A 55807-nucleotide genomic window follows, 5' to 3' on the forward strand; every position below is an offset into this window, starting at 1 on the left:
GCCGCGCCGGCACCCCCAGGTTCACCCACAGGGAGGTCGCCGGCACCTGCAACTCCAGCGGCAGGCGGGCCGGCCAGTGGGCCAGATGGGGGCGGGGGGGGGGGGTCGGCAGCAATCGGGGCGCTCCCAGTGGGATACACAATACGACGTTGGTTCAACCTGAAAACGGCTGTTGGATGCTTTTGCCAGCGCTGCTGTTGGGGGGTCAGGCAAGGCGCGACGACGCGGCAGGCTCGTGCCTGAAAGGAGGCGCAACACCGCATGGCGCTCCAAAAGCGGTGCTGGCAAGTGCATAGCGCTGTCACCCCAAAGGTGAGGCTGCAAAAACAACCCAAGGCCAGAGCCCACGCGGTGTGCGCCAAGATTACAAGCGGTCAACTGCCGTTTTTAGGGTGACTCCGCCGACCCCTTTGTCCCGCCCGGGACAAATTGAAACGTGAGGTGGGTTTGAAGTCTCTACAATAAAAAAAGCACGACCGTTCTTTTGTCACTTTCCAAGGAAGCAACAGCATGACCGCTGAATACAAAGTCCACGGCTCGGTTGCCGTGATCACGCTGGCGAACCCCCCCGTCAATGGATTGGGTCTGGCAACCCGCCAGGGCATCGTTGAAGGCCTGGGTCGAGCCCATGCGGATGCAGCGGTCACGTCCATCGTGATCACTGGCGCGGGTGGTGCGTTTTCCGGCGGCGCCGACATCAAGGAATTTGGCACCGACAAGTCGTTACAAGAGCCGAACCTGCTGTCGGTGATCGCTGCCATCGAACACTCGCCCAAGCCGGTGGTCGCCGCCATCCACAGCGTTGCCATGGGCGGCGGCCTGGAGCTGGCCCTGGGTTGCCACTACCGCATCGCGGCCCCTGGTTGCGCGATTGCCCTGCCGGAGGTCAAGCTGGGCCTGATCCCTGGCGCGGGCGGCACGCAGCGACTGCCCCGCGTGATCGGTGTCGAGGCAGCCCTGAACATGATCGTGAGCGGTGAGCCGGTCAAAAGCGAAATCATTGCTGCGATGTCCGGCCAAAAGCTGTTTGACACGATGTCCGCGTCGGCCGAGTCGCTTGCGGCGGAAGCCCTGGCGTTTGCCCAGCGCGTGGCCGAAGACCATGTCGGGGGCAGACCGCTGCCCTTGGTTCGCAACCTTCCCTGCAAGCATCCCGAGGGCGACGCGTACTTCCAGTTCGCGCGCAACATGGTCCAGGGCATGGCCAAGCACTTCCCGGCACCAGTCAAGTGCGTGGACGCCGTCGAAGCCGCCACAAAAAAGAAGTTTGCCGATGGCATGGCCGTCGAGCGCGAGATCTTCATCAACCTGATGTGGACGCCTGAATCGCGCGCGCTGCGCCACCTGTTCATGGCCGAGCGTGCTGCAAGCAAGATTCCTGACGTGGCAGCCGACACCCCCCAGCGCGACATCAAGCGGGTGGGCGTGATCGGCGCGGGCACCATGGGTGGGGGTATTTCAATGAACTTCCTGAACGCAGGCATCCCGGTCAAGATTCTGGAGATGAGGCAGGAGGCCCTGGACCGCGGTGTGGCCACGATCCGGAAGAACTACGAAGCCCAGGTCAGCAAGGGCAAGCTCAAGCAGGACAACTACGAGCAGCGCATGGCCCTGCTGAGCACCACGCTGACCTACGACGACCTCAAGGACTGCGATCTCATCATTGAGGCCGTCTTTGAAGAGATGGGCGTCAAAGAAGCCGTGTTCAAGCAGCTTGACGCCGTGGCCAAGCCCGGTGCCATCCTGGCGTCCAACACCTCGACGCTGGACGTGGACAAGATCGCGGCCTTTACCAAGCGCCCGCAGGACGTCGTGGGCATGCACTTTTTCAGCCCCGCCAACGTGATGAAACTGCTGGAAGTGGTGCGCGGCAAGGAAACCGCCAAGGACGTGCTGGCCACCGTGATGGCGACGGCCAAGAAGATCAAGAAGACCTCGGTGGTTTCGGGCGTGTGCGATGGCTTCATCGGCAACCGCATGATCGAGCAGTACAGCCGCCAGGCGGGCTTTTTGCTGGACGAAGGCTGCACGCCCCAGCAGGTGGACAAGGCCATCGAGGCCTTCGGCTTTGCCATGGGCCCGTTCCGCATGGGTGACCTGGCGGGCAACGATATTGGCTGGGCCATCCGCAAGCGCCGCGCAGTCGAGCGCGCCGACATGAAGTACAGCCGCACGGCCGACAAGCTGTGCGAACTCGGCCGCTTTGGACAGAAAACCGGTGCAGGCTGGTATGACTACCAGGCCGGCAAGCGCGATGCGATCCCGAGCGACCTGGTCAACGCGATGATCGAAGACCACCGTTCGGCCCTGGGCATCACGCCGCGCAAAATTTCAGACGAGGAAATCGTGCAGCGCCTGGTGTTTGCTCTGGTCAATGAAGGCGCGCACATCCTGGAAGACGGCATTGCCAGCAAGTCCGGCGATATCGACATGGTGTACCTCACTGGCTATGGCTTTCCCATCCACCGGGGCGGCCCCATGCACTACGCCAGCGAAGTCGGCCTTTTCAACGTGGTGCAGGCGATGAACCGCTTTGCCAAGAACCCGCTGGATGACGCCGCGTTCTGGAAACCCGCGCCGCTGCTGGCCAAGCTGGCCGCTGAAGGCAAGGCTTTCCAGTAAGCGCGCTTCTTCTTACCGAGCAAAGGATTCCACATGACCTCCGCAGTGATTGTTTCCACCGCCCGTACCCCGCTTGCCAAGAGCTGGAAGGGTTCCTTCAACATGACGCATGGTGCCACCCTGGGCGGCCATGTCGTGCAGCACGCCGTGCAGCGTGCCGGCATTGACCCCGCTGACGTGGACGACGTCATCATGGGCTGCGCCAACCCCGAAGGCGCGACGGGGATGAATATCGCGCGCCAGATCGCACTGAAGGCGGGCCTGCCCATCACGGCCTCGGGCATGACGGTCAACCGCTTTTGCTCGTCGGGCCTGCAGACCATTGCCCTGGCGGCGCAGCGTGTGATTGCCGGTGAAGCCGACGTGTTCGTGGCGGGCGGCGTTGAGAGCATCTCCTGTGTTCAGCAGGAGATGAACCTGCACATGATTCAGGACCTGGCCCTGGCCAAGCACAAGCCCGAGATTTACTGGAGCATGCTGCAAACCGCCGAACAGGTGGCCAAGCGTTACCAAATCAGCCGCGAAGCCATGGACGAGTACGGTGCGGCCAGCCAGCAAAAGGCGTGCGCCGCACAAGCCGCCGGCCTGTTTGATGCCGAGATCGCGCCCATCAGCGTGACCGCCGGCGTGGCCGACAAGACCCTGGGGCTGATCACCCGGCAAGTGACCGTGAGCAGGGACGAGGGCACGCGCGAAGGCACCACGGTGCAGGCTATCAGCGGCTTGCGCTCGGCGCTGCCGGGTGGCCTGATCTCAGCCGGCAATGCCAGCCAGTTTTCAGACGGTGCCGGTGCCTGCGTGGTGACCAGCGAGGCGTATGCCAGCAAGAAGGGGCTCAAGCCGCTGGGCCGGTTTCTGGGCTTTGCGGTGGCAGGATGCGAGCCGGACGAGATGGGTATCGGCCCCGTCTTTGCCGTGCCCAAGGTGCTCAAGAAGCTGGGCCTTGCGGTGCAGGATATCGACCTGTGGGAACTGAACGAAGCCTTTGCCGTGCAGGTGCTGTATTGCCGCGATACGCTTGGCATTCCGGCCGATCGCCTGAACGTCAATGGCGGCGCGATTGCCCTGGGCCATCCCTACGGTGTGTCGGGCCAGCGCCTGACGGGTCATGCACTGATTGAAGGCAAGCGCCGCGGTGCGAAAAAGGTGTGCGTGACCATGTGCATTGGTGGCGGTATGGGTGCTGCCGGGATCTTCGAGGTGCTCTGATCCATGGCCCCGATCGCCCTGTGCATGGCCTGTGGCTTGCGGTCGCGTGCCGGGGTTTTTGTGGCTTTGGCCCTGTTTTTGTTGTAGCTTCCGCTTGTTGATCGACAGGCCCCAAACGCCACCTTTGCCTCAAAGCCCATGAGCCTGCGCCCCACCATTGAGTTTCTGCTGTACCAGTGGCTGGAGGTAGATACGCTGCGTGAGCGGGAGCGCTTTGCCGACCACTCCCGCGACACTTTCAACGCCGTGCTCGATACCTGCGAGCGCATTGCCCGCGAGAAGTACGCTCCGTTCAACCGCACGGTCGATACCCAGGAGCCGCACTTCGATGGCGAGACGGTGACGCTGCCGCGGTGCACGCACGATGCGCACAAGGCATACGCGGAGTCGGGCATGCTCAGCGCCGCGCAGGACTACGACGTCGGCGGCATGCAGTTGCCCTACACGGTGGAGGCTGCAGCCAACAGTTTTTTTGCGGCCGCGTCGGTCAGCATCGGCGCTGGCTTGCTCACGGTGGGCAACGCGAATTTGCTGATGGCGCACGGCACCGCGCTGCAAAAAAAGGTGTTTGCACTCAACGAATTTTCGGGCCGCTTCTCGGGAACCATGTGCCTGTCGGAGCCGCAGGCGGGCTCGTCGCTCAGTGATGTGGCCACACGCGCAGTACCCGACGAGGGCCCGGCGGTAGCCACCGATGGCGCCGTCCATTGGCAAAGCGACCCGCTGGGACCGCGCTACCGCCTTCAGGGCAACAAGATGTGGATTTCGGCGGGCGAGCATGAGCTGACCGACAACATCATCCACCTGGTGCTGGCCAAGATTCCCGGCCCCGATGGCAAGCTGGTGCCTGGCACCCGGGGCATTTCGCTGTTCATCGTTCCCAAGAAGCTGGTGGATGCCGAAGGCAGGCTGACTGGCGTGCGCAACGATGTGGCGCTGGCAGGCCTGAATCACAAGCTGGGCTGGCGCGGCACCACCAACACGCTGCTCAACTTTGGCGAGGGCAAGTACCCGGTGGACGGGCGGGCTGGTGCCGTAGGCTACCTCGTCGGCCAGCCGGGCAAGGGCTTGCACTGCATGTTCCACATGATGAACGAGGCCCGCATTGGCGTGGGCATGGCGGCCACCATGCTGGGCCTGGCCGGTTACTACGCCAGTCTGGACTACGCCCGAAACCGTCCCCAGGGCCGCCCCGCGCAGGGCGGGCAGACGGCGGTGGGCGCAGCCCCGGCGGTGGTGAAAGACGCCGCGCAGCCCCAGGTGCGCATCATTGAGCATGCCGACGTCAAGCGCATGCTGCTGGCGCAAAAGGCCTATGGCGAAGGCGCGCTGGCGCTCAACCTGTATTGCGCCCGCCTGGTCGACGAGATGCGCACTGGCGAAGCCGCCCTGGCCGACGATGCCTGCATGCTGCTGGAGGTGCTCACCCCCATTGCCAAGAGTTGGCCCAGTGAGTGGTGCCTGGAGGCCAACAGCCTGGCCATCCAAATCCACGGCGGCTATGGATACACGCGCGACTTTCCGGTCGAGCAATACTGGCGCGATAACCGCCTGAACATGATCCACGAAGGCACCCATGGCATCCAGGCCATGGATTTGCTGGGCCGCAAGGTACTGATGGAGGGCGGCCGTGGCCTCACGCTGCTGGCGGGTCGCATCAATGCCACCATCGAACGCGCCATCCAGGTGCCCACGCTGGCAGCCCACGCCAACGCGCTGGGCGCAGCGCTGCAGCACGTGGGCGCGGCGACCCAATCGGCCTGGGCCACGGGCCAACCAGCGGATGCGCTGGCCAACGCCGTGCCATACATGCAAGCGTTTGGCCACACGGTGCTGGCCTGGATCTGGCTGGACGTAGCGCTGGCTGCTCTGGCTGCCGACGCAGGCCAGGCGCAGGCTCCCACGGCAGGGCGGCTGGGCGCTACGCGCTATTTCTTCCATTACGAGCTGCCCAAGATCGAAGCCTGGCTGCAGGTGGTGCACAGCCGCGATGCCACCTGTGCGGCGTTCCCGGAGGATGCCTTCTGATATGGCGACCCTGCGAACATTGCAGCGCTTGCAGACGCTCATCTGGGTGCTGATCTACGGCGGCCTGCTCACCCTGGTCCTCGGCATCGCCACGGCGCGTGCGGATGGCGCGCTGGGCTGGACGCTGGGCGTGGCCGGTGGCCTCGTCGCCGCCGTGGGCGTGGTGCTGATCTTCGTGCGCGCACGCATGAAGCCGGACGCGGATCGCTGAGGCCACAGGCCCCCGCAGCGGGCCCGGCCCGGTACCCGCTTGAACCTAAAAACGGCAGTTGGATGCATTTGTCAGCGCTGCTTTTGGGGCGCCAGGCAAGGCGCGACGACGCGGCAGGCTCGTGCCTGCAAGGAGGAGCAACACCGCATGGCGCTCCAAAAGCGGTGCTGGCAAGTGAATAGCGCTGTCACCCCCAAGGTGAGGCTGCAAAAACAACCCAAGACCCGAGTCCACGCGGTGTGCGGCAAGATGACAAGCGGTCAACTGCCGTTTTTAGGTTGAACAGAGGGCGGGGCGCCGCGAGCCGCGCAAGCGACACGGCGTGCTTCGCAAGCACCGCACAATGTCACCAGCGACGCAAGCGCCAATGGTGCAGCACGGACGATGCCAGCAGCCTCGCTGCGGCACACTCCGATCCCGCGCCCAGTCGTGCGCCATTCAATGCCAGGAGACCCCATGATTGCCCGCACCATTGAGCAACTGTTTGACCTGACGGGCAAGACGGCCCTTGTGACCGGCGGCTCGCGCGGACTGGGGTTGCAACTGGCGCACGCGCTGGGTGAGGCGGGCGCACGCATCATGCTCAGCTCGCGCAAGGCCTCCGATCTGGAAGAAGCTGTTGCCGAACTGCAGGCTGCGGGCATCGACGCGCGCTGGATCGCGGCGGACTGCGCCGATGAGGCCGACATCCGTCGCCTGGCTGATCAGACGCTGCAGCGCATGGGCGGCGTGGATATCCTGGTGAACAACGCGGGTGCCGCCTGGGGCGCTCCGGCCGAGGACCATCCCGTGCAGGCCTGGGACAAGGTGATGAACCTCAATGTGCGCGGCTATTTCATCCTCTCTCAGCATCTTGCCAAGCACAGCATGATTGCGCGTAAATGTGGCAGCATCATCAACGTGGCGTCGATTGCGGGCCTGGGCGGCAACCCCAAGCGGATGAACACCATTGCTTACAACACATCCAAGGGTGCGGTCATCAACTTCACCCGTGCGCTGGCGGCCGAATGGGGCAAGTACAACATCCGTGTCAACGCAATCTGCCCGGGTTTCTTCCCGAGCAAGATGACCGCTGGCACGCTCCAGGCCCTGGGCGAGGAGGCCCTGGCCGCGCATGCGCCGCTGGGCCGCCTGGGCGATGATGAGGATCTGAAGGGTCTGTGCGTGTTGTACGCGTCGGATGCTGGCAAGCACATCACGGGTCAGTGGTTGGCTGTGGACGGCGGGGTGAGTATCGTTACCGGCGGTTGATTCATTGAGTCGGGATCGTTGCACCCGAAACACCCGTTCGGGCTGAGCATGTCCAGGCCTTGCGCGGCGCTTCGACAAGCTCAGCGTGGGCGGCTTCAGGTGCATTGATGCCTAAGTTCTAAGGAAATCCCTTGAAAAGTTTCGGTGTCGAAATTCCGTTTGTCAGCCACCTGGGCTTCACGCTGCACCGCATGGAAGGTGGTGAGTCGGAGCTGCGCTACGAGGCCAGGCCCGAGCATCTGAACTCGTTTGAAGTGACCCACGGCGGCGCGTCGATGACGCTGCTGGACGTGACCATGGCCACCGCGGCGCGCAGTCTGACGCCCGAGATGGGCGTGGTCACCATCGAGATGAAGACCAGCTTCATGCAGCCCGCGCGCGGCCCGCTGGTGGCCAGGGGGCGGCTCATCCATCGCACCGCCACCATGGCCTTCACCGAAGGCACGGTGGTTGACGCGCAGGGCAGGGTGTGTTGCCACGCTACGGGCACGTTCAAGTACGTCAAGCGCTTGCCGGTGGACGGGCGCAATGTCAACAACCTCAGGGTCATTTCCACCGATTGAGTGAAAAATTGAAGTAAAAATAGCGTTTACGCTTGATGTGTATGCGATAGCAGCTATCAAAAAAATAGCATTTACAGCATTTTTGAAGGAGTTCGCCCATGCCCCGCAACCAGCAAATCGTTCTCGACAACCGCCCCCAGGGCGAAGCCGTGGCCAGCAACTTCAAGCTGATCGCTACCGACACCCCCGCGCTCAAAGACGGTGAGGTGCTGGTGCGCCACCACTACCTGAGCCTGGACCCCTACATGCGCGGCCGCATGAATGAGGGCAAGAGCTACGCCGCATCGCAGGCCCTGGGTGAGGTGATGATTGGCGGCACGGTGGGCGAGGTGGTCGAGAGCCGCAGCACCAGGTACACCGTGGGCGACAAGGTGGTGGGCATGGGTGGCTGGCAGGAATACTCGGTGGTTGACGGCAACGCCGTGGGCGCGCTGCGCAAGGTGGATACAACCCATGTGCCGCTGTCGCACTACCTGGGGGCCGTCGGCATGCCCGGCGTGACGGCCTGGTACGGCCTGGTGAAAATCATCGCCCCCAAGGCGGGCGAGACCGTGGTGGTGAGCGCTGCCACCGGTGCGGTGGGCAGTGCGTTTGCCGCGCTGGCCAAGGCCCGTGGCTGCCGCGTGGTGGGTATTGCGGGTGGCCCCGACAAGTGCAAATACGCCACCGAAGAACTGGGCTTTGACGTGTGCATTGACCACCGCGAGCATGGCGACCTCAAGTCCATGTCCAGAGCCCTCAAGGAAGCCTGCCCGAACGGCATCGACGGCCATTTTGAAAACGTAGGCGGCTACATCCTCGACGCCGTGCTGCTGCGCACCAATGCGTTTGCCCGCGTGGCCGTGTGCGGCATGATCGCCGGCTACGACGGCCAGCCGCTGCCGTTGCAGAACCCTGCGCTCATCCTCATCAACCGCTTGAGGGTCGAGGGCTTCATCGTCAGCGAGCACATGGAGGTGTGGCCGGAGGCCCTCAAGGAACTGGGCATGCTGGTGGCCACGGGCAAGCTGCGCCCGCGCGAGACCGTTGCCCAGGGCATCGCTGCGGCGCCCGAAGCCTTCCTGGGTCTGCTCAAGGGCAAAAATTTCGGCAAGCAACTCGTCAAGCTGGTGTGAGGTATCGCTTGAGTTACTTTGCGCCTGCCTTCGCTAGAGGGACGCTGCCGCTACCGCCACCGGCAACGGATGCGATCGCGGCGTGGCGCGGCGGCCCTGGCGCAGCGGCTCCGGCGTGGGGCGCATCAGTCGCACCGGCGGTGCTCACGCCCGATTTTTTCGGAATGCGCCCATGACAATCCGATGGGTGTGGGCCCGCTTTGATGACCTGGGCGTGCACGCGCTGCACGACGCGCTTGCGCTGCGCTGCGAGGTCTTCATCCTGGAGCAAGGCCCCTACCAGGACCCGGACGCAGCGGACAAGCGGTCGTACCACCTGCTCGGGTATGACGCTGCGGGCGCGCTGCAGGCTTGCCTGCGCGTGGTGGACCCGGGGGTGAACTACCCCGAGCCCTCCATCGGCCGGGTGGTGACCGCCAGGCACGCGCGCGGCAACGGCACTGGCCGGGCACTCATGCAAGAGGGCATTGCCCGTTGCCAGGAGGCCTGGCCGGGCCAGGGCATCCGCATCAGCGCGCAGGCCCATTTGCGGGGTTTTTACGGCAGCCTGGGCTTCACGGCGGTGTCTGAGGAATATCTGGAAGATCACATTCCCCATGTCGAGATGCTCAGAAGTGCGACCCCTAACGGATCAGCCCCATCATCGTGACCACCACCCGAGCCGGGCACGGGTCAGTAGGGGCCAGTGACCGGCAGATCTTCAGCGGAGAAACCGATGTCCCACCTCATCTTGCACCACTACCCGTCGTCGCCGTTCTCCGAAAAGATCCGCGCCGTGCTGGGCTACAAGCAACTGGCCTGGAAGTCCGTCATCATCCCCAGCGTCATGCCCAAGCCCGATGTGGTGGCGCTCACCGGCGGCTACCGCAAGACGCCCATCCTGCAGGTCGGCTCCGACATCTACTGCGACTCGGCCCTGATCTGCGATGTGCTGGAGCACGAGCAGCCCGAGCCCATGCTCTACCCGCCACACATCAAAGGCGTGGCGCGCGTGTTTGCGCAGTGGGCCGACTCCACGCTGTTCTGGGCTGCCATGGCCTACAACCTGCAGCCCAAGGGTGCAGCCCTGTTGTTTGCCAAGCTGCCCGCCGAAGCGGCCCAGGTGTTTGCAGCCGACCGCCGCGCCATGAGCGGCGGCATGCGCCGCGACCGGCCCGAGGACGCCACGGCTGCCTACCGCTCATACCTGCGCCGCATTGCGCACATGGTTGAAGAGCACGACTTTCTCTTCGGCGCCGCGCCCTGCCTGGCCGACTTCGCGGCTTACCATCCGCTGTGGTTCACGCGCCAGTGTGTGCCGTTGATGTCCGACATCTTCACGGCCACACCTGCCGTGCTGGAGTGGATGGACCGCATGGCCGACATGGGCCATGGCCGCATGGAGCCGTTCACCGCGCACAGTGCCATCGCCGTGGCGGCGGGGTCGGATCCCTTGCCTTTGGTTGGCGATGTGTTCCAGGATGAACACGGCATCCCGCTGGGCAGCCAGGTGACGGTTGCGGCTGAAAGCTTCGGCACCGAGCCGACCGAGGGCGAGCTGATCGCCGCCACCCGCACCCGCTACAGCCTGCGCCGGACTGACCCGCGTGCGGGAACGGTGCATGTGCATTTCCCGCGCATCGGATATGTCCTCCGAGCATGCCTCTGAGCAGAGCCCGCCCAGCAAGGGAACGCCGGATGCAGTCGAATACCCGCGATCGTTACGCACTGAAGGAGACACACCCATGATCGACCGCTTTTCCGGCAAAACCGCCGTGCTCACCGGCGCCGGCTCGGGCTTTGGTCTTGAATGCGCGCGCATCGGGGCCCGCCTGGGCATGAACCTTGTTCTGGTCGATGTGCAGCAGGACGCGCTTGATGCAGCCGCCGCCGAAATGCAGACCGCCGGGGCGCAGGTGCTGTCGTGCAAGGTCGATGTATCCAGCGCCGCGCAGATGGAGCAACTGGCCGCCGATGTGCAGCAGCGCTTTGGCGCGCCGCACCTGGTGTTCAACAACGCGGGAGTGGGCGCGGGCGGCCTGGTGTGGGAAAACTCGGCCATCGACTGGCAATGGGTGCTGGGCGTGAACCTGATGGGTGTGGTGCACGGCGTGCGACTGTTCACGCCGATGATGCTGGCCGCCGCCAAGGCCGACCCCACCTGGCGCGGGCACATCGTTAACACGGCCAGCATGGCCGGCCTGCTCAACGCCCCCAACATGGGCATCTACAACGTGAGCAAGCACGCGGTGGTCAGCCTGTCCGAAACGCTGTACCAGGATCTCCGCCTGGTGACTGACCAGATCAGCGCCAGCGTGTTGTGTCCGTATTTTGTACCCACGGGCATCAGCCAGAGCCATCGCAACCGTCCGCAAGACATGGCCATAGACCGGCCCACCAAAAGCCAGCTCATCGGCCAGGCGATGAGCGACAAGGCCGTGAGCAGCGGCAAGGTCACGGCCGCCGAGGTGGCGCAAAAGGTGTTTGACGCCGCCGCGCAGGGCCAGTTCTACATCTACAGCCACCCCAAGGCGCTCGCCTCGGTGCAGACGCGCCTGGAGGACGTGGTGATGGGGCGCAACCCCAGCGATCCGTTCGAAGCCCGGCCCGAGCTGGGAGCCCAACTGCGGGCCGCATTGCGATCCGACTGATCCGCGCTGGGCGTGGCGGCCGCGCCCGCATCTGTGAGCGGCCGCCATCGCGCAGACCGAAAGCCCAGCGCGAGGGCGGTCTGTGCATGGGGCGTGGCCACCGCAGGGTGCACCCTATGGGGATGCCGACGGCGCGGTGTTACATTGCGCCGCAGAGTCTGGCCTGTTGCACCTTTCAACCCACCACGCACCACCCCGCCCTATGCCTACTGAGCGCCAAAGGCTCATCCGCATGCTCTTTGACGAGACCATCGCGATGTACGCCCACCGCGACGCCGGGCTGCTCACACGGTTCAGCGAGGCGTTTTGCGGCTTCACGGCGCATGGTGACCAACTGGTCAAGGGGCGCAGCCGCTGGGTCGATCTCACGCTACAGGATTTCGCGCAGCGACCGGATCATCTTCGCATTGAAACGGTGGACTTCCATCCGCAGGATCTCGGCCCTGATCTTGTCGCAGCCACGGGGTGCTTGCACATCCACCGGCCGTTGCCCGATGGGCAGGTGACCAGCCAGACCGTCCGGCTGGTGCTGGTGTTTCGCCTTGAGGCCCCCGACGACTGGAGGATCGTGCACAGCAGCAGCTCTGTGCCGCAAGGCACGTATGTCGCAGGCAGCGATACCCCCTTGGACGAGTTGCACGGGCGCAACCGCGATCTGCAGACCCAACTGGATGCGCGCACCCAGGCCCTGGCCGACGCGCAGATGCGCATCCACCAGCTCTTGCATACCGATGCGCTCACTGGCCTGCCCAACCGGCGCCATGCCGAAGCCCTGCTGTCTGCTGCTTGGGCCAGCGCCCAGCGGTCCGTCACGCCGCTGGCACTGGTGATGGTCGATGTGGACGCATTCAAGGATTTCAATACCCGCTACGGACGCCTGGCGGGCGACCGCTGTCTGCAGGCCGTGGCGCTTGCCCTGTCGCAACTGGCGGCGCAGGACCCGCGCGGCGCGGTGGCAGCGCGCTGGGAGGGCGATGTTTTCATGCTCGTATTGCCCGGCGCGGACGAAGCCGTGGCCCATGGGTTTGCACAGCGTGCCGTGGCCGCCATTTCAGCGCTGTCACTGCCGCATGAGGGCGCCGTTCCCGCAAGGGTTTGCGCAAGCCTGGGCGTGGCCTGCAGTGGCCCGCCGCAGCGCGATCAGAACCCGCAGGAACTGCTGCGCGCCGTGGACCGCGCCGTGCGCCAGGCCAAGGAGCGCGGACGCAACCGCATTGAGCCCGCCCCCGCCAGCCCGGTGGGCGCCTGAGCGCCAAGGGGCGCTTCAAAAGAGGCTTCCTGCAGGCCAGCTTGCAAGCCTTTTCGTAGCAAGGCAACGCGCACGTCGATCGGCCTTGCGTTCAGTTCAACATGCTTCACGGCACGGCATCGGCCTTCACGCATGCGCCGTTACTGTGGAGGTCTTCAGTCGGTGGCCGACTCGCCCGGTTCGGCAAACAGCCCGGTTTCGTCCAGCAAAGCCCATGCAATCTCGGGACAGCGGTCCATGCTCCGGCGAATCGCTGCGGGAATGGACTGCTGGGTCTTGCGGCACAGGCCGGGCTGTTCCAGCACCAGCACGGTCAGGCCGCGCACGGTGCGTACCTCGCGCGGGCCGGTCTCAATCGCCAAGCGTATTCCCAGCTGCTGCTCCATGCGATGCTGCATATGGCGCAGGTCTGCCAGGCTGCTCAGGCTTTCAAGTCGTTGGATCAGCACTTTTTCCTGGGCGCTGGTGAGCTGCAGCACGCGCAGGTCCGCGCCTGGCGTCTGCAAGAGTGTGTCCCGCTGACAGACGCACGCGCCCGGCGGGCATTCGGTGCGAATGGCAAAGGGAACGGCGTTCATGGCGAGGGTTGCGACCTTGGCTGCGCTGACATTCTAGGAGCCTGTCGGACTTGGAGCGTCGAAAGCGAAAATCGGCGAGAGCGAGGACAGTTTTTGCCGAATTTGCAGCCCCATAGCCGAGCTATGGGGCAAAAAGGCGGTTATTGAGTCGGCATCAACCAACTTGAATGCGTTGATGCGGTTCGAAGCTCTGCGCAAGGCTTCGACAGGCTCAGCCCGAACGGCTGGTTCAAGTTCAAAGGTGCCGACTCAATAAAAATGGACCGCTGCGGTCGATTTGCAGCCGACGATTTCCAAGTCCGACAGGCTCCTAGGAGCGCCGGTGGCAGCGCCGGCACGGCTTGCTGATGCCCTGTGGCGCTGTGGCACACTCCCGCGCTTCGTGCCATATTTGAGTCTCAGAGAGTTCGCCACACATGCAACAGATCGTCCGGCAGCTGGCCGAGGAAATCAGGGTCAGTGAACAACAGGTGCGTGCAGCCGTCGAGCTGCTCGATGGTGGCGCCACCGTGCCCTTTATCGCGCGTTACCGCAAGGAAGTGACCGGAGGGCTCAACGATGTCCAGCTGCGTGAGCTGGAAGCCCGCCTTGCGTACCTGCGTGAGTTGGAAGACCGCCGCCTGGTCGTGCTCAGGAGCATCGACGAGCAGGGCAAGCTGAGCGATGCGCTGCGCGCCGCCATCGCGGCTGCCCCCACCAAGCAGGCGCTGGAAGATATTTATCTGCCGTTCAAGCACAAGCGCCGCACCAAGGGGCAGATGGCCCGCGAGTTCGGCATCGAGCCCCTGGCCGACCGGCTCTTTGCCGACCCCAGTCTGGACCCCGCCGCAGAAGCCGCTGCGTTCACCAGGCCCCCCGAGGTTCTTGACGACGGCAAGCCGGGGGCCGACTTCTCCACAGTGCACGCCGTACTCGACGGAGTGCGCGACATTCTCAGCGAGCGCTGGGCCGAAGACCCGGTATTGGTGCAAAGCCTGCGCGAGTGGCTGTGGGCCGAGGGCCTGCTGCGCAGCAAGAAAATTGACGGCAAGAACGAGAATGACCCCGAGGTCGCCAAGTTCCGCGACTATTTCGATTACGACGAGCCGATGGGCCGCGTCCCGTCGCACCGTGCGCTGGCCGTGTTTCGGGGCCGTGCGCTGGAGATCCTTGAGGCCAAGCTGGTGCTGCCAGTGGAGCCCGAGCCCGGCAAGCCCAGCCTGGCCGAAGGCAAGATAGCGCTGCACCTGGGCTGGAGTCACCAGGGGCGCAAGGCCGACGACCTGATCCGCAAGTGCGTGACCTGGGCCTGGCGCGTCAAGCTCAGTCTGTCGATCGAGCGCGACCTGTTTGCGCGTCTGCGTGACGATGCCGAGAAGGTGGCGATCAAGGTGTTTGCCGACAATTTGCGTGACCTGCTGTTGGCAGCCCCTGCCGGCCCGCGCGTGGTCATGGGGCTGGACCCCGGCATCCGCACCGGGGTGAAGGTGGCTGTGGTGGATGCCACCGGCAAGCTGGTGGAGACAGCCACCGTGTACCCCCACGAGCCTCGCCGCGATTGGGAAGGTTCGCTGCACACGCTGGCCCAGCTGACCGAGAGGCATGGAGTGAACCTGATTGCCATTGGCAACGGCACGGCCAGCCGCGAGACCGACAAGCTGGCCGCCGACCTGATCAAGCTGGCGGCCAAGGCTGACCGGGTGATTGAAAAAGTGGTGGTGAGCGAGGCGGGAGCCTCGGTTTATTCGGCCAGCGAATTCGCATCGCAAGAGATGCCCGATGTGGACGTAAGTTTGCGCGGCGCCGCATCCATTGCCCGCCGGCTGCAGGACCCGCTGGCCGAGCTGGTCAAGATCGACCCCAAGAGCATCGGCGTGGGCCAGTATCAGCACGACGTGAATCAAAGTGAGCTGGCGCGCACGCTGGACACGGTGGTCGAAGATTGCGTGAACTCGGTCGGCGTGGACCTGAACACGGCCAGCGTTCCGCTGTTGAGCCGCGTGTCGGGTCTGTCGGGCAGCGTGGCCAGGGCAGTGGTTCGCTGGCGTGAGGCGCATGGCGCGTTCAAAAATCGCAAGCAGCTGTTGGACGTCGCTGGCCTGGGCGCCAAGACGTTCGAGCAGGCCGCCGGGTTCCTGCGTATCCGCGGGGGCGACAACCCGCTGGACATGACCGGGGTGCATCCAGAAACCTATCCGGTGGTCGAGCAGATCATGGCGAAGACCGGTAAGCGGGTCGCCGAGCTGATGGGGAGCACCGACATGCTCAAGACCCTCAAGCCCGAACTGTTTGCCAATGACACGTGTGGTGTGATCACCGTCAAGGACATCCTCTCCGAGCTGGAAAAGCCGGGCCGCGACCCGCGCCCGGACTTCAAGGTGGCACGCTTTAACGATGGCGTGGAGGACATCAAGGACCTCAAGGAAGGGATGATTCTGGAGGGCACCGTGAGTAACGTGGCCCAGTTTGGTGCCTTTGTTGATCTGGGCGTGCACCAGGACGGTTTGGTGCACGTGAGCCAGCTGGCCCATAAGTTCGTGAGCGATGCGCGCGAGGTCGTCAAGACGGGCGACATCGTCAAGGTCAAGGTCATGGAAGTGGATGTCGAGCGCAAGCGCATCGGGCTGTCGATGAAGCTGGGCGAGGCGTTGCCGCGCCCGGGCGGTGACCCTGGAGCGCCGCGCAGCAATCGCTTTGAAGCTGCGGGCCGCGGCTACATTCAACCCCAGCGCCGCGCGCCTGAGCCTGCGCAGCAGTCGGCCATGGCATCCGCGTTTGCCAAGCTGCAGCAGGGTAAGGGCCGGTAAGGCTGTGGCGTGCCCGATGTGACGGCCAAGGCGCGGGCGGCAGATACAGATGCGCTGTGTGGCTGAAAGCCACTGCGGCAAACGGAGAGTCTGCTGTTGTGCTGCGTCGGCCGCGACCCAGCCGCCCGTGTCAGCGACTGCCTGTCGTGCTGTGATCCGCAGGGAACCCTGCAGTCATCCGGGCCGACCCTTCGTGTCGCTGGTCCCGGCGGGGTCATAATCCACCGTGTCCGCGCTCGCGGCGCATAGCCAGTACCGATGCTGCGTTGGAGATATGCCGTGCGCTTGACACTGGGCGCGCGCCCCAGTCACAGTACCGCCAAGCCAGTTGCCTGCCGACATTTCTAACCTCGATGCGCCCTACACGATGGAGTTGAATACACTGATCGAACGGCCCCTGGCCCTGCCAAGTCTTCCGCGGGCAGTGGCGCTGCTGATGAGCGAGCTTGGCCAGCCAGAGCCGAACCTGCGCCGTCTCAACCAGTTCTTTGGGCTTGATCCAGTCTTGGCCGCGCGGCTGCTGGAGCTGGCCAATTCGCCCCCTTTCAGGCTCACACGGCGGATTTCAGGCGTGCCTGAGGCGCTGGCATTGCTGGGCACCGCGCCCTTGAAAAGCCTGGTGTCCACGGCGACGCTGGGCGGCTCCTCGCGGTCGGTACCGGGGGTGAACATGCAGCAGTTCTGGCGCTACAGCCTCAATACCGCCAAGCTGGCGCGTTCACTGGCGGTTCTGGTTCGCCGCAACCAGATTGCGGCGTACTCGGCTGGCTTGCTACATGCCTTGGGTGAACTTGCCATGCACCTGGGCGACCCGGAGCACGCGCTTGCCGTGGACACACTGGTGGCACCGCTGGACCTGCGCCGTGCCAAGGTTGAGCAGCGCTTGCTGGGGTATTGCTACGTCGATGTGTCGGCTGGCTTGGCCCGGCGCTGGCAGCTGCCTGAAATCGTGGTCGATGCGCTGCAGCACCAAAATGCGCCGTTTGAGAACAACGCCTATGAGCCACTGGGCGGCGTGGTCCACCTGGCGGCGTGGCGCGCCCGGGCTCTGGAGGCCGAGATGGACAACCGCGAACTGACGGTGTCGTTCCCAGACAAGGTAGGTCTTGCCCTGGGCTTGGATATCGATATGGTCCTCCAGCAGGATCCGATCGACTGGACCGTCCGAGCGGATTCCGACGACTACTTGGTGTGACCGGACTGCCCAGCGGCGATCCGCTTGGGCTGCCGTCGCGACGGGCTCTGTGGGGCGTGACCGCCGCGCCACGAGGTTTGCTTTGCGACAATGGCCGCCATGAAAGCGCTGCACATCCATGCCGGCCCCCGCGCCCGCCAGCACATCGCCCGGCATGGTCTGCAGCCATCGGACGTGGGCGTGGTTCCTGCCGCAGCGGGGGGACCCAAGGGACTCATCCTGGGCCCGCTCGACCGCTACATTTTTGGCCATTGGTTGCTGAGGTCGAGCCAACCGGTGGATCTGGTGGGCGCGTCCATCGGCGCCTGGCGGTTGGCCACGGCGTGCCTTGACAGCACAGTCGCTGCATTCGAACGGCTTGAACGGGACTACATCCACCAGGAATACGAGATCCCGCCAGGCAAAAAGCGGCCTTCCCCGGCCCATGTCAGCGCGCGGTTCCGTCACAACCTGGATGCGTTTTACGGGGGGCGGGTGCATGAGGTTCTGGACCACCCGCGCTATCGCCTGCACATCATCACGTCGCGCGGGCGGCACCTGCTGCGGCGCGAGCACCCGCTAATCACTCCGACTGGCTACCTGGGCGCGTTCTTGGCCAATGCCGTGCACCGCAAGGCCCTGGGGGCATGGCTTGAGAGGGTGGTGTTTTCTTCGCCCAGCCAGGCTGGCGCGATGGGCGGCGTTGCAGCGCTGCCGTTTGCCACGAGCGACTACCGCACCCGGCAGGTAGGCCTCCATGCCGAGAACTTCATGTCCGCCTTGCAGGCCAGCTGCTCGATCCCGTTCGTGTTGCAGGCAGTGCACGACATTCCTGGCGCACCGCGTGGCGCCTACTGGGACGGGGGCATCACCGACTACCACATGCACCTTGCGTACCGCACGCACGCGTTGGCGCAAAACGCTATCGAAAATATAGCTGCTTCGGATTTAGGGGCAAGCGCGGCACGGAAAAATAGCTCTGAATATCCCGACCCGGGCGGACTGGTTCTGTATCCACACTTTCAGCATCGGGTGGTACCGGGCTGGCTGGACAAGGCGCTCAAGTGGCGCCACAGGGCGACGCCAGCCCTTGACAGCATGGTGGTCTTGTCGCCCAACCCGGAGTGGGTGCGAACGCTGCCCAACGCCAAGCTGCCCGATCGCAAGGACTTCACCCACTACGGCACCGACACTGCGGCCCGGGCGAAAGCATGGCTGGCTGCCACCAGTGCAAGCCAGCAACTGGTGGATGAATGGGCCGCCTGGCTGGAGCGCCCGGATATCAGCGTTGTCCAGGCACTGTAGGGAGGTGCTGCGCGTGAGAGGCAATCGGCGCTGCCTCAGCGATGGTGTTGCCCTCGGGAAGCGGCGGCCAGGTTCTGCGATAGGCATTTGCCCACCCCAGCACCTCGCTGGCCGGCATGGGTCGCGCAATGCCAAAGCCCTGCGCGCGCTCGCATCCGAGCTCGAGCAGGCGGGCGGCCTGCTCGGGTGTCTCGACGCCTTCGGCCAGCACATGCCGCCTAAATGCGCGGGCCAGGCCCACGATGGCGCTGATGAGCGTGGCGTCATCGCCGCCTTGCAGCAGCCCGCGCACGAAAGACTGGTCGATTTTGATGGTCTCGGCCTTCAGGCGCTTGAGATACGACAGTGACGAAAAACCCGTGCCAAAGTCATCCAGGGCAAAGCGCACGCCGAGTTCCTGGCAGTCGTGCATCACGCTGCGCATCTGCTCCACGTCTTCGAGCGCTGCGGACTCGAGGATCTCCAGTTCCAGCCGACACGGGTCGATCTCGGGCGCCGCCAGCAAGAATTCTTTGAGGCGCGCGACGAAATTGGGTCGGTGAAAATGCGTTGCGTCGACGTTGATGCTGACTTCCCACTGCGCGCCTGCCCGTGTCCACACGCCCATCTGCCGCAATGCCTCGCGAGTGACCCACTCGCCCAGGTCGACCATCAGCTCGGTGTGCTCGATCAGCGGCAGAATGTGCTGCGGGCCCAGCAAACCTTGCTCGGGGTGCTGCCACCGCAGCAAGGCTTCCACGCCCAGCACCTGTCCCGTGCGCAGGTTGACCTTGGGCTGATAGTGCAACACCAGCTCGCCTAGCACAATCGCCTGTGCGATACGGGTTTGGCGTATGTGCAGCGTCTGCACCGCATGGTCACGTTGCACATCAAAAAAGTGCACCTGGTTGCGGCCCAAGGTCTTGGCCTGGAACATGGCCTGGTCGGCGTGGCGCAAAAGGGTGTCGGGGTTGGCGTCGTCGTGGGGAAACACGGCTGCGCCAATGCTGACGGTGGTGCTCAGTGTGCGGTCATCAATGGCGTAGGGCGCTGCCAGTTGCTCCAGCAGGGCGGCGATGCGCGATTCGATGGATGCGATGTCCGTCTGATCGCCCAGCAACAGGACGAACTCATCCCCCCCCATGCGCGCCACAGTTTCTGCAGGACCGCTGGCGTATGCCGTCAGGCGCTTGGCAGTCTCCTTGAGCAGGCGGTCGCCCCACCGGTTGCCATGGGCCTCGTTGATGGCCTGGAAGTAATCCAGGTCCAGCATGCACACGGCAAGCAGGGTGCCTTTTTGCCGCGCCATAAAAATGGCGTGGGTCAGGCGCTCTGCCAGGGCGTTCCGGTTGTACGCACCGGTCAATGCATCGTGGCGAGCATGCCAGGAGATTTGATGGCGCAGGTTGCGGGTTTCGGTGATGTCGCGGAACACCCGAACGCACCCGGCTGCGCTGCCGTCGGGCTGGCGGATGGCCGATGCCGTGTACTCGATGGCGTAATGCTCGCCCGAGCGATGTAGCAGCACATCAGGGGCTGGTAGCGGCAGGGCTCCGGGAATGGTCTCACTCCCGTCCCCGGTGTCCATGCTGTGGCTCACCGGGTCTTCGCCAAGGCGGAAGACTTCATCGATCTGCCGGCCCAGCGCCTGCTGCCGGGTGAACCCGGTCAGCAACTGTGCCGCCTCATTGATGGAAGTGACCTCACCATTGGGGTTGGTGGTGATGACGCCGTCGCCGATGGATCTCAGCATGACCTCAACGCGTGCCCTTTCAGCCCCTAACGCCTTGTGCGCGCGGTTGCGATCGGTCACGTCCAAGAGCGTGCTGATCTTGCCTGCGACCGCGCCGCTGGCCGTGGTGAAGCTGGCCTCGTGGCACGCCATTTCCTTTTCAGTGCCATCGGCGAGAGGGATGCGAACATCTGTGTCGTGCGCATCTGCCAGCCGTCTCCACAATGACGGCCTTGGTACCCTGACAGCGTGTGGGTCATCACCTTTTGGTGTCATCTGGGCTGATACGGCGGGATCATCCGCGGCGGCATGCACCACGCGCTGCCAGGCACGATTCGTCTCGATCTGATTGCCGTTGGCATCGCGCACCAGAACAGGCACGGGCAGCGCGTCGATGAGTTGTCGGTGGAAGTGCTGCTGCTCGCTGTACTGGCGCTGTGCCTCATGCAGCGAGAGGACCAGCGACTGCACCTTGCCCGCCAAATCGTTGAATGCCTCGGCCATAGCGCGGGATTCCAGCGTGCCACTGACCTCCATCCGGGTGCCCAGGTGACCGTTGCGAAAAGCGCGGGTGGCGACTGCCAGCCTGCGCTGGATGCGCAGGTTGGCGCGCATGATCATCATGAGCAGGAGCAGGATGGTGCAGATGTTGAACGCCGAGATGAGCATCTGTACCCCGACGGTGTCCCACGCCTGGGCAATCAGGGGTCCTGGCTGGAGCGTGATGGTCAGGCGACCTGTGCGCCCTTCAGCGGCCGCGACATCGAACTGCCGGATTGGCGGGTCGATATCTAGCCATCGCTCGAACCAGGCGGGCGCATCGACCGATGAGAGAGGGCGTTCGAGGACGACCGGCTCCGCGCCAGGTCCCTGCCAGCGCAGGCTGGCCCAGGCCTCGCCCAGGCCTGCAGCCCCCTTTTCCAGCGCACCCGTGGCAGCCTGCACGTCGCCTTCGGGCACGGCCGCCAGCACAGGCAACAATGTGGCTCCTGCCAAGCTTGCCTGGACATCCGCCACCCGGACAATGTTGGCAGCCTCGGAGCCGATCAGAAAATGGTAGCGCACGCCACTGACCAGCAACATGATCAGCAGCAGCGGGACGTACAGGCGGGGGTACGTCCCTTCCAGGAACCATCTACTGAGATTGCCGGTGCGCATAGGTGTCAGCTCCAGCCTTCGAATCATGGTTTTTGATCAATGTGCGGCATTCCTTCGATGCATACGGCGCGTGTGTCTGGCTGTGCCCGTTTTGCATACCCACCTGAAAGACCCGGTTGCTGAGGGCCCAGTTCACCCTGGCAGCCTTGTGCCATCTTCCGGAAACATTGCGCCGTCACGAACAGTCTGCTTTGAAGAATCTGGGTAATTGTGACAAATTGTACATCGGGATGGGCGCTTTGGCGTGCGGACGCCAAACATCGCGCTCCGGGGTGCTTTGGGACGCCACGGGCTGTGGTGGTGATTGAGCGCTCACGCTGTAGCGCGGCCTGTGGCGATCGGGCTGCCCGTGGCGGACTTCGGCGGCTGACGCGTTGGGCTGCCGGGAGCGAAAGCCTGCTGCGATGTGCCCTACATCGACTGCGCCAGCAGCTCGCGGTATTCGTTGGACGTGGCAATGCGCGGGTTCGTCCGGTGGCAGTGGTCGGCCATGGCACCCTGGATGATGCGGTCAAACATCTCCTGCCCGACCCCCATGGCGGCAAGTCCTGATGGCAGTCCCAGGCGGGCGTTCATGTCCTTGATGGCGTCTGGAATGTCCGATGCACACGCCAGGCCCATGGCATGGGCCATGCGCTCAAGGCGCTTGTCTTGCCGGACGGATTCGGCGCTCGCATTGAAACGAACCACCGCAGGGAGAAACATCGCGTTGAGCGTGCCATGGTGCAGCCGGGGATTGAGGCCGCCCAGGCTGTGGCTGAGCGAGTGCACCGCGCCCAGGCCCTTCTGGAAGGCCATGGCACCCTGCATGCTGGCGCTCATCATGTGCAGGCGGGCCTCGCGGTCGCTGCCGTTGCGGGTGGCGCGTTCAATGTGGGTCCAGCCGCGCGCGAGACCATCCAGAGCAATGCCATCGGCCGGCGGGTTGAACGCAGCCGACATGAAAGTCTCCATGCAATGCGCAATGGCATCCATGCCGGTGGCGGCTGTCAGCAAGGGCGGCAGGCCCAGGGTGAGCTCCGGGTCGCAGATCGCGGCCTTGGGCACCAGGTGCCAGGAGTGAAAGCCCAGCTTGCGGTGGTCGTCCACGATGATGATCGCGCCCCGTGCGACTTCGCTGCCGGTGCCGCTGGTGGTGGGCACGGCAATCAGCGGCGCGGCGCGTTCGGTGATGCGGGGCGAGCCGCCTTCGACCGTGGCGTAGTGTGTGAGCGGGCCTTCGTGCGTGGCTGCGATGGCAACGCCCTTGGCGCAGTCCATGGCCGATCCGCCACCCACCGCGATCAGGCCGTCGCAGCCCTGCGCTTTGTAGGTGGACACCGCGGCGCGCACGGCCGCTTCGGTGGGGTTGGCAGGTGTCTGGTCGAACACGGCCACCGGCAGCCCATGGAGCGCATCCAGCGCCTTTTGCAACACACCCGCCGCCCGCACGCCCGCATCGGTCACCACCAGCGGTCGGGTGATGCCGACGCGCTCGCACTCCTGCTTGAGCAGCGCCATCGCGCCAAAGTCAAACTGGATCTGGGTCACGTAGTAGATGAACGCCATGGTCGTGCACAGGGTTGGGTTTACGATGCCTGCCGCGCACTCTACAGTCGGTCGGCGCGCATGACCACAATGCTCGCCGGTGTCCGGTGTGCAATGCCTGGGGTGTCGTCACCTCTGCGACATCGCATCGTCAAACGTTGCCGGAAGGCGCTGCACGATGTGGTGCCTGCGCTGCACCTTCTGCCGCCCCGATGGATCCGCCCGCCTACGCATGAACCACCACCTGAACCTGCACCGCACGCGCCTTACCCCGCAAATGCACAGCGTGCTCGAGCGCATGGCGCGCGCCGGACATCCACCGCTGCACACCCTGTCCCCCGCAGATGCCCGCCTTGCCTACGAGGCTGGCGCAGGCGTTCTGGAGGTGCCCAAGGCAGCGCTTGCGCGGGTGCAAGACTTCACCATCCCGGCCCGCGACGGCCATGCGCTGCCTGCGCGGCTGTATACGCCATCGCTCGCGGCAGGGTTGCCGCTGTTGCTGTACCTGCACGGTGGCGGCTTCACCATTGGCTCCATCGCCACGCATGACACGCTGTGCCGCGAGCTGTGCCGACTGGCCGGGTGCGCCGTGGTGTCGCTGGACTACCGGCTGGCCCCCGAGCACCGGTTCCCTACCGCCAGCAACGATGCGTGGGACGCGCTGGCCTGGCTGGCAGCCCACGCGGATCAGCTCGGCGCAGACCCCGCCCGGCTGGCCGTGGGCGGCGACAGCGCGGGCGGCACGCTGGCCGCTGTCAATGCCATCCTGGCGCGAGACGCCGGCCTGCCGCTGGCGCTGCAGTTGCTGATCTACCCCGGCTGCGCGGCCCACCAGGACACCCCCTCGCACGCGCTGTATGCACAAGGACTGGTGCTGGAGGAGCCCGCCATCAGCTGGTTCTTTGGCCACTATGTGCAAAGCCGCGCTGAGCGCGAGGACTGGCGCTTTGCGCCGTTGCTGGCTCCGGATGTGGATAGCGTCGCCAAGGCCTGGATCGGCCTGGCCGAATGTGACCCGCTGGTAGATGAGGGCATCGCCTACGCGGACATGCTGCGGCGGGCCGCCGTGGCGGTAGATCTGGAAATCTACCGCGGCGTGACCCATGAATTCATCAAGATGGGCCGCGCCATCCCCGAGGCGCGCAAGGCCCATGCCGATGCTGCCCGCGCGCTGCGCATGGCGTTTTGCATGGAGTGACGTTGAGATGCAAGCTGCCGAAGGTTGCGGCTTTGTGTGCCTGCGCGTGCGGTAGGCCGGGGCGAACATGAAACATCGTGCTCAACGCCCACCCTCTCGCGTGTATCCATGCGGCCGCTTCCAACAACCGGCGTGGGCTGGCCTTGCCTTACGCATTTTTCAACCGGCAGGCTTTTTGGTGATGGGTGAATCGTGGGTCGAAACCGGAATCGATACCACCGTGCTTCACCCGGGTGGTTGATGGCCTAAGCCCCGGGGTACGCCACACACGCATTCTTGCGTCGCCACCGGGTCTTGATGGAGAAACTTGACCATAAATTTGGGCGTTTACGCACGACGGGTAATGCTTTATTGCTACGTTTATCATAGCAATAGGGCCGCGGATGAATCGCGCACCACCACCGCGTTGCGCACCAGAAAACGGCCCGTCAGAGATCGTCCAGCAAAGGGTAGGGCAGGGGCCGAAGCTCCAGCGATACGCCCGTGGGCGCGCCCACTTGCACCGGCCCGGTCGCGGCGCTGGTCTGCATCGAGACAATCACGTCCATGCCGCCTTCGGGCGCAGCAGCCGCCTGCACCACGGTGCCACAGGGCTGCTCCAGGTCGTCGATGGCAAACACCTCGGCACCCGGCTGCACAGCGGCCGCTGCGTGCGCGATGTAGGCACGGCGCTTGAGCGTGCCCCGGAACTGGCTGCGGGCCACGACCTCCTGGCCGGGGTAGCAGCCCTTCTTGAAGCTCACGCCGCCCACCGATTCGTAGTTGAGCATCTGCGGCACAAAGGCCTCGACCAGGGGTGTGGTGAGCGTGGCGATGCCGCTTCGCACCTCGCTCCAGTGCCAAAGGGCCGGGTCGAGCGAGGGCCCGGCCGGCGCGGGCGCAGCAACGGGCGCCACCCAGAGGGCGCGGGGCTGGCCATCCGCCGGGTACAGGCGCACCACGCTGGCATCGCCCTGGTCTGCCTTGGCCCAGGGCGTCTGCGCCAGCCCGACGGCCGCCGCCTCGCCCGCCAGGCCATACAGGGCGAAATCAGCGGTCGCATCGGTCAGCTTGACCTTGGAGCGCAGCACAAACATCGACAAGCGCTTGAGCGTGGCAGCCAGCAGATCCAGGCTGCAAATCAGCAGAACCTCGGCACCACTGCGCTTGAAGCCGATGAAACTGGCCTGCATGCGCCCCTTGGCAGACAAGAACCCCGCCAGGCGGGCCTCGTTCATGCCCAGCAGGGCAAAGTCCTGCGTGAGCTGGCTGTGGAGAAATTTGGCTGCGTCCTCGCCTTGCGCGCGGATCACACCGAGATGGGACAACTGGGCAACGCCATGGAGGGAGTAAGTCATCGCTGAATTATGATGCCCTGTTACCTTCCAAGGCCCCTTCGGCGGGTCCACACACATACAGGCTGCAGGGTTGTGCGACGTTTACTGGCTTTGATGGCATGCGTCCTGATCGGGATGGGCGCTGCTGCGCTTTGGTGGCTCCATCAGCCCATCGTGGGGGGTGACACACCGCTGGAGCTGGCCATTGAGCCGGGTACGACGCCACGCGGCGTGGCCCGCGATGCAGTGGCCGCCGGGGCGCAGGCCGATGCCCGGCTTCTGTACGCCTGGTTTCGCCTTTCGGGCCAGGACCGTGCCATCAAGGCCGGTAACTACGAGCTGGCCCCCGGCACCACGCCGCGGGAGCTGCTGCAAAAGCTGGTGCGCGGCGAGGAATCGCTGCGCGCGCTGACCCTGGTGGAGGGCTGGAACTGGCGGCAGGTGCGCCAGGCGCTGGCCCGGGAGGAGCATCTCAAACCCGACTCGGCCCGCCTGACCGACGCGGCCCTGATGGCCCAGCTGGGCCGCCCCGGTGTGCCACCCGAGGGCCGCTTCTTCCCCGATACCTACACCTACGCCAAGGGTTCGAGCGACATGGCCCTGTTGCGCCGGTCCCTGCACGCCATGGACCGCAAGTTGGAGGCCGTGTGGGCCCAGCGCGCGGCCGACACGCCGCTCAAGTCGGCCGATGAGGCGCTTATCCTGGCCAGCATCATCGAGAAGGAAACCGGCCGCGCCAGTGACCGCGCCACGATCGCCGGGGTGTTCACCAACCGGCTGCGCATCGGCATGCTGCTGCAGACCGACCCCACCGTGATTTACGGCCTGGGCGAGCGGTTTGACGGTAACCTTCGACGCCGCGACCTGCTGGCAGACACCCCCTGGAACACCTATACCCGTGGCGGCCTGCCACCCACGCCGATTGCCATGCCCGGCAAGGCATCGCTGCTGGCTGCGGTGCAGCCGGCGCAAACGCGCGCGCTGTACTTCGTGGCCAAGGGCGACGGTGCCAGCCATTTCAGCGAGTCGCTCGAGGAGCACAACCGCGCCGTCAACCGTTACCAGCGCGGCCAGCCTTGAGCCACCACGCATCACCTGAGGTTTCCATGTCCCGACCCGGTCTTTTCATCACGTTTGAGGGTATCGACGGTGCCGGCAAGTCTTCGCACATCGAAGGGTTGGCCCAGGCGTTCCGCACGCAGGGCAGGGCCGTGACGGTGACGCGCGAGCCCGGCGGCACACCGCTGGCCGAAAAGCTGCGCGAGCTGGTGCTCAACGATCCCATGGATGCGCTGACCGAGTCGCTGCTGATTTTTGCCGCGCGGCGCGATCACCTGCGCCACGTGATCGAGCCCGCCCTGGCCCGTGGCGACGTGGTGCTGTGCGACCGTTTTACCGATGCCACCTTTGCGTACCAGGGGGCTGGACGCGGCTTTGATTGGCAGGTGCTATCAAAGTTAGAGCAAATGGCCCAGACGGGGCTTGCGCAAGACCCTCATTTGATGCGTGAACCAGACCTGACCATCTGGTTCGACCTCGCGCCCGATGTGGCCGCGCAGCGCCTGACGACCGCCCGCGTGCCCGACCGTTTTGAATCGCAACCGACCGAGTTCTTTGCCCGCGTGGCGCGCGGCTATGCCGACCGCGCCGCGGCGGCGCCCCAGCGGTTTGCCCGCATCGACGCGGCGCAGGACCGCCACACGGTGTGGCAACAGTTGACCAACGTATTCGTGCGCCGAGGGTGGTTGGCCATCATGGTGGCCACGCAGGGAGGGCCCCGATGAGCGAAACCAACCTCGCCGCCAACGCCGCCGCCGTGCCGTTGGCGCCCTGGATTGCGGCGCAGCGCACCCGCCTGCTGGCGCAGCGGGGCCACGCCTGGTTGCTGCAAGGGCCCTCGGGCCTGGGTCAATATGCCCTGGGTCTGGAGATGGTGCGTGCTTGGCTGTGTGACGCGCCCACAGCCGGGGGCGCCTGCGGCCACTGCGCCAGCTGCCACGCGATCGAGGTACGCACGCATGCTGACCTGTGCGTGCTGATGCCCGAAGTCCAGATGTTGGCGCTGGGCTGGCCGCTGTCGGAAAAGGCGCAAACAGACATCGACGACAAAAAGCGCAAGCCCAGCCGCGAGATCCGTGTGGAGGCCATGCGCGACGCGGTGGAGTTCTCGCAACGCACATCGGCCCGCGGGCGAGGCAAGGCCGTGCTGGTGTACCCCGCCGAGCAGATGAACCACATCACCGCCAACGCGCTGCTCAAAACGCTGGAGGAACCGCCGGGCGACGTGCGCTTTGTGCTGGCCAGCGAGGCCGCGCACCAGCTGCTGCCCACCATTCGTAGCCGCTGCCTGGGTCACGCCATGGTCTGGCCGCAGCAGGGCGAGATGCTGGCCTGGTTGCAAGCGCAGGGCCTCACCGCCGATGCGGCGGCGGCCTTTTTGCGCGCCGCAGGCGGTCGACCCGACGACGCGCTGGAACTTGCCCGCTCGGGCCGCAGCCCCGCAGCCTGGGCGGCATTGCCACAGGCCATGGCCCAAGGCGATGTGACTGCGGTGAGCGATTGGCCGCCGCCCCAGGTGATCGACGCCCTGCAAAAGCTCTGCCATGACCTGATGGCCGCCAGCGTGGGCGCGCCACCGCGCTACTTTGCAGCCGCCGACCTGCCCCGGGCCGTGCCTTCGATGATCGCTCTGTCGCGGTGGTCGCGTGCGCTCACCCGCGAGGCCCGCACGGCCGAACACCCCTTCAATGCCGGGCTGATGCTGGAGGCGCTTGTCGCCCAGGCGCGAAACACCATACACTCGCGCCATTGAGCCGCACACCACTGATTCATGAGCAGTCCATCCACAGCGCCCCGTCCCAGCGTCATGCAGCTGGCAATCAAGGAAAAGGGAGCCCTTTACGCTGCCTACATTCCGTTTTTTGCTGAAGGCGGCATTTTTGTTCCCACCCAGCGCGACTACCGGCTCGGTGATGATGTCTATGTGCTGCTCACCCTGCCTGATGACACGCAGCGCTACCCCGTGGCCGGACGCGTTGCCTGGGTCACCCCGGCGCGTGCCTCCGGGAACCGGACCCAGGGCGTAGGCATCCAGTTTCCCAAGGATGACAAGTCGCGGCAGCTCAAGATCAAGATCGAGGAACTGCTGGGCACTGCGCTGGGCTCCGACCGGTCGACCCAAACCATCTGACCGCCGGGGTACCAGGGCCTGCCGACCCGCGTCGCGAGTCGGCATTTTTATTGGCGCGTCGGGTGCGTTGCAGGGTGCCGCTGTCGCTGGCCCATCACCTGCCCCGTCCATCGGTCTTACCCCGCCTTCCCGCTATGGAAACGACATGTTCACCGACTCCCACTGCCATCTGAATTTTCCGGAGTTTGCCGGTCACCTTCCTGCGATCCGGGACGCGATGGCGCAGGCGCAGGTCGAGCGTGCACTGTGCATCTGCACCACGATGGAAGAGTTCGGCGATGTGCACCGGCTTGCCACCACACACGACAACTTCTGGAGCACCGTGGGCGTACACCCCGACAACGAAGGCGTGATGGAGCCCAGCGTGCAGGACCTGCTCGAGCGTGCCGCCTTGCCTCGCGTGGTGGCCATTGGCGAGACCGGGCTGGACTACTACGGCATGCAAGACCGCAAAGGCGGGCGATCGATTGCAGACCTGCAGTGGCAGCGCGAGCGTTTTCGCACCCACATCCGTGCGGCCCGTGCGTGCGGCAAACCGCTGGTCATCCACACCCGCAGCGCCTCGGACGACACCCTTGCCATCCTGCGTGAAGAGGGGGAAGACGGTGCGGGGAACCTTGCGGGCGGGGTGTTTCATTGCTTTACCGAGTCCATGGATGTGGCGCGTGCGGCGCTCGATGTGGGCTACTTCATTTCCTTTTCGGGAATCATCACCTTCAAGAGCGCCCACGAGTTGCGGGAGGTGGTTGCCTTCGTGCCGCTTGACCGTATGCTGATCGAGACGGACAGCCCCTACCTCGCGCCCGTACCGTATCGCGGCAAGGTCAACAATCCGTCCTATGTGCCCTATGTGGCGCAGCAAATAGCCGAAACCAAGGGTGTGCCGATTGCTACCGTGGCTGAGGCCACCAGCCGCAATTTCGAGACCCTCTTCAAGGAGGTGATGGCATGAGTCTCTTGCGTACCTTCAGCCGCCGCTGCCTGTGCCTTGCTGCCTGCCTGGCTGCGCTGGCCCCGCTCGCCCGTGCGGGGGCTTATGACGACTTTTTTACGGCCGTTCAGCGCGATGACGCCGAGACCATCATCGCTCTGCTGCGTCGGGGGTTTGATCCCAACACACTGGACCCCAAGGGCCAGCCCGGTTTGATATTGGCGCTGCAAAACGGCTCAGACAAGGCGTTCATCGCCTTGATGGCATCCACGCAGACGAAAGCCGAATTGCGTAATTCCAAGGATGAGAGCCCTCTGATGCTCGCAGCCATCAAGGGCAACCTGGAAGCAGTCAAACTTTTGATCGCCCGCGACGCCGATGTGAATAAACCGGGATGGACGCCGCTGCACTACGCCGCCTCTGCGGGCAGCCCACGCCACTCCGAAATCATCGCGCTGTTGCTCGAGCACCATGCTTTCATCGACGCAACATCGCCCAACGGCACCACGCCGCTGATGATGGCGGCGCACTATGGCTCTGAGCAAGCCTTGCAGTTGCTGCTCAACGAAGGCGCCGATCCGACCCTGCGCAACCAGCTGGGTCTGACGGCGGCAGATTTCGCGCTGCGTGTGGGCCGCAAGGAAAGCGCAGAAAAAATCGCCGCGGCGATCCGCAAGCGGCAGCCCAACCGCGGCAAGTGGTAACGACAAAAGCGCCGTGCTCCGAGGTCTGTCTGGGCAGCGCAGATGTGGATTCAGCCCTGCGCGGCTGCCGAGGCCGGGCGACTCTGAAGCCGCGCATACAAGCCGCCCCGCGCCATCAGTTCCGCGTGGGTTCCCTGCTCTGCAATGCGGCCGCGCTCCATCACCACCACCCGGTCGGCGTGTTCGATGGTGGACAGGCGGTGGGCAATGACCAGCGTGGTGCGCCCTTGCATCAGGCGCTGCAAGGCATCCTGCACCAGCCGCTCCGATTCGGTGTCGAGCGCCGAGGTGGCCTCGTCAAGGATCAGGATGGGCGCATCCTTGTAGAGCGCGCGGGCGATGGCCAGGCGCTGCCGCTGTCCGCCCGATAACTGGGTGGCGTTATGCCCCACCCGCGTGTGGATCCCCAGGGGCAGGGCCTCCACATGCTCCGCCAGATTGGCTGCAGCAAGGCTTTGGAGTACTCGCTGTTCGTCCACCACGCCGCCCAGGGCGACATTGGCGGCAATGGTGTCGTTGAACATCACCACATCCTGGCTCACCATCGCGAACTGCGACCGCAAGGCACCCAGATCCCACTGCGCCAGTTCGTGTCCGTCTACCGACGCAGTGCCGGACGAAGGCAAAACAAACCGGGGCAAAAGATTGACCAGCGTGGTTTTGCCAGCCCCTGATGGACCCACCAGAGCGACCACCTCGCCGGGCGCGACCTGCAGGCTGACGCGGTCCAGGGCAGGGGCGTGCTCAGGGCCAAAGGAAACCGTCACATCGTGCAGTGCGAGCGCGCCACGGACGCGGTCAGCGCGATAGTCGCCTCCGGACTCGGCCCCCGTGCTGCCCATCAGCGCAAGCCCGCGCTCCAGCGCCGCCACGCCACGCGTCACCGGGCTTGCCACGTCGGCCAGTCGGCGGATCGGGGCGATAAGCATCAGCATGGCGGTAATGAAAGAAACGAAGCCGCCCACCGTGACGTCCTTGCTGTCCACCGCGCCGCGGCTTTGCCACAGGGCAATGCAGATGACCACCGAAAGTGCCGCCGCTGCAAGCAACTGCGTCAGGGGCGTCATGGCCGACGATGCAATCGTCGATTTGATGGCCAGGCGGCGCAGGCTCTGGCTCAGGTGGGCAAAGCGGCTTGCCTGGGCCTGCTGGGCGCCATGCAGCCGGACCATCCGGTGGGCGAGCACGTTCTCTTCCACAACGTAGGCCAGTTCGTCCGTGGCCTGCTGGCTGCTCTTGGTAAGCTGATACAGCCTGCGCGAAAGTGTCTTCATGATCCACGCCACACCCGGTACGACAACGGCCACGATCAGCGTGAGCTGCCAATTGAGGTAGAGCAGATAGAGCAGCAGAGCGATCAGCGTGAATCCGTCGCGCGAGATCCCGAGCAGCGCCTGCACGAGCAGCGACGTCCCGGTTTGCACCTCGTACACCACCGTGTTGGACAGCGCGCTGGCAGACTGCCGGGCAAACAGGCCCATATCGGCCGCGAGCACGCGGTCGAACAAGGATTTGCGCAGGACCAGTATCCCCTCATTGGCAATGCGGGCCAGCGCGTACTGCCCGACAAACTGGGCAATGCCTCGCACCAGAAAGACGCCAAGGATGGCCAGCGGCACCATCCACAGCGCCAGCGTTCCCTGCGTAAACCCCTTGTCCAGCAGCGGCTGCAGCAGGGCAGGAATCAGTGGCTCGGTCGCCGCTCCGATCAGTGTGGCCGCGATGGCGACAAACCATGCTGCGCGTTGGTTGCCAAAGTACACTGCCAGCCGGCGCAGTCTAGGCAAAAGAGGGCCTGTCTTCGACGGGGCGGTTGGCGGTGTGTCGCCCGGTGGGGTGTTGTGCATTTGCGCGCGATTTTAAGTGGCCTGCCCCAGTTTCCGAAGGAACCGCACAGCGGCCCTCCAAAGAGGATGACAGAGGTGGAGTTCCGTTGGAAAACCCGGCGAGCCTTAGGGCTGTCAATGCTGGCAGTCTGGTGCCGTCGTTCCTTTCTTTTGCGCCTGTTACTGCAAGGCTTGTGACAGGGCAGGCTTGCCAGTGTGTAACATTCGCGTTTGCCCTAGCGCCCATCCAGGAACGCCGGATGTCAATCAACAAAGTCCACACTCCCTCCATTTCCTGCGTCGCGGCTTCGCCGCAACTGAACCGCCGCCTCGTCCTGGCCGCCATTGGCTCGGCCTCTGCATTGCCGGCGCTCGCACAATTCAAGGTGGAGGTCACTGGCGTCGGGTTGACGCAGCTGCCCATCGCCATTGCGCCCTTTCGGGGCGACGCCCAGTCGCCGCAAAAGATCGGTGCCATTGTTCAGGCCGATCTGGAGCGAAGCGGTCAGTTTCGCGCCATCGATGCCGCAGGCGCTGTGCTGGACGAAACGGCGCGACCCGATTTAGGACTGTGGCGCCAGCAGGGCGCAGATTCGCTGGCCGTCGGAAGCATCACGCGCCTTGCAGACGGTCGCTACGATGCGCGTTTCCGGCTCTGGGATGCGGTCAAAGGCCAGGATCTGGGGGGGCAGAGCTTCGTGGTCACGCAGGCTGATCTGCGGCTGGTTGCGCACCGTATCGCTGATTTCATTTTCGAGAAGCTCACCGGCGAGCGCGGCGTGTTTTCGACGCGGATCGCTTACGTCACCAAGCTGGGGACCCGCTACAGTCTTTGGGTGGCCGATGCCGATGGCGAGAATGCCCAGTCTGCGCTGTCGAGCCCGGAGCCCATCATTTCTCCGGCCTGGTCACCCAACGGGGCTCAGCTTGCGTACGTTTCTTTCGAGTCGCGCAAACCTGTCGTCTACGTGCACGATGTGGCCTCTGGTCGCAGACGCCTGGTTGCCAACTTCCGGGGGTCCAACAGCGCACCTGCATGGGCGCCCGATGGTCGCACGCTGGCCGTGACCCTGAGCCGTGACGGCGGCTCGCAGCTCTACACCATTGATGCCAATGGCGGAGAGCCTCGCCGCCTCATGCAGTCGGCGGGCATTGACACCGAACCCGTGTTTTCGAGCGACGGGCGCACCATTTTCTTTGTGAGTGACCGTGGAGGCGCTCCCCAGATCTACCGGGTGTCCACATCCGGTGGCAACGCCGAGCGTGTGACCTTCTCGGGCTCTTACAACATCTCGCCCGCCATCAGCCCTGATGGCAAGTGGCTTGCGTACATCTCACGCGTGTCGGGTGCCTTCAAGCTGCATGTGATGGATCTCTCAAGCGGTAGCGTCAGTGCCATCACGGACAGCTCGGCCGACGAAAACCCAAGCTTTGCGCCAAACGGCCGACTCATCGTCTATGCCACGCAGCAGCAGGGTCGTGATGCGCTCATGACGACCACGCTCGACGGCAAGATCAAGGCGCGCCTTGCAGGGCAGGGCGGCGACATTCGCGAACCTGACTGGGGACCCTTTCAGAAGCAGTGAATGAACTTTCCCGTTTTTTCAGTTTCAGTGTTTATTTTTCAGGAGATTTTTGGATGAACAAGCCCCGATTGAAGCGCATCACCCTCGCGCTGACGCTGGCTGCCCTGGTTGCAGGCTGCAGTTCCGGTGTCAAGCTCGACGATGTGCCGGTGGAAGACAAGAACGCGACGTCCACCATGGGTGCGGGTACGGGTGGCGCCAACTCCGGCGCCACGGGCCAGGGCGGTGTTGCTCCGGTGGACCTCGGGCAGTCCGGCCGCGATGGCGCTGGCCCTGTGGGTGTGGCCCGCATTGTTTACTTCGATTACGACAGCTATGTCATCAAGCCGGAGTTCCAGTCGCTCATCGAAGCGCATTCCCGTTTCATCAAGGCGGCCCCCAATCGCAAGGTAATGATCGAAGGCCACACGGACGAGCGTGGCGGCCGTGAGTACAACCTAGCGCTGGGTCAAAAGCGTGCCGAGGCCGTTCGCCGTTCGCTCGGCTTGCTTGGAGTGCCCGACAGCCAGGTGGAAGCCGTGAGCTTTGGCAAGGAAAAGCCGGCGGCGCAGGGTGGCGCGGAGGCGGTGCACGCGCAAAACCGTCGTGCTGAACTGTCCTATCGCTGATGTACCGCGTGAAGTCCCCACGGTTGAGCCTGAAGGCTGTGGCGGCGCTTGCCTGTGCCACGGCTTTCATGCTGCCAGCCAGCGCGGCCCTCTTTGAGGACGGCGAGGCGCGGCGTGCCATTTTGGAGATGCGGCAGCGGATTGACGTGCTTCAAACGTCCGGGCAGCGGACTGCTGACGAGGTTCGACGCCTCACCGAAGAAAATTCCCAACTCCGCCGCAGCCTGCTGGATCTGCAAACGCAGATCGAAGCGCTCCGTGTTGAAGACGCCAAGATGCGTGGACAAAACGAGCAGTTGTTACGCGATGTGAGCGATTTGCAGCGGCGCCAAAAAGACATCGCCCAAGGCGTGGACGAGCGCTTCAGGCAGTTCGAGCCCGTCAAGGTCAGTCTGGATGGGCTGGAGTTCCAGGCCGATCCCGCAGAAAAGCGCGATTACGAAGCGGCCCTGGCTGTCTTCCGTGCAGGCAAATTTGCCGACTCCAACGCAGCATTCGCAGGTTTCATTCGACAGTACCCCCGCAGCGGCTTTGGGCCATCGGCGCGATTCTGGCTTGGAAACTCGCAGTACGCTACCCGAGAGTACAAGGAAGCCATCGGCAACTTTCAGCGCATGCTGTCGGATGCCCCAGCACATGCGCGCGCCCCCGAGGCAGCCCTGTCGATCGCCAATTGCCAGATTGAACTCAAGGACACGCGCTCGGCCCGCAAGACGCTGGAAGACCTTGTCCGCATTTACCCCCAGTCCGAAGCTGCTCTGGCAGCCAAGGAGCGTTTGTCGCGTCTGAAGTGAAGCCTTTGGAAGGGGCCATTGGGTCGCAGCCTGCACCAGCCCACGGAGAGGCCGCCTCGACCAGGCAAGAGCAGTCTGACCGGCGCTTTGGCGGGCTTGACCGGTTATACGGTCGCTCGGGTGCTGCGCGGATCAGGGCTGCCCATGTGGTCGTGATCGGTATCGGCGGTGTGGGCTCTTGGGCGGCAGAGACCCTTGCGCGAAGCGGCGTTGGGACGCTCACGCTGATCGATCTGGACCATGTGGCCGAGTCCAATATCAACCGCCAGATTCATGCGTTGACGGAGACCGTGGGGCAGGCGAAGGTGCTTGCCATGCGAGACCGGATCCTCCGGATCAACCCGGCTTGCCAGGTGATCTGCGTTGAAGAGTTCGTCGAACCAGACAACTGGCCTGCGCTCATCGAAGGGCGGCCTGTGAATGCGGTCATTGACGCCTGCGATCAAATCAAGGCCAAGCTGGCCGTGGCGTTGTGGGCACGGCGCACCGACGTCCTGCACATCGCCGTCGGTGCCGCTGGCGGAAAGAGGCTGGCGCACAAGGTCGATGTGGACGACCTGGCGCGCACGACGCACGATCCGCTGCTGTCGCAGTTGCGTTATCGATTGCGCAAGCACCACGGCGCACCACGGGATGGAAAAGCGATGGGCTTACAGTGCGTATTCAGCCGTGAAGCCGTCGCCGGCCCAGACCCCTCGTGTGCCATCGATGGAGACGGGTCGCTCAACTGCCATGGCTATGGATCGGTGGTGGCTGTGACGGCCACTTTTGGCCACTGTGCGGCAGGCTGGGTGCTCGACGGGCTGGCAAGCACTTCCGACGCATTCAGCGGCCAAAACTGACGCTATAATCCAAGGCTTTGCACCTGACCGAACAAGCCTAGTGCAATGATGGGACGTTAGCTCAGTTGGTAGAGCAGCGGACTTTTAATCCGTTGGTCACTGGTTCGAATCCAGTACGTCCTACCACCAACACGGCGAAAAATATAGAAAGCCTGCTATCTAATTGGTAGCGGGCTTTTTTCATTTCTCGGCCGGTGACAGTCTGGTGACAGTTTGGTGTTGGTTAGCGCGTCAAATTAGCGAGCATCGCTTCGGGGCTGATGACTGCTTTGCTCCCTCAGCGCCTCATACAACTGAGCCGGCCCCAGCAAAATATCTTTCAACCCGCCGCGCACGCGCTCCGAGTCCAGCGCCTGTTTGCTCATGGTGGTGTGCGCTGCGAAGGCGTCCATGATGGCGTTCATCAGCTCGTTGGCTAGGTCGGGTGAATTGGCAAACTGCTCCTTGGTGTTGCTGGTCGCCTGCTGCACCAGAATTTCCGACTCCAGCAGCTTGCCTTTGAGCACGTTGTTCACATAGACCAGCTTGTCATCATCGGTCAGCTCACCCTCAAACAAGTCATTCACCTTGGCCACAATCTCCGACAGCAGCACTTTCAACTTGTCCTGCACCGCGCCCGCGCCGGTGTCTGTCAGGGGCTGCAGCTTGTAGTCGCCATCCGTGTCATGTAGCGCCAGACTGCGCTGGCCCTGCTCTTTCAGCCGGTGGTGGGTCAGCACCACCTTCGACAGGTCCACGCCCTCGCGCTCGCGGCCAAAGTCCAGCAGGGGCAGCAGGCGTTTGAAGAAGAGGGCGCGCTTTTCGATGGCGGTATTGCCGTAGTCGAAGACCTGCCCCAGGAAGGCATACACGCGCACGAAGGTGCCCAGGTCGCGCTTGAACAGGGTGAGGGCTGCCAGAGCGTCCTTGGCGGCCTGCGCTGCCGGGCCATCTACGATGCCGCCGCTCTCCGCGTCCTGTTGCTTTTGTCGCGCCGCCTTGTAGCGTTTGAGCAGCCGGTCGGCCACGGGCTCGATGGCGGCCACCAGCAGGGCCTGTGTGGCCTTGGGGTTCAGCTCGGCCAGCACCACGCGCTCCACTTCAAAGTCGTCGTAGTGCCCCGAGGCATCGAGCTTTGCGCGCAGGTCATACACCAGGTGCGGGTCGGTCACCCCGGCCAACTCGGCGGTTTCGTAATAGGTCTTGAACGCGGCCAGCACGTCATCGGGCTCGTTCACAAAGTCGAGGATGTACGTGGTGTCCTTCACGCCGAAGGGGCCGCTGTAGGCACGGTTCAGGCGGCTCAGGGTCTGCACCGCCTGGATGCCGCCAAGGCGCTTGTCCACGTACATTCCGCACAAGAGCGGCTGGTCAAACCCGGTCTGGAACTTGTTGGCCACCAGCAGGATTTGGTACTCGTCGGTGGCAAACGCCTCGCGCATGTCGCGGCCCTTTAGGTTCGGGTTCAGCTGGGTGCTGTTCTCTGATACGGGCTCGTCCAAGTGCTCTGGGTCGCTCACCTCACCTGAGAACGCCACCAGCGCGCCCAGCTGGTAGCCGTTGTCCTGGATGTAGCTCTGCATGGCCAGCTGCCAGCGCACTGCCTCCTGGCGGCTGCCCACCACCACCATGGCCTTGGCGTGGCCACCCAGTAGGGGCTGCACGTTCTCGCGGAAGTGCTCCACCACCACGGCCACCTTCTGGCTGATGTTGTAGGGGTGCAGGCGCACCCAGCGCATCAGGCCCTTCATGGCCTCGCTGCGCTCGACCTCTTTCTCGTCCCACTCCTTGCCGTTGTTGGCCAGCTTGAAGGCCAGCTTGTAGGGTGTGTAGTTCTTCAGCACGTCGAGGATGAAGCCCTCCTCGATCGCCTGGCGCATGGAATAGATGTGGAACGGCGCGGGCAGGTTGCCCGGCCCGGCGGGCTGGTCGGGCTGGGGGCGGCGGCCAAACAGCTCCAGCGTTTTGGCCTTGGGCGTGGCCGTGAAGGCCACGTAGGTGATACCCACGTCGTTGGCTCTGGCCGCCATCTGCGCCGCCAGCAGGTCTTCGGTGCCCACCTCGCCACCATCTGCCAAGTCTTTGAGTTCTTCGGCGCTCAGCAGTTGCTTGAGTTTGCTAGCTGCTTCGCCCGTCTGGCTGCTGTGCGCCTCGTCGGCAATCACGGCAAAGCGTTTGCCCTGCGTGGCGGCCAGTTCCTGCACGGCCTTGAGGGCGAACGGAAAAGTCTGGATCGTGCAGACCACGATCTTCTTGCCTCCGCCCAATGCCTCGGCCAGCTCGCCGCTTTTGCTGCCGCCTTCGCCCTTGATGGTGGCCACCACGCCCTTGGTGCGCTCGAAGTCGAAAATGGCCTCTTGCAACTGCGCATCGAGCACATTGCGGTCGCTCACCACCAGCACGCTGTCAAACAGCTTGTGGTTCTGCGCATCGTGCAGGTCGGCCAGAAAGTGCGCCGTCCAGGCAATCGAATTCGTCTTGCCGCTGCCCGCGCTGTGCTGGATCAGGTACTTGTGCCCGGCACCCTCGGCCAGCACGACCGCCTGCAGCTTGCGCGTGGCGTCGAGCTGGTGGTAGCGCGGGAAGATGAAGCCCGTCACCTGCTTCTTGCTGTCGCGCTGGGTAACGAGGTAACGGCCGATGATCTCCAGCCAGCTATCCCGCTGCCACACCTGCTCCCACAGGTAGGCCGTGCGGTGGCCTGCGGGGTTGGGCGGGTTGCCCGCGCCGCCGTGGTCGCCCTGGTTGAAGGGCAGAAAGCGCGTAGCAGGGCCTTGCAAGCGCGTGGCCATCATCACCGTGCGGTTGCTGACCGCAAAGTGGACCAGCGCACCCCGCGGAAAGTCCAGCAGCGGCTCGGCAAACGGCCGGCCCTTGGGTTTGGGGATGCGGTCAAAGCGGTACTGGTCCACCGCCGCGTTCATGTCCTGCGTGAAGTCGGTCTTCAGCTCCGCCGTGGCCACCGGGATGCCGTTCAAAAACAGCACCAGGTCAATCACGTCGTCGTGGTTGGTGCGGCACTGGCGCACCACGCGCAGGCGGTTGGCGGCGTAGCGGGCCTGCAGGTCGGGGTTCATGGCCAGCGCGGGCTTGAACTGGGCGAGCTTGAGCGGGGCCTTGAGCCCCAGCAGGTCGATGCCCACGCGCAGCACCTCCAGCGTGCCCCGGTCGTCCAGCGCTTTGCGCAGGCGGTCCAGCAGCATGGCTTCGGCTGCCGCGCCGTGGTTCTTGACCAGCGCCTCCCAGGCTTGCGGCTGGGTCTGCTGCACCCAGGCCAGCAGGTCGGCGGGGTACAGGGCGCGGGGGGTGTCGTAGCCGCTGGCGTCGCCCTCGGTGCCGGGTGCGCCGTAGAGCCAGCCCTGCGCTGCCAGGTGGTTGCAGATGTCGGTCTCGAAAGCGATTTCGTTGTGCAGGGCCATGGCAATGTTGAATAAAAAATGGCTCTAGCGCTTGCCAGACAAACGCAAGCAGCTATGAAATTGATAGTTACACGCCGCGCAAAGGCTCACACCAACCCCCATTCGGGGTGCTGGGCCTGCAGCCAACGCTGCGTATGCCCCAGCAGCTTCTCTGCGGCCGCCAAGCAGGCGTGCAGGGTGGCGTCGGCAATGGGGTCGCCCTCGTAGTCGTTCACGTTGCGCTGGCGGCGCAGGGCGTCGAGCACGATCAGGTCGGGCTTGGGCACGCCCAGGGTCTGGTCCAGCGTCTGGATGGCCGTCTGGTGGTGGCCGGGCTGGCTGGTGGAGGTGCGCCAGCCGTTGGCCCACAGGCCCAGCATGGCGCACTGCATGATGCATTTGTAGGCCGCATCAAAGCGGTTGCTGGCGCTGATTTGTTCCACCCGCGCATCGGCCAGGTTCTGCCGCGCTGCCTGCAGCAGCTTGGCCATGGCGGGCGGGTCAGGCGGCTGCGCCTGCAGGCGGCCAATGGCCTGCAAGTTGCTCAAGCTCATGGTCATTCCCTTGAATCCACAGTTTGGGTTTGCGCAGCACGTCGCGCACAAAGGCATCGCCTGCCAGGGCCTTGTCGGCCAGCTCTTGCGGTGCCCAGACCACCGGGTTCACCTCGCGCCCCAGCAGCTCGTGCAGCGGGTACAGCGCCTGCACCACGGCGACAAAATCGACGCTGCCCACCAGCAGCACATCCACATCGCTGTGCTCGGTGGCGGTGCCGCTGGCCAGCGAACCATACACAAACGCCAGCGCAATCTGCCCCGCCAGCGGCTCCAGCGCCGTGCGCAGCGCGGGCACCACGCCATGCGTCTTGCGGAACATGGCAGAGAGCTCAGGGAACAGCGGGTGCTGCACATTGGCGCTGTAGCGCGCCTGATTGCCCTGGTCGCTGCGCAGCAGCAGCCCCGCCTGGGCCAGCTTGCCCAGCTCGCGCCCCAGCGTGCCCGCGTGGCTGCCGGTCAGCCGCGCCAGCTCGCGCAGGTGCAGGCTGTGCCCCGGCTGCAGCAGCAACGCCGCCAGCACCTGCTGGCGCTGGGCGGGGAACATCAGGTTCATGGCGTCCTGTGTGTTGCTCATAAGGCGACGATTGTTGCCTTTAAGGCTTCATGGGGCAAGTGGATTGGGTGGGTTTGAAGCGAAATCAGCCCCCAGCGCTTTCTGGATAAGCGGTCACAGCTATTGAATCAGGAGCATTAGCGCCGCCCGGCAGCCCGCGCACGTCGATCTGGCCTGTGACGGCGGCGGAGATCAGGGCGGTGCGGCGTTCTTGCAGGAGGGTGATGGCGGATTGGGCTTGGGTCTTCAGGGTGTCGAGCTTGGCGGTTTCGTGCTTGATCAAGGCCACGATGCTGTCCTGCTCATCTAAAGGCGGGGCTAAGCACTCGATCATTCCCAACTTGCTTGCCTTGATGCCGAGCGCTGTGGAACCAGTGGCCAGAGTTTCCAGGCGACTTTGACAGCCTGTGCTCATCAGCCAGTACAGCAAGTAGCTATTCCTCATTAGGGTCGGTACGCCACGGAATTTCACGACGCGCTGTGCAAGAGCAATATCCGTACGATCGATCAAGGCCACCTGGCCGAATGGGGCCTCCATCGTGAACAGTAAATCGTCAATCTCAGGCTTGCCTCTCGCGAGTAGCGACGCGGCTGAATCTGGATCGACAAATTCTTCGGAAGCCTCATAGTCAATGCGTCCGTCGCGGATGTTCCTTGCGGTGACAAGAAAAATGCCCTCGTCAACTTTGGTAGGCGTACGGCCACGGTAGTCAACCACTGGACCAATAAAGCGTGTAAGACCTCCTACCACCCAATGCCCCGGCACCTCCCCCAGCCACTCCACGCCCGAGTCCTTCATAGTCACGTTCGGGTCCAGCCCCTTGGTCACGGCGTGGGAGATGACGGCCTGGCGCTTTTCCTGCAGCAGGGAGATCAGCTTTTCCTGCTCGGCCACCAGCGCGTCGATCTTGGCGGTTTCGCGGTCGAGAAAAGCGGCGATGGCGGTTTGTTCTTCGGGCGGCGGGAATGCAGCGCGCTCGTTGTAGTACCGATCTTGGTCCAGGTTTTGAATACCGGACGTTTGGTTGATCGAGCCGGTCGTCAACCTTACGGCGTAGGCCGCAGCGTGTACGTAACGCCAGTAGGATGAAACCATGCCGGGTGCCAGCTGCACACGCGCCACGAAATTCGAGCACACAGCTGGGCGTTCATCGTCATACAGGACGACACAGCCAACTGGCTGGTTTTCGCCACCACCCGATTTCTCAAGCAGCAAATCTCCCTTGTTCAGGGTTCGCCCTTCACGCTCCCGGCTGGTGACGTTTCTGATGGTGGGCTCTTTCAATTCGACTCGCAGTTTCTGGCGGTCAAAATCCGCAACTCGAACACACGGTATGTCGTTTTCGTCACCCTTCGACTCGTCGCCCCAGATGCCATTCTTCGAGCTGATTATGGAAGCTTTGAGTCGATCCACGATCCAATGCGTCGGCACCTCCCCCAGCCACTCCACCCCACTGTCCCTGTACTCCGGGTATCGCGGAAAACTCATGCCGACAGCCCCTTGATCATGTCCAGGATGCGGTCGGTGGTTTGCTTGAGTTCGGCATCAATCTCGGCCAGCGGGCGCGGTGGCTTGAACACGTAGAAGTGCCGGTTGAACGGGATTTCGTAGCCCACCTTGGTTTTGTCGGGGTCGATCCAGGCATCGGGGGCGTGGGGCAGCACTTCGCGCTTGAAATACTCGCCCACGTCTTCGGCGAGCGGCACGTTTTCGGTGTCGCGCAGGCTGGCGTCGGGCTGGGGCTTGCCTTTTTGCTTGCCCTTCTGGCCCAGCACGACCTGGCCGTTTTCATCGCGCAGCGGGCGCTCGACGGTGATGCTGTGGTAGCCAAAGGCTTCGTTGTCAAAGATGCGGCTGATGGGGGTGCCGTCGTCGCCCGGCGCCTCCACAAAGTCGCCAAACAGGCGGGTGATGTGCGCGATGTGGGCGTCGCTCAGTTCTTTGCGCTTTGACCCGAGGCTTTTGCGCATCTTCTGCCACATGCCGAAGGCGTCAATCAGCTGTACCTTGCCCTTGCGCGCTGTGGGCTTGCGGTTGCTGAGGATCCAGACATAGGTGGCGATGCCGGTGTTGTAGAACATATCCGTGGGCAGGCCGACGATGGCCTCGCACAGGTCGTTTTCCAGTACGTAGCGGCGAATTTCGGATTCGCCCGAACCCGCGCCGCCGGTGAACAGGGGCGAGCCGTTGAGCACAATGCCAAAGCGGCTGCCGCCCTCGTGGGCCGGGCGCATCTTGGCGATCAGGTGCAACAAAAACAGCATGGAGCCGTCGGAAACCCGGGGCAGGCCGGGGCCAAAACGGCCGTTGTAGCCCTGTTGCTCGTGCTCTTTGCGCACTTCCTTCTCGACCTTCTTCCACTCCACGCCGAAGGGTGGGTTGGACAGCATGTAGTCAAATTTCTTGTGACCATGGCCGTCGTCGCTGAGCGTGTTGCCAAAGGCGATGTTGGCCACGTCCTGGCCCTTGATCAGCATGTCGGCCTTGCAGATGGCGTAGGACTCGGGGTTGAGCTCCTGGCCAAACACGGTCAGGCGCGCTTGTGGGTTGTGCTCGGCCAGGTATTCACCCGCCACGCTGAGCATGCCGCCCGTGCCGGCGGTGGGGTCGTAAATGGTGCGCACCACGCCGGGCTTGCTGAGGATGACGTCGTCTTCAATGAAGATGAGGTTGACCATGAGCCGGATGACCTCGCGGGGCGTGAAATGCTCCCCGGCTGTTTCGTTGCTGATTTCCGCAAACTTGCGGATCAGCTCCTCGAACACCAGGCCCATTTGCATGTTGCTGACGGCCTCGGGGTGCAGGTCGATCTGGGCGAACTTCTCTGTCACCTGGTAGAGCAGCCCGGCCTTGGCCAGGCGCTCGACCTGGGTGTGGAATTCAAAGCGCTCGAACACATCGCGCACGGCGGGCGAGAACGCCTGCACGTAGCTGAACAGGTTCTGCGCAATGTGGTCGGGGTCGCCCAGCAGCTTTTTGAGGTCGAGCGTGGAGGTGTTGTAGAAGCTCTGGCCTGCCTTGCGCAGCAGAAAGGGCTCGGGGTTGACGCCCAGTTTTTCTTTGTCGGCCAGTTCGGCCAGCACGGCGGGCTTGGTGGCTTCGAGCACGCAGTCCAGCCGGCGCAGCACGGTAAAGGGCAGGATGACTTTGCCGTAGTCGGATTGCTTGTAGTCACCGCGCAGCAGGTCAGCGACGGACCATATGAAGGCGGAGAGGGTTTGTTGGTTCATGCGGGAGCAAATCTCTTTAACTTGGAATGTATCGCCGGGGCGGATACAGTTGTCCAGCATCCTAGCCCACGGGAGGACCGTGGGGTGCTTGATCTGGTTCAATGGGCGTGAGGATGGGGCGAGTGCCATGGCGCGCCGTTGAGTTGGGCGCTGCCCGGACGGCACCGGGGGTGTGCGGCAATAGTGTTTGCGTGGCTTGCCGCTTGGGAGGAACGAATGCCAGACGAACGATGGACCGATGTCCCGGACGATGGCGTGTCGGACGACATCCCGCCGTACCTGCGCAAGCCGCCGGCAGGGACCATTCAGGCAGGGCATTTCTGGCTGTCCTGCATCAACACCAAGCTGCGCAAGCTGGAGGCGCTGGGGCTGCGCCCGCATGCAACCCTGCTGGAGAACATGGCCGCCATGGAGCGTTGGGCAAGCGGGGATGGGCTGGGGGAGCCGTTACCGGGGACGATGAGCCGGCAGGTGTGTTCGTGGCACTGAGGCGCTCGTCTACCCATTACGTAGCCGGCTTACATGTTCTGGATGGCAAGTGCTACTTGAGCGAAGCCGCTTCTGGTATGTGCTTTTGTACGATGAGCGCTGCGCGCTCGCTGGTTGCGGTGATTTCGCCCACTCAGCGGGCACCAGCCCGATCTGTCCCGAACAGGTCCCAACTCGCCATGAACAGTGCCGCGATGACGGGGCCGATCACAAACCCTGTGAGCCCAAAAAGTGCCATACCTCCCAGCGTGGAGATGAGTACGACATAGTCAGGCATCTTGGTGTCCTTGCCCACAAGGATGGGCCGCAGAACGTTGTCAACCAGTCCAATGACCAGGATCCCATAAGCGGTGAGCGCCACGCCCTGCACCACAGCCCCGGTAGCCAAAAAATAGATGGCTACGGGTACCCAGATGATGCCCGCACCGACCGCGGGCAACAGCGACAAAAACGCCATCAGCACGCCCCACAAGACAGGTCCCTGGATGTCCAGGATCCAGAAGATCAGACCGCCCAGGGCGCCCTGGGCTGCGGCCACCACGATGTTCCCCTTGACCGTCGCGCGGATCACCGTGGTGAACTTGTCGACGAGTTGGCGTTTGTGTTCTTCGTGCAGTGGGGTGACTTGTCCGATGCGCTTGCCCAGAGCGGCCCCATCGCGCAGCAAAAAGAACAGCAGATACAGCATGATGCCGAAGCTGGCGATGAATTCCAGCGTGTTTTGCCCGATGTTCAATGCTTGTGCCGCCGCAAACTGGCTGGCTTGGACGGCGACCGACGCGAACTTCGCCTGAATGTCGCTGAGCGAGGTGAGTTCGAATCGGTCAAGCAGACTGGTGGCCCACGCGGGCATGGCGCCAATGACTTGTTGCAGGTAGAGCCCGAAGTTGAGTTGCCCCGACTTCACGCGCTCGTAAATGGCGGAAGCCTCTTGCACCAGGGATATGGAAATCACGGTCACTGGAATGATCACGATGACCAGGCAAAGGCATAGCGTGCACAGTGCTGCGAGGTTCTGGCGGCGAGGCATGCGCGCTAAAAGCCGCCGATGGAATGGCGCGAACAGGATGGCGAGGATGACCCCCCAAAACACGGCACCATGAAACTGCCACAGGATCGCTCCGAAGGCGACAGTCACCAGCGACAACAGCAACAGGAACAACTTGTTTTCAATATTGGGGGGTGTCATACGTTTCGAGTGGCACATCGGTGGAATGCCGGAATGTACGCCAGCGTGAGGTCCCTGGCGCATCGAGTCGGCGTTTCGGTGCCTGGTCAGGATCGTTTCTGCAAGAGATTGCTCAGTTCAGTGGCACAATACGGCCTGCAACCCAAGGCCCTTCCCTAGCCACAGTCGCATCCGCCAATCGGTTCAGCCGTGTCGCGGAAGGTTTTTCAACCAACTAATGCTTTCCCAAGGAAAGCGGAGGTCAGCGGAATATGAGCGAGACGACATCCGTCTATCAAGCCTATCAAGGCAACACTTACCTCTTCGGCGGCAATGCGCCCTATGTCGAAGAGATGTACGAAAACTACCTCGCCAATCCGGGCAGTGTGCCCGACACCTGGCGCGAGTATTTTGACGCCCTTCAGCACGTTCCCGCCGTCGATGGATCGAATTCCAGGGACGTGCCGCACCTTCCCGTCATCAATGCCTTTGCCGAGCGGGCAAAGCAGGGCGGTTCGAAGGTGGTGGATGCAGCGGGTGCTGACTCAGAGCTTGGTCGAAAGCGCACAGCAGTCCAGCAACTGATTGCTGCCTACCGCAACGTGGGTCAGCGCTGGGCGGACCTTGATCCCCTCAAGCGTACCGAGCGCCCCGCCATTCCTGAACTGGAGCCATGGTTCTATGGTTTCAGCGACTCAGACCAGGAAGTCGTCTTCAACACCAGCAACACCTTCTTTGGCAAAGAATCGATGACGCTGCGCGAGCTGATCAATGCGCTGCGCGAGACCTACTGCGGCTCCATCGGGGCCGAGTACATGTACGCCACCGACCAGAACCAAAAGCGCTGGTGGCAGCAAAAGCTCGAAACCATCCGCAGCAAGCCCAGCTTCGGCGCAGACAAGAAAAAACATATCCTGGACCGCCTGACGGCCGCAGAAGGTCTGGAGCGCTTCCTGCACACCAAGTACGTCGGCCAGAAGCGTTTTTCGCTCGAAGGTGGCGAGAGCTTTATCGCCGCCATGGACGAGTTGATTCAGTCCGCTGGCGCCAAGGGTGTGCAGGAGATCGTGATCGGCATGGCCCACCGCGGCCGCCTGAACGTGCTGGTGAACTCGCTGGGCAAGATGCCCAAGGACTTGTTCGCCGAGTTTGACCACACCGCCCCCGAGGACCTGCCTGCCGGTGACGTGAAGTACCACCAGGGCTTCAGCTCGGATGTCACGACGCCTGGCGGCCCCGTGCACCTGTCGCTTGCGTTCAATCCCTCGCACCTTGAAATCGTCAACCCGGTGGTTGAAGGCTCGGTGCGGGCCCGTATGGACCGCCGCGCCGATCCGCTGGGCAAGCAGGTCCTGCCCGTGCTGGTGCATGGTGATGCGGCCTTTGCGGGCCAGGGTGTGAACCAGGAAACCCTTGCACTGGCCCAGACGCGTGGCTACTACACCGGCGGCACGGTGCACATCATCATCAACAACCAGATCGGGTTCACGACCTCAGACCCGCGTGACACCCGCTCGACGCTGTATTGCACCGACATTGTGAAGATGATCGAGTCGCCCGTGCTGCACGTCAACGGTGATGATCCGGAAGCCGTGGTGCTGGCCACCCAGCTGGCGCTGGAGTTCCGCATGGAGTTCCGCAAGGACGTGGTGGTGGACATCATCTGCTTTCGCAAGCTGGGCCATAACGAACAGGACACGCCTTCGCTCACCCAGCCACTGATGTACAAGAAGATCGGCCAGCACCCCGGCACGCGCAAGCTGTATGCCGACAAGCTGGCTGCACAGGGCTTGGGCGAATCGCTTGGCGACGACATGGTCAAGGCCTATCGCGCGGCGATGGATGCGGGCAAGCACACGGTTGATCCGGTGCTCACCAACTTCAAGAGCAAGTACGCGGTGGACTGGAGCCCTTTCCTGGGCAAGAGGTGGACGGACGCTGGCGATACGGCGATTCCGCTGGCCGAGTGGAAGCGCCTGGCCGAGAAGATCACCACGATCCCCGAGAGTGTGACGCCGCATCAGCTCGTCAAGAAGGTGTATGACGACCGTGCAGCCATGGGTCGCGGCGAGATCCCCGTGGACTGGGGCATGGGCGAGCACATGGCGTTTGCATCTCTGGTGGCCAGCGGCTATCCGGTGCGCCTGTCGGGGGAGGACTGCGGTCGCGGCACTTTCACCCACCGCCACGCCGTCATTCATGACCAAAAGCGCGAGAAGTGGGACATCGGTTCCTACGTGCCCCTGCAAAACGTCGGTGAAAACCAGGCTCCGTTTGTCGTCATTGACTCCATCCTGTCCGAAGAGGCGGTGCTGGCCTTTGAATACGGCTATGCCTCCAACGATCCCAATACCCTGGTGATCTGGGAAGCCCAGTTTGGCGACTTTGCCAACGGCGCCCAGGTGGTGATCGACCAGTTCATCGCGTCTGGCGAAGTAAAGTGGGGCCGCGTCAACGGTGTCACGCTCATGCTGCCGCATGGCTATGAAGGGCAGGGCCCGGAGCACAGCTCGGCTCGCCTGGAGCGCTTCATGCAGCTGGCCGCAGACACCAACATGCAGATCGTGCAGCCGACCACGGCCAGCCAGATCTTCCATGTGCTGCGCCGCCAAATGGTGCGCGACCTGCGCAAGCCGCTGGTCATCATGACCCCCAAGTCCCTGCTTCGTAACAAGGACGCGACCTCGCCGCTGTCCGAGTTCACCCGTGGTGGCTTTCAGACCGTGATCCCCGAGCAGGACGAAGGCGTCATCAAGAAGGCTGCCAAAGTCAAGCGCGTGATTGCGTGCTCGGGCAAGGTGTACTACGACCTGGTGAAAAAGCGCGCCGAAAAGCAAGCGGACGACGTGGTCATCCTGCGCATCGAGCAGCTGTATCCCTTCCCACACAAGGCATTTGCCTCGGAACTGAAAAAGTACCCTAACGCAACGGACGTGGTGTGGTGCCAGGACGAGCCGCAAAACCAGGGCGCATGGTTCTTCGTGCAGCACTACATCCACGAAAACATGCTCGAAGGGCAAAAGCTCGGTTACTCCGGTCGTGCTGCTTCGGCATCGCCTGCGGTGGGTTATTCGCACCTGCACCAGGAACAGCAAAAGGCTCTGGTGGATGGTGCGTTTGCCAAGCTCAAGGGTTTTGTCCTGACCAAGTAAGGCCAGCTACCCCAACGAACACAGAACAGAATCCTACTGAAAGAATTTCAAATGGCTATCGTAGAAGTCAAAGTCCCCCAGCTGTCCGAATCTGTGGCTGAAGCCACCATGCTGACGTGGAAGAAAAAGGCCGGTGAGGCCGTGGCTGTCGATGAGATCCTGATCGAGATCGAGACCGACAAGGTTGTGCTGGAAGTGCCCGCGCCTGCCGCTGGCGTGCTCTCTGAGATCGTGCAGGGCGACGGTGCCACCGTGGTGGCCGAGCAGCTGATCGCCAAGATCGACACGGAAGGCAAGGCTGGCGCTGCCGCACCCGCCACCGCTGCGCCAGCTGCAGCGCCAGCCACCGCCGCGGCTCCTGCCGCTGCTGCCGCCACGGCGGGCGGCTCCAAGGGCGACGTGGCCATGCCCGCAGCCGCCAAGCTGCTGGCCGATAACAATATGTCGGTGTCGGCAGTGGCCGGTACCGGCAAGGATGGCCGGGTCACCAAGGGCGATGTCCTCAGCGCTGTGGCGGGCGGTGCAGCCAAGGCGGCAGTGGCCACCAGCGCCATTCCGACCGGCGTGCCCACCAAGGCGCTGCCGCAGGTGGCCGCCCCGGCCGCCAGGCAAGACCTGGGCGACCGTCCAGAGCAGCGCGTGCCCATGAGCCGCCTGCGCGCGCGTGTTGCCGAGCGCCTGCTGCAATCGCAGTCGACCAACGCCATCCTGACCACGTTCAATGAAGTGAACATGGCGCCCGTGATGGAAATGCGCAAGAAGTTCCAGGATGCGTTCACCAAGGAGCATGGCGTCAAGATCGGCTTCATGAGCTTCTTCGTGAAGGCCGCTGTGCATGCGCTCAAGAAGTTCCCGGTGCTCAACGCCTCGGTCGATGGCACCGATATCGTCTACCACGGCTACTTTGATATTGGTATCGCCGTGGGCTCGCCCCGTGGTCTGGTGGTGCCCATCCTTCGCAATGCCGACCAGATGAGCTTTGCCGACATTGAAAAGAAGATCGCCGAGTTTGGCAAAAAGGCGGCCGAGGGCAAGCTGGGCATCGAGGAAATGACCGGCGGCACGTTCTCGATTTCTAACGGTGGCACCTTCGGCTCGATGATGTCCACACCCATCATCAACCCGCCTCAGTCTGCCATCCTGGGCGTGCATGCAACCAAGGACCGTGCCGTGGTCGAAAACGGTCAGATTGTGGTTCGTCCGATGAACTACCTGGCCATGTCCTACGACCACCGCATCATCGACGGCCGCGAAGCCGTGCTGGGCCTGGTGGCCATGAAGGACGCGCTGGAAGACCCATCGCGCCTGCTGTTTGATATTTGAGATGCACCGCCCTGAGTCGCTTCGCGCTTTTTCCCTTCTCTCGAATTGCTACGCAATTCGGGAAGGGGGACACTGCCGGCGCGGCGGGGCGGCCTTTGCGCGGCGGTCACTGATGTGGCTCCACGCGCTTCATCGGCCGGGGGAGTTTGGCGCATAGCGCTCCCTTGGCATGTATTGCACGGACCCACATGTGCCGCCCGGAATCTGTCCGGCCCGTCGGTGGGTCTTTCTCCAACGGACCCAATGAGATTTCCCATGAGCAAACAATTCGATGTGATCGTCATCGGTGGCGGCCCCGGTGGCTACATCGCCGCCATCCGCGCGGCCCAGCTTGGCTTCAATGTGGCCTGTATCGACGAGTGGAAGAACGACAAGGGCGGGCCTGCGCCGGGTGGCACCTGCACCAACGTGGGCTGTATCCCCTCCAAGGCGCTGCTGCAGTCGTCCGAGCACTTTGAGCATGCCAACAAGCATTTCGCCGACCATGGCATCACGGCGTCCGATGTGAAGATTGATGTGGCAAAGATGATTGGCCGCAAGGACACCGTTGTGAAACAAAACAATGACGGCATCCTGTACCTGTTCAAGAAGAACAAGGTCAGCTTCTTCCATGGCCGTGGTTCGTTCGTGAAGGTGGCCGATGGTGGTTACGAGATCAAGGTGGCTGGCGCCGCCGAAGAAACGCTCACCGCAAAGCAGATCGTCATCGCCACCGGCTCCAATGCCCGTGCGCTGCCAGGCACACCGTTTGACGAAGAACTGATCCTGTCCAACGACGGTGCACTGCGCATCGGTACTGTTCCCAAGAAGCTGGGCCTCATCGGCTCGGGCGTCATTGGTCTGGAAATGGGTTCGGTCTGGCGCCGCCTGGGTGCCGAAGTCACCATCCTCGAAGGTCTGCCCACGTTCCTGGGTGCAGTGGATGAGCAGATTGCCAAGGAAGCCAAGAAGGCTTTCGACAAGCAGGGCCTGAAGATCGAGCTCGGCGTGAAGGTCGGCGAGGTCAAGACCGGCAAGAAGGGCGTGAGCATTGCCTACACCAATGCCAAGGGTGAGGCCCAGTCGCTGGACGTGGACAAGCTCATCGTCTCGATTGGCCGTGTACCCAACACCATCGGCTTGAACACGGAAGCCGTGGGCTTACAGCTGGACGAGCGAGGCGCCATTGTGGTGGACGCTGACTGCAAGACCAACCTGCCCGGCGTGTGGGCAGTGGGCGACGTCGTGCGCGGCCCCATGCTCGCGCACAAGGCGGAAGAAGAGGGCGTTGCCGTGGCCGAGCGCATGGCAGGTCAACACGGGCATGTCAATTTCAACACCATCCCCTGGGTGATCTACACCAGCCCCGAGATCGCGTGGGTGGGCCGTACCGAGCAGCAGCTCAAGGCAGACGGTGTGAAGTACAAGGCGGGCAGTTTCCCGTTCCTGGCCAACGGCCGCGCGCGTGCACTGGGCGATACCACCGGCATGGTCAAGATGCTGGCGGACGCTGAGACCGATGAAATCCTGGGCGTGCACATCGTGGGTCCGCAGGCCAGCGAATTGATTGCTGAGGCCGTGGTGGCCATGGAGTTCAAGGCCAGCAGCGAAGACATCGCGCGCATCTGCCACGCCCACCCGTCGCTCTCTGAGGCCACCAAGGAAGCCGCTCTGGCGGTCGACAAGCGCACGCTCAACTTCTGATGTTGACGTTAAATTGTGCGGTTACGCTTGATTTGCTTGGGTTTATAGCTATTTAATTGATAGCAATAAGGCATTCCACCGTGACCGTTAAACAGGCCTACCTTGCCGAGCTGGCCGCCAAAGGCTATCAAAGCGACCCAGCTCAGCTTCGAGCGGTGGAGGCCTTGCAGCGCTGCGCGGACGACTGGGCTGCGTACAAAGCCCTTCGTTCAAATGCATTCAAGAAACTGATTCACCGCCCCGGGGTTCCCAGGGGCGTGTACATGTACGGCGGCGTGGGCCGGGGAAAAAGCTTCTTGATGGACTGCTTTTTCAATGCGGTACCGATCAAGCGCAAGGTGCGGCTGCATTTTCACGAGTTCATGCGCGAAGTTCATCGCGAACTGGCGGGCCTGCAGGGCACGGTCAACCCGCTTGACGAGCTGGGTGCGCGCGTTTCCAAGCGTTACAGGCTCATCTGCTTTGATGAATTCCACGTATCGGACATCACGGACGCCATGATCTTGCATCGGTTGCTGGATGCATTGTTCGCCAACGGTGTTGGATTTGTCACCACCTCGAACTTCAAACCCGACGACCTCTACCCCGACGGCTTGCATCGCGACCGTATCCTGCCGGCAATCGCCTTGCTCAACGAAAAGCTGGAGGTGGTGAACGTGGACAACGGCACCGACTACCGGCGGCGCACGCTGGAGCAGGTCAAGCTCTATCACACGCCGCTGGGAGCGCAGGCCGATGCGGAAATGCGCGAAACCTTCGACCGGCTGGCCGAAGTGCGTGATGAGGACCCGACCTTGCATATCGAGGCGCGTGAAATCCGTGCCCGGCGAAAGGCTGGCGGGGTGGTTTGGTTTGATTTCCGCACCCTGTGCGGGGGGCCGCGCTCCCAAAACGACTATCTGGAGATCGCCACGCAATTTCACACGGTTTTACTGTCAGATGTGCCGCACATGCCCGTGAGCATGGCGTCGCCCGCGCGCCGCTTCACCTGGCTGATCGATGTTCTGTATGACCGCAGGGTCAAGCTCATCATGTCTGCGCAGGTGCCGCCAGAGCAGCTCTACACAGAAGGGCCGCTCGTGCACGAGTTTCCTCGCACGGTTTCACGACTCAATGAAATGCAGTCCAAGGAGTTCCTGGCGCTGGATCGCCGTTCAGTGGATACCGGGCTCACATGACATCGAGCCACGCTGCGCGCGCGTCCATGTTCCTAGTGATCGCAGCGATCGCTTTGGCGACATCAGCCGCCTGGGCGCAGGCGTTGGGCCCACGCATGCCGGACTTATCGGCTGACGAGTTGTCAGCCCCGTCGCCTTTGCTGGAGGGTGGCGCTGCGCCGCCGCGCACGACGGAGCTTGAACGCATTCGACGTGAGCGTGAAGCCTTGATCACCCAGCGCCAGACGCAGGAGGCTGAGTGCTACAGGAAGTTCGCTGTGGAGGATTGCCTGCGCAGCGTACGGGCGGGTGCAAGGGAATTTGACGCCCGTCTGCGCGCGCAAGAGATCGCTATCAAAGACGCGGAGCGCAAGGAAAAAGCGGCTGAGCGCCAGCGCACGATTGCGGAAAAGCAGACGAGCGCTACACCGCCAGAGCAAGGCGGCAAGGCCGGGGCAGCGAGTGAGGTGCAGCGAAAGCCTGCGACGGACAGGACACCAACGGCGGAGGTTCGTGACGCGCAGGCCGTCCGCAGGGCGCAAGAGCAGCGCGACAAGATCCAGCAGCGCAGCCAGGCCCAAAAAGCCAGCGCTGCCGGCGACGCCGAGCGCGAAGCCCAATCCCGAGCGCGGTATGCCGAGAAATTGCGCAAGGCCCAAGAGCGCCGCGACAAGGCAGACGCGTCGCGGGAGCAAGAGCAAGCCTCGGGTAAACAGCCGGCGGCACCGTTGCCCCCAGTCCCGGCTGCTTCCCGGTAGGGTCTGCCCAAGAGACTGGCAGCCCGCTGAAATCTTGCATCCGATGGTGGAAACACCACTTGCTCGGCAGCGTAAAGGCAGCGGCAGCCGCGCCTTGAGGTGACGGCCTAGGAGCGCCCTGTCGCGGAGGGCGTCAGGGGTAGCAACGGAGCAGGCTTCTTTTGCTCAACCAGGGCTTCGATCTTCACGATCACCAGGGAAAGATTGTCTCCACCGCCACGAGCGCGCGAACGGGCTTTTTCGACGAGGAACTCGGTCGCCTCTCTCGGTGACAGGGATTCGACCACGGAGCCGAGTTCGGTCGGCGAGAAGTAGTGCCAAACACCATCGCTGCAGGCCAACAGCACATCTCCGGGTTGCAGTTGGGGAATGATGTGCGTCGTGATGGGGGGATCGCTCTCGGTTCCTAGGCAGCCGACGAGGATGTTGGAATGCGGGTGCGAATTGGCCTCCGCCTCGGTCAGTTCGCCACGGTCGACAAGCGCCTGCACATAGGAATGGTCACTGGTGCGCGACACCATGCGGCAACCCTGGAAATGGTAGATGCGCGAATCGCCCGCGTGCAACCAATGGCAGTCGCCGCGAGGGTTGATGAGGAAGGCGGCAATCGTGCTGTGTGGCTCTTGCTCTGCGGAAATGGCTGTCAGGCGGATCACGATGTGGGCTTCGGCGGCGATGCTGCGCAGCGTGGCGACAGGATCGTCGGTGTCAGGTGAGTAGCGCTCGAAAAGCTGCCGCGCCGTCATCATCACCTGATCAGACGCCTTGCGACCACCGCTGCGCCCGCCCATTCCGTCCGCAACCACGCCGAGCACACAGCCGGTGTGGCGCGGGTGCGCGATGAGCGTGACCTGGTCTTGCTGGTATTCCCGGTCACCCTTGTGGATGCCGGTGGACGCGATGAGGCGAAACGCTTTGGTCATGCTGGTGATTGTGTGGGGGCGGACGCGCAGGGTAGTCGCCGAAGGTCGAACCAGCGCGTATTATCTGTCCACCTGTGGCATTTTTGCCATGCGTCTGCGGCCTCTGACTTGATCCCGAGCCTTCGTTTCCCTCTCCCCTTTTCGTTCAGGTTTGCTTGCGCTGGCGGCCTCGCGGGCTCTGAATTTGCACGCAGTTACCAACCCGGCCTGACGGCTTTGTGTCTGGGTCACATCCCTGGCCCCGCATGACTTTGACACAGCATGTCGAAGATGCGTTTTCCGCTGGTGGTGCTTTGGCACGTGCAGATACGCATTTCCAGCCGCGCGAGGGGCAGGCGCAGATGGCGGTGGCTGTGGCTCAAACCATCGAGCTGGGTGGGGCGCTGGTGGTCGAGGCCGGCACCGGCGTGGGCAAAACCTACGCCTATCTGGTGCCTGTGCTGCTCAGTGGCGAACGGGCGCTGATTTCTACCGCCACCAAGGCCCTGCAGGACCAGCTTTTTGCCCGAGACCTGCCCCTGCTGGTGCGGACCCTCGGGCTGCCGGTCCGTTTGGCGCTGCTCAAGGGGCGCGCCAGCTACCTGTGTATCCACCGCATGGAGCAGGCCTGGCAGGACGTGCTGGCGCGGGACCGGGGTGTGGTTCGGGTCCTGGCCAAGGTGCAGGAATGGTCCCGGTTGACGCGCTCGGGCGACCTTGCCGAACTGACAGGTTTGGACGAACGGTCTCCAGTCATTCCACTCATTACGTCCACACGTGAGAACTGCCTGGGCTCGCAGTGCCCGCGTTTTCGCGAATGTCATCTACATGCCGCCAGGCGCGAGGCGCTCGCGGCCGACGTGGTGGTGATCAACCACCACCTGTTTTTTGCGGATCTGGCTGTGCGTGAGTCGGGCATGGCGGAGCTGCTGCCATCGGTGCGCGTCGTGATCTTCGATGAGGCCCATCAACTCAATGAAACCGGCGTGCAGTTTCTGGGACTGCAGTGGTCCACCGGGCAACTTCTCGATTTGTCGCGGGACCTGCTGGCCTGCGGCATGCAACATGCGCGGGGTCTGGCGGACTGGGCTGGGCTGGTGGCCCGCCTGGAGAAGGCTGCGAGCGCGCTTCGCCAGGCCGCGGGGACGGAGCGGGCCACCGCCTCACGCATACCCTGGACGCAAGCGGTGCCCGACGGCATCCACCCCACCGCCTGGGGCGCAGCCATGCAGCTCGTCTGCTCGGGCTGCGCCGATGTGCTGGAGGCACTGGACATGGTCAGCGAGATCGCGCCTGATTTCAACCGCTTGTATGAGCGCTGCACCGAGCTTTTGGCCCGTGCTGC

At 63.7% G+C, this 55807-nt stretch carries 44 protein-coding genes and 1 tRNA gene; 33 read left to right on the forward strand and 12 right to left on the reverse strand.

What is annotated here, in order from left to right; translation table 11 throughout:
• The first annotated feature begins 510 nt into the window (after nucleotides 1–510).
• The 11 genes from ACK543_RS11025 (at nucleotide 511) to ACK543_RS11075 (ending at nucleotide 12878) form a co-directional block, all read left to right on the forward strand.
• Entirely contained in the window at nucleotides 511–2622 is a 2112-nt protein-coding gene (locus tag ACK543_RS11025) for a 3-hydroxyacyl-CoA dehydrogenase NAD-binding domain-containing protein (RefSeq protein ID WP_409942894.1), read from the forward strand.
• Between the two features lie 33 nt (nucleotides 2623–2655).
• Entirely contained in the window at nucleotides 2656–3831 is a 1176-nt protein-coding gene (locus tag ACK543_RS11030; RefSeq protein WP_409942895.1) for an acetyl-CoA C-acyltransferase, read from the forward strand.
• Nucleotides 3832–3969: 138 nt separating this feature from the next.
• A complete protein-coding gene (locus tag ACK543_RS11035) occupies nucleotides 3970–5859 on the forward strand; it encodes an acyl-CoA dehydrogenase (protein ID WP_409942896.1) in 1890 nt (629 codons plus the stop codon).
• Between the two features lies 1 nt (nucleotide 5860).
• Nucleotides 5861–6070 carry a hypothetical protein gene (locus ACK543_RS11040; protein WP_409942897.1) on the forward strand — a complete coding sequence of 70 codons (210 nt, stop codon included), beginning with the start codon at nucleotides 5861–5863 and terminating at the stop codon, nucleotides 6068–6070.
• Between the two features lie 459 nt (nucleotides 6071–6529).
• Nucleotides 6530–7321 (forward strand): SDR family oxidoreductase, encoded by a 792-nt coding sequence (locus tag ACK543_RS11045; protein ID WP_409942935.1) that lies wholly within the window; start codon nucleotides 6530–6532, stop codon nucleotides 7319–7321.
• Nucleotides 7322–7452: 131 nt separating this feature from the next.
• Nucleotides 7453–7884, forward strand: a complete 432-nt coding sequence (locus tag ACK543_RS11050) for a PaaI family thioesterase (protein WP_409942898.1) — start codon at nucleotides 7453–7455, stop codon at nucleotides 7882–7884.
• A gap of 98 nt (nucleotides 7885–7982) precedes the next feature.
• On the forward strand, nucleotides 7983–8999 hold the full coding sequence (locus ACK543_RS11055; RefSeq protein ID WP_409942899.1) for an NADP-dependent oxidoreductase: 1017 nt from the start codon (nucleotides 7983–7985) through the stop codon (nucleotides 8997–8999).
• 172 nt (nucleotides 9000–9171) lie between these two features.
• Nucleotides 9172–9648, forward strand: a complete 477-nt coding sequence (locus ACK543_RS11060) for a GNAT family N-acetyltransferase (protein WP_409942900.1) — start codon at nucleotides 9172–9174, stop codon at nucleotides 9646–9648.
• Between the two features lie 66 nt (nucleotides 9649–9714).
• A complete protein-coding gene (locus tag ACK543_RS11065; RefSeq protein ID WP_409942901.1) occupies nucleotides 9715–10647 on the forward strand; it encodes a glutathione S-transferase family protein in 933 nt (310 codons plus the stop codon).
• A 76-nt stretch (nucleotides 10648–10723) separates the two neighbouring features.
• Entirely contained in the window at nucleotides 10724–11629 is a 906-nt protein-coding gene (locus tag ACK543_RS11070) for an SDR family oxidoreductase (protein WP_409942902.1), read from the forward strand.
• Between the two features lie 202 nt (nucleotides 11630–11831).
• A complete protein-coding gene (locus ACK543_RS11075; RefSeq protein WP_409942903.1) occupies nucleotides 11832–12878 on the forward strand; it encodes a diguanylate cyclase domain-containing protein in 1047 nt (348 codons plus the stop codon).
• Between the two features lie 155 nt (nucleotides 12879–13033).
• Here ACK543_RS11075 and ACK543_RS11080 read toward each other — a convergent pair whose 3' ends face one another.
• On the reverse strand, nucleotides 13034–13456 hold the full coding sequence (locus ACK543_RS11080) for a hypothetical protein (RefSeq protein ID WP_409942904.1): 423 nt from the start codon (nucleotides 13454–13456) through the stop codon (nucleotides 13034–13036).
• 416 nt (nucleotides 13457–13872) lie between these two features.
• Between ACK543_RS11080 and ACK543_RS11085 the strand changes: the two genes are divergently transcribed.
• The 3 genes from ACK543_RS11085 to ACK543_RS11095 all read left to right on the forward strand — a co-directional run bounded on the left by ACK543_RS11085 (nucleotide 13873) and on the right by ACK543_RS11095 (nucleotide 18721).
• Nucleotides 13873–16242, forward strand: coding sequence for a Tex family protein (locus tag ACK543_RS11085; RefSeq protein WP_409942905.1), 2370 nt, complete (start codon nucleotides 13873–13875; stop codon nucleotides 16240–16242).
• Between the two features lie 367 nt (nucleotides 16243–16609).
• Nucleotides 16610–17437: an HDOD domain-containing protein gene (locus ACK543_RS11090; protein ID WP_409942906.1), complete on the forward strand. Its 828-nt coding sequence runs from the start codon at nucleotides 16610–16612 to the stop codon at nucleotides 17435–17437.
• A gap of 99 nt (nucleotides 17438–17536) precedes the next feature.
• Nucleotides 17537–18721 (forward strand): phospholipase, encoded by a 1185-nt coding sequence (locus ACK543_RS11095; RefSeq protein WP_409942907.1) that lies wholly within the window; start codon nucleotides 17537–17539, stop codon nucleotides 18719–18721.
• Here the strand turns inward: ACK543_RS11095 and ACK543_RS11100 are convergent.
• Both ACK543_RS11100 and ACK543_RS11105 read right to left on the reverse strand, forming a co-directional pair.
• Complete coding sequence (locus tag ACK543_RS11100; protein WP_409942908.1) at nucleotides 18699–21590, reverse strand: EAL domain-containing protein; 2892 nt, start codon at nucleotides 21588–21590, stop codon at nucleotides 18699–18701. The genes ACK543_RS11095 and ACK543_RS11100 overlap by 23 nt on opposite strands.
• 411 nt (nucleotides 21591–22001) lie before the next feature.
• On the reverse strand, nucleotides 22002–23138 hold the full coding sequence (locus tag ACK543_RS11105; RefSeq protein ID WP_409942909.1) for an iron-containing alcohol dehydrogenase: 1137 nt from the start codon (nucleotides 23136–23138) through the stop codon (nucleotides 22002–22004).
• Nucleotides 23139–23394: 256 nt separating this feature from the next.
• Here ACK543_RS11105 and ACK543_RS11110 point away from each other — a divergent pair, with 256 nt between their 5' ends.
• On the forward strand, nucleotides 23395–24315 hold the full coding sequence (locus ACK543_RS11110) for an alpha/beta hydrolase (protein ID WP_409942936.1): 921 nt from the start codon (nucleotides 23395–23397) through the stop codon (nucleotides 24313–24315).
• A 428-nt stretch (nucleotides 24316–24743) separates the two neighbouring features.
• Here ACK543_RS11110 and ACK543_RS11115 read toward each other — a convergent pair whose 3' ends face one another.
• A complete protein-coding gene (locus ACK543_RS11115; protein WP_409942910.1) occupies nucleotides 24744–25652 on the reverse strand; it encodes a YgfZ/GcvT domain-containing protein in 909 nt (302 codons plus the stop codon).
• Between the two features lie 93 nt (nucleotides 25653–25745).
• Between ACK543_RS11115 and mltG the strand changes: the two genes are divergently transcribed.
• The 6 genes from mltG (at nucleotide 25746) to ACK543_RS11145 (ending at nucleotide 30456) form a co-directional block, all read left to right on the forward strand.
• Nucleotides 25746–26711: an endolytic transglycosylase MltG gene (gene mltG, locus ACK543_RS11120; RefSeq protein WP_409942911.1), complete on the forward strand. Its 966-nt coding sequence runs from the start codon at nucleotides 25746–25748 to the stop codon at nucleotides 26709–26711.
• Nucleotides 26712–26737: 26 nt separating this feature from the next.
• Entirely contained in the window at nucleotides 26738–27415 is a 678-nt protein-coding gene (gene tmk / locus ACK543_RS11125) for a dTMP kinase (RefSeq protein ID WP_409942912.1), read from the forward strand.
• Nucleotides 27412–28443 (forward strand): DNA polymerase III subunit delta', encoded by a 1032-nt coding sequence (locus tag ACK543_RS11130; RefSeq protein ID WP_409942913.1) that lies wholly within the window; start codon nucleotides 27412–27414, stop codon nucleotides 28441–28443. Before tmk ends, ACK543_RS11130 begins: the two co-directional genes overlap by 4 nt.
• An 18-nt stretch (nucleotides 28444–28461) precedes the next feature.
• The gene (locus ACK543_RS11135; protein WP_409942914.1) at nucleotides 28462–28821 is read left to right on the forward strand and encodes a PilZ domain-containing protein; all 360 of its coding nucleotides are present in this window, start codon (nucleotides 28462–28464) and stop codon (nucleotides 28819–28821) included.
• Nucleotides 28822–28966: 145 nt separating this feature from the next.
• The gene (locus ACK543_RS11140) at nucleotides 28967–29773 is read left to right on the forward strand and encodes a TatD family hydrolase (protein WP_409942915.1); all 807 of its coding nucleotides are present in this window, start codon (nucleotides 28967–28969) and stop codon (nucleotides 29771–29773) included.
• The gene (locus tag ACK543_RS11145) at nucleotides 29770–30456 is read left to right on the forward strand and encodes an ankyrin repeat domain-containing protein (RefSeq protein WP_409942916.1); all 687 of its coding nucleotides are present in this window, start codon (nucleotides 29770–29772) and stop codon (nucleotides 30454–30456) included. The genes ACK543_RS11140 and ACK543_RS11145 overlap by 4 nt, the downstream gene beginning before the upstream one ends.
• 50 nt (nucleotides 30457–30506) lie before the next feature.
• Here the strand turns inward: ACK543_RS11145 and msbA are convergent, their stop codons facing one another.
• Complete coding sequence (gene msbA, locus ACK543_RS11150) at nucleotides 30507–32303, reverse strand: lipid A export permease/ATP-binding protein MsbA (protein WP_409942917.1); 1797 nt, start codon at nucleotides 32301–32303, stop codon at nucleotides 30507–30509.
• Between the two features lie 239 nt (nucleotides 32304–32542).
• On the opposite strand from msbA, the gene tolB reads away from it, so the two are divergent.
• The 5 genes from tolB (at nucleotide 32543) to ACK543_RS11175 (ending at nucleotide 36238) form a co-directional block, all read left to right on the forward strand.
• Complete coding sequence (tolB, locus tag ACK543_RS11155; protein ID WP_409942918.1) at nucleotides 32543–33868, forward strand: Tol-Pal system beta propeller repeat protein TolB; 1326 nt, start codon at nucleotides 32543–32545, stop codon at nucleotides 33866–33868.
• A 53-nt stretch (nucleotides 33869–33921) separates the two neighbouring features.
• Entirely contained in the window at nucleotides 33922–34476 is a 555-nt protein-coding gene (gene pal / locus ACK543_RS11160) for a peptidoglycan-associated lipoprotein Pal (RefSeq protein WP_409942919.1), read from the forward strand.
• On the forward strand, nucleotides 34476–35270 hold the full coding sequence (gene ybgF / locus ACK543_RS11165) for a tol-pal system protein YbgF (protein ID WP_409942920.1): 795 nt from the start codon (nucleotides 34476–34478) through the stop codon (nucleotides 35268–35270). Before pal ends, ybgF begins: the two co-directional genes overlap by 1 nt.
• Before the next feature lie 17 nt (nucleotides 35271–35287).
• Nucleotides 35288–36112, forward strand: a complete 825-nt coding sequence (locus tag ACK543_RS11170; protein WP_409942937.1) for a ThiF family adenylyltransferase — start codon at nucleotides 35288–35290, stop codon at nucleotides 36110–36112.
• Nucleotides 36113–36162: 50 nt separating this feature from the next.
• A tRNA-Lys gene (locus ACK543_RS11175) sits at nucleotides 36163–36238 on the forward strand.
• Between the two features lie 110 nt (nucleotides 36239–36348).
• On the opposite strand, the gene ACK543_RS11180 is transcribed toward ACK543_RS11175, so the two are convergent.
• The 5 genes from ACK543_RS11180 to ACK543_RS11200 form a co-directional block, all read right to left on the reverse strand.
• Nucleotides 36349–39510 (reverse strand): type I restriction endonuclease subunit R, encoded by a 3162-nt coding sequence (locus ACK543_RS11180; RefSeq protein ID WP_409942921.1) that lies wholly within the window; start codon nucleotides 39508–39510, stop codon nucleotides 36349–36351.
• An 86-nt stretch (nucleotides 39511–39596) separates the two neighbouring features.
• Nucleotides 39597–40043, reverse strand: a complete 447-nt coding sequence (locus ACK543_RS11185) for a DNA-binding protein (RefSeq protein ID WP_409942922.1) — start codon at nucleotides 40041–40043, stop codon at nucleotides 39597–39599.
• Nucleotides 39991–40620: a nucleotidyltransferase domain-containing protein gene (locus tag ACK543_RS11190; protein ID WP_409942923.1), complete on the reverse strand. Its 630-nt coding sequence runs from the start codon at nucleotides 40618–40620 to the stop codon at nucleotides 39991–39993. Before ACK543_RS11190 ends, ACK543_RS11185 begins: the two co-directional genes overlap by 53 nt.
• 64 nt (nucleotides 40621–40684) lie before the next feature.
• Entirely contained in the window at nucleotides 40685–42088 is a 1404-nt protein-coding gene (locus ACK543_RS11195) for a restriction endonuclease subunit S (protein WP_409942924.1), read from the reverse strand.
• Complete coding sequence (locus ACK543_RS11200; protein WP_409942925.1) at nucleotides 42085–43830, reverse strand: N-6 DNA methylase; 1746 nt, start codon at nucleotides 43828–43830, stop codon at nucleotides 42085–42087. Before ACK543_RS11200 ends, ACK543_RS11195 begins: the two co-directional genes overlap by 4 nt.
• A 216-nt stretch (nucleotides 43831–44046) precedes the next feature.
• On the opposite strand from ACK543_RS11200, the gene ACK543_RS11205 reads away from it, so the two are divergent.
• Nucleotides 44047–44319 carry a hypothetical protein gene (locus tag ACK543_RS11205; protein WP_409942926.1) on the forward strand — a complete coding sequence of 91 codons (273 nt, stop codon included), beginning with the start codon at nucleotides 44047–44049 and terminating at the stop codon, nucleotides 44317–44319.
• Nucleotides 44320–44452: 133 nt separating this feature from the next.
• Here the strand turns inward: ACK543_RS11205 and ACK543_RS11210 are convergent, their stop codons facing one another.
• Entirely contained in the window at nucleotides 44453–45508 is a 1056-nt protein-coding gene (locus tag ACK543_RS11210) for an AI-2E family transporter (RefSeq protein ID WP_409942927.1), read from the reverse strand.
• A gap of 251 nt (nucleotides 45509–45759) precedes the next feature.
• On the opposite strand from ACK543_RS11210, the gene ACK543_RS11215 reads away from it, so the two are divergent.
• From ACK543_RS11215 to ACK543_RS11235, 5 genes are all read left to right on the forward strand, one after another.
• A complete protein-coding gene (locus ACK543_RS11215) occupies nucleotides 45760–48639 on the forward strand; it encodes a 2-oxoglutarate dehydrogenase E1 component (protein WP_409942928.1) in 2880 nt (959 codons plus the stop codon).
• A gap of 51 nt (nucleotides 48640–48690) precedes the next feature.
• A complete protein-coding gene (gene odhB / locus ACK543_RS11220) occupies nucleotides 48691–49962 on the forward strand; it encodes a 2-oxoglutarate dehydrogenase complex dihydrolipoyllysine-residue succinyltransferase (RefSeq protein WP_409942929.1) in 1272 nt (423 codons plus the stop codon).
• A gap of 255 nt (nucleotides 49963–50217) precedes the next feature.
• Nucleotides 50218–51645 carry a dihydrolipoyl dehydrogenase gene (lpdA, locus tag ACK543_RS11225; protein ID WP_409942930.1) on the forward strand — a complete coding sequence of 476 codons (1428 nt, stop codon included), beginning with the start codon at nucleotides 50218–50220 and terminating at the stop codon, nucleotides 51643–51645.
• Nucleotides 51646–51725: 80 nt separating this feature from the next.
• Nucleotides 51726–52823, forward strand: coding sequence for a cell division protein ZapE (gene zapE, locus ACK543_RS11230; protein ID WP_409942931.1), 1098 nt, complete (start codon nucleotides 51726–51728; stop codon nucleotides 52821–52823).
• Nucleotides 52820–53560, forward strand: coding sequence for a hypothetical protein (locus tag ACK543_RS11235; protein ID WP_409942932.1), 741 nt, complete (start codon nucleotides 52820–52822; stop codon nucleotides 53558–53560). Before zapE ends, ACK543_RS11235 begins: the two co-directional genes overlap by 4 nt.
• A gap of 107 nt (nucleotides 53561–53667) precedes the next feature.
• Here ACK543_RS11235 and ACK543_RS11240 read toward each other — a convergent pair whose 3' ends face one another.
• Nucleotides 53668–54483: a PP2C family protein-serine/threonine phosphatase gene (locus tag ACK543_RS11240; protein WP_409942933.1), complete on the reverse strand. Its 816-nt coding sequence runs from the start codon at nucleotides 54481–54483 to the stop codon at nucleotides 53668–53670.
• Between the two features lie 245 nt (nucleotides 54484–54728).
• Here ACK543_RS11240 and ACK543_RS11245 point away from each other — a divergent pair.
• On the forward strand, nucleotides 54729–55807 hold a 1079-nt coding region (locus ACK543_RS11245), incomplete at its 3' end, for an ATP-dependent DNA helicase (protein ID WP_409942934.1).

Source organism: Acidovorax sp., assembly GCF_046341535.1.
Classification (GTDB): Bacteria; Pseudomonadota; Gammaproteobacteria; order Burkholderiales; family Burkholderiaceae_C; genus Acidovorax.

What these genes read in the sequence shown, in the direction of transcription:
- ACK543_RS11025 (WP_409942894.1), top strand. Translation starts at nt 511, where the DNA reads ATGACCGCTGAATACAAAGTCCACGGCTCGGTTGCCGTGATCACGCTG.
- ACK543_RS11030 (WP_409942895.1), top strand. Translation starts at nt 2,656, where the DNA reads ATGACCTCCGCAGTGATTGTTTCCACCGCCCGTACCCCGCTTGCCAAG.
- ACK543_RS11035 (WP_409942896.1), top strand. Translation starts at nt 3,970, where the DNA reads ATGAGCCTGCGCCCCACCATTGAGTTTCTGCTGTACCAGTGGCTGGAG.
- ACK543_RS11040 (WP_409942897.1), top strand. Translation starts at nt 5,861, where the DNA reads ATGGCGACCCTGCGAACATTGCAGCGCTTGCAGACGCTCATCTGGGTG.
- ACK543_RS11055 (WP_409942899.1), top strand. Translation starts at nt 7,983, where the DNA reads ATGCCCCGCAACCAGCAAATCGTTCTCGACAACCGCCCCCAGGGCGAA.
- ACK543_RS11060 (WP_409942900.1), top strand. Translation starts at nt 9,172, where the DNA reads ATGACAATCCGATGGGTGTGGGCCCGCTTTGATGACCTGGGCGTGCAC.
- ACK543_RS11065 (WP_409942901.1), top strand. Translation starts at nt 9,715, where the DNA reads ATGTCCCACCTCATCTTGCACCACTACCCGTCGTCGCCGTTCTCCGAA.
- ACK543_RS11070 (WP_409942902.1), top strand. Translation starts at nt 10,724, where the DNA reads ATGATCGACCGCTTTTCCGGCAAAACCGCCGTGCTCACCGGCGCCGGC.
- ACK543_RS11075 (WP_409942903.1), top strand. Translation starts at nt 11,832, where the DNA reads ATGCCTACTGAGCGCCAAAGGCTCATCCGCATGCTCTTTGACGAGACC.
- ACK543_RS11080 (WP_409942904.1), bottom strand. Translation starts at nt 13,456, where the DNA reads ATGAACGCCGTTCCCTTTGCCATTCGCACCGAATGCCCGCCGGGCGCG.
- ACK543_RS11085 (WP_409942905.1), top strand. Translation starts at nt 13,873, where the DNA reads ATGCAACAGATCGTCCGGCAGCTGGCCGAGGAAATCAGGGTCAGTGAA.
- ACK543_RS11090 (WP_409942906.1), top strand. Translation starts at nt 16,610, where the DNA reads ATGGAGTTGAATACACTGATCGAACGGCCCCTGGCCCTGCCAAGTCTT.
- ACK543_RS11095 (WP_409942907.1), top strand. Translation starts at nt 17,537, where the DNA reads ATGAAAGCGCTGCACATCCATGCCGGCCCCCGCGCCCGCCAGCACATC.
- ACK543_RS11100 (WP_409942908.1), bottom strand. Translation starts at nt 21,590, where the DNA reads ATGCGCACCGGCAATCTCAGTAGATGGTTCCTGGAAGGGACGTACCCC.
- ACK543_RS11105 (WP_409942909.1), bottom strand. Translation starts at nt 23,138, where the DNA reads ATGGCGTTCATCTACTACGTGACCCAGATCCAGTTTGACTTTGGCGCG.
- ACK543_RS11110 (WP_409942936.1), top strand. Translation starts at nt 23,395, where the DNA reads ATGCACAGCGTGCTCGAGCGCATGGCGCGCGCCGGACATCCACCGCTG.
- ACK543_RS11115 (WP_409942910.1), bottom strand. Translation starts at nt 25,652, where the DNA reads ATGACTTACTCCCTCCATGGCGTTGCCCAGTTGTCCCATCTCGGTGTG.
- mltG (WP_409942911.1), top strand. Translation starts at nt 25,746, where the DNA reads ATGGCATGCGTCCTGATCGGGATGGGCGCTGCTGCGCTTTGGTGGCTC.
- tmk (WP_409942912.1), top strand. Translation starts at nt 26,738, where the DNA reads ATGTCCCGACCCGGTCTTTTCATCACGTTTGAGGGTATCGACGGTGCC.
- ACK543_RS11130 (WP_409942913.1), top strand. Translation starts at nt 27,412, where the DNA reads ATGAGCGAAACCAACCTCGCCGCCAACGCCGCCGCCGTGCCGTTGGCG.
- ACK543_RS11135 (WP_409942914.1), top strand. Translation starts at nt 28,462, where the DNA reads ATGAGCAGTCCATCCACAGCGCCCCGTCCCAGCGTCATGCAGCTGGCA.
- ACK543_RS11140 (WP_409942915.1), top strand. Translation starts at nt 28,967, where the DNA reads ATGTTCACCGACTCCCACTGCCATCTGAATTTTCCGGAGTTTGCCGGT.
- ACK543_RS11145 (WP_409942916.1), top strand. Translation starts at nt 29,770, where the DNA reads ATGAGTCTCTTGCGTACCTTCAGCCGCCGCTGCCTGTGCCTTGCTGCC.
- msbA (WP_409942917.1), bottom strand. Translation starts at nt 32,303, where the DNA reads ATGCACAACACCCCACCGGGCGACACACCGCCAACCGCCCCGTCGAAG.
- tolB (WP_409942918.1), top strand. Translation starts at nt 32,543, where the DNA reads ATGTCAATCAACAAAGTCCACACTCCCTCCATTTCCTGCGTCGCGGCT.
- pal (WP_409942919.1), top strand. Translation starts at nt 33,922, where the DNA reads ATGAACAAGCCCCGATTGAAGCGCATCACCCTCGCGCTGACGCTGGCT.
- ybgF (WP_409942920.1), top strand. Translation starts at nt 34,476, where the DNA reads ATGTACCGCGTGAAGTCCCCACGGTTGAGCCTGAAGGCTGTGGCGGCG.
- ACK543_RS11180 (WP_409942921.1), bottom strand. Translation starts at nt 39,510, where the DNA reads ATGGCCCTGCACAACGAAATCGCTTTCGAGACCGACATCTGCAACCAC.
- ACK543_RS11185 (WP_409942922.1), bottom strand. Translation starts at nt 40,043, where the DNA reads ATGAGCTTGAGCAACTTGCAGGCCATTGGCCGCCTGCAGGCGCAGCCG.
- ACK543_RS11190 (WP_409942923.1), bottom strand. Translation starts at nt 40,620, where the DNA reads ATGAGCAACACACAGGACGCCATGAACCTGATGTTCCCCGCCCAGCGC.
- ACK543_RS11195 (WP_409942924.1), bottom strand. Translation starts at nt 42,088, where the DNA reads ATGAGTTTTCCGCGATACCCGGAGTACAGGGACAGTGGGGTGGAGTGG.
- ACK543_RS11200 (WP_409942925.1), bottom strand. Translation starts at nt 43,830, where the DNA reads ATGAACCAACAAACCCTCTCCGCCTTCATATGGTCCGTCGCTGACCTG.
- ACK543_RS11205 (WP_409942926.1), top strand. Translation starts at nt 44,047, where the DNA reads ATGCCAGACGAACGATGGACCGATGTCCCGGACGATGGCGTGTCGGAC.
- ACK543_RS11210 (WP_409942927.1), bottom strand. Translation starts at nt 45,508, where the DNA reads ATGACACCCCCCAATATTGAAAACAAGTTGTTCCTGTTGCTGTTGTCG.
- ACK543_RS11215 (WP_409942928.1), top strand. Translation starts at nt 45,760, where the DNA reads ATGAGCGAGACGACATCCGTCTATCAAGCCTATCAAGGCAACACTTAC.
- odhB (WP_409942929.1), top strand. Translation starts at nt 48,691, where the DNA reads ATGGCTATCGTAGAAGTCAAAGTCCCCCAGCTGTCCGAATCTGTGGCT.
- lpdA (WP_409942930.1), top strand. Translation starts at nt 50,218, where the DNA reads ATGAGCAAACAATTCGATGTGATCGTCATCGGTGGCGGCCCCGGTGGC.
- ACK543_RS11235 (WP_409942932.1), top strand. Translation starts at nt 52,820, where the DNA reads ATGACATCGAGCCACGCTGCGCGCGCGTCCATGTTCCTAGTGATCGCA.
- ACK543_RS11240 (WP_409942933.1), bottom strand. Translation starts at nt 54,483, where the DNA reads ATGACCAAAGCGTTTCGCCTCATCGCGTCCACCGGCATCCACAAGGGT.